Genomic DNA, 57671 nt, shown 5'->3' with positions numbered 1-57671 from the left:
TATCGCCATTATACATGACCGGACGCCGGAGAGGATATCAGGTGTAGTTCTGCGTTGCTTTATTCAGATACGTGCTGGGATGCAGCCAGGGATGCTTGAAGAACTCGTGTTTGCCTTTGATCTTACGGGAGACGCTGAGGTCATAATCAATCATGCGCTTCACCTTCTCCGCGAGATCTCTGCCCTTCACCAGCAGGCCCAGCTCGTAATCATGGCAGGCACTCCGTTCATTAATATTATACGAGCCGTGAAATACCGCCTGCGCTCTGTGGTCGTAGATGATTTTCCAGTGGGAGAAGCGTTCAGTCGCACTATAATCATAGAAGGATACGCCGTTACAAAAGGGAACATACATGTTGCTGCGCACCGCCGCCCGGTTCGTCGGATGGTCATTAACCTCCAGCGGATTGCAGATGACGAGATGGCAGGCACGCTCCGGCCCCACTTCACCCAGCCGGTCCCAGAAGGCCTGATCGATCAGATACGGATTCACAATAAGGGTCTCATCGGCTGCATAGGTGATCACATCAAGAATATATTGCTGAATCAGATTCACCGGGTTGCCGGGAAAGCTCGCGAAGAGCGTACACTCCTCCTCCCCGAACGCATAGTCCACCGCAGGACGATAAAAGGGTGACGCAAGGTCAAAGTGATCTCCCCCGAGCAGCAGCCACCTGGAGTGAAAAACAGCGTTCAGCGACTGGGCCACAGCCCCCTGAATGCGGAAGCAGCCGTCATGCCACTCCTCTTCCTTCGCGGGGATACCGAGCGGACGTCCATCCACCTGCTGGTCCGGGGCTTCCTGGATAGGTGTCGCAAAGGTATACTGGTCCCCGATATTCAGACTGCCGATAATAGAAGTTATTCCGTCTATAATCATGAATTTGCGGTGGTCAATCACATTCAGCCCGGTCACCTCCACATCCTCCTGAACCTTATCCTGCAGAAAAAGGATGCTCTCAGGCACGCCCTGTGACTTCAGCGCCTTGCGCTTCGCAACCCATTCCTCCGCACCGTAATAGGAGTGGAAGGTATCCAGCAGCCTGGCTCCCGCCTGCTCCAGACGCCCGGCAATGTCGGAGAATTGCCCCACCTCCAGATTCAGGCCGTATCCGAGCGCAGTGACTGTATAATTCACCATTATTCTGACCTCTACCCCGCGCTCAAGTGCATGAAGCAGCTCATCCGCGATAAGGTTCCCCGAATGATCATTGAAGAACAGCATGACAGACAGATGAATATAACGTTCAGCCTTGCGGATCTCGCCGAGCAGCATGTCCAGGCATTGCGGCCCGTTCACATAAGGATCTACCCGGTTATGCCGGGTGGTCTGCGGGGCCAGCGCCCTGAGCTTGCCGGAATCGAGTCCCGCTACTGTGTCCGCGAGCTGATTAAGCCATTCCTGGCTTATACCCGGCAGCTGCCCGAGCTGCTGCATATCGGTTATGACGCCCCCGCACTCCTGTCGGTAGGCGCGCGCGGTATCACTTTGCAAAAGAGGGGCAAAAGCCGGCTCAGCTTCCTCCGCGCCTTCGGTCAGCGAGGCCAGGGAGCCGCCCGAAATGTGATAATTCACGTAATCTATGAGATCCTGCTGGAGCTGTCCGTCCTGGTCCGCAGCAGCAGAAATTGAGGGTAACCGGTGATTGTTATGTACACTAGTCATGCTGTCTTCATCTCCTTCGTTCTTCCCGCGCCTGCTTCGCCAGCAAATGACAAGTCAAGTCAGGGTAAGGTAAGATACCCGGCTTGTACGTTTTATAAACGGCATGGGGTCATTCAAAATAACCCCACAAAGTGGGGCTTTAGCGTAGGTGATGACTCAGGTACTTTGCGGGGACCCCAAAACAAAAAAGGATGCCGCAGCAGTCATTAGACTGCCGGAGCATCCCAGGATTCCAAATTGTATAGGGTTAATCATTTAACACCTTAATTATTTGCTCAATTCCTCAGCACTATACACCTTAACCTCAAGCGGTGCGGTCAGGAACTCTCCCGCTTTGGAGGCGAAGCCGGTGAAGTGAGGGCTTGTGTTGTGAGCGGCAACGGCGGCCTGGTCACGCCAGGTCTCAATCATAATATAGAGACTTCCGTCAGCTGCATGCTTATACAGCTCGTAAGACAGATTCCCTTCTTCTTCGTGCGTGGCGGCAATCAGCGGTTTCGCCGTGGCCAGGAACTCTTCCTCCCGTGCAGGATTCACATAAAGCAGTGCATGGATAATAATCATTCAGATCTTCCTCCTAGAATTTCATGGGTATAACGTTATTTCCACTGAGCAATCGTGTCGATAGGCAGACGGACGGAGGCGTAGCCTTCATCTAGTGCTTTGCCGATCGAGATCAGCATAACCGGAATGTAGCGCTCTTTGTCCATACCGAACATTTCAGCGATTTGATCCTTTTCGAATCCGCCGATCGGATTGGTGTCATACCCGTGTGCGCGGGCGGACAGCATCAATTGCATGGAGACCAGACCGGCGTCAATCATCACAGTCTCTCTGTTCACATCTGCGGGCAGCTTGGCGAAGTGGGCGCCAAGGGCGGCAAGCTGTCTTTCTTTTACCTCGGCAGGCATAAGTCCGCGTTCAACAGCCGTTCCGTAGATTTGTTCAGCGTAATCGAAGTTATTCATATCACCGAATACGGCAATCACCGCTGCAGAGGTTTCGACTTGAGTCTGGTTGAACTTGGCAATAGGGGCCAGCTTAGCTTTGGCTTCCGGGCTTTCGATGATCACAAAACGCCAAGGCTGCATATTCACGGACGAAGGCGCCAGCGTAGCTTCAGTCAGAATCTCTGTCATTTCCTCTTTGCTGATTTTGACGGATGAATCATATTTGCGGATCGAGCGGCGTCCTGTAATAATGCTGGTGAAGTCATTGTTTTTGGTAGTGTTCATGTGAAATAGCTCCTTTATGGGTTTGATTATAGGTTACGGCTACAGTACATTGATATTATGCTGCAGCCGGGTAAGCATCTCTGCGAGCACCGTGCGCTCCTGTTCGTTGAATCCGTTCAGCAGATCGCTGATGAACTCGGTCTTGCTCTCCCAGTAGTCATGGATATGATCCCGGCCCTGAGTGGTCAGGGAGACCAGCGTCACCCGGTTATCGGATGGATTATTGCGGCGGGCAATCATCCCGTTCTCTTCAAGTCCCTTCAGGTGGCGGGTAACTGCTGCTGCATCGATTTCCAGAAGTTTTTGCAGTGCAATCTGACTGATCTCGGAAGTCCGGTACAGCTCTTGCAGCAGCCTGAAGCGGGTTGGCGTCATGCCGGCGCAGCGCTCGAATTTGGGGCCGATTTCTTTGTGCAGGGCCTGCAGCAGTTGAAAGATCTTATGTTCATCCGGCTGAACTTTGCTCAAGATTAACCCCCTAACGCAAGTAAATTGTGCAAAACCTTTTCGACAAAACATACTTTACACCCAATTCGTTGACCCGTCAACTAATAATTTTTGGAGGAGGCTGCTGTATGAAAATAGCCCTGATTCAGCTCGATATAGCATTTGGCAAACCGGAGGTGAATTATGCTGCCGCCGTGCGCAAAATTCGTGAAGCTGCCGCTGGCCGGCCGGACTGCATTATTCTTCCCGAGCTATGGACAACGGGATATGATCTGACCCGGCTGGGCGAGATCGCCGACCCCGGCGGACATACTACAGGTGCCTTGATGTCAGGTCTGGCCCGGGAATACGGCGTGAATATCATTGCCGGCTCCATTGCCGTCAGGCAGGAGAACGGCGGCATTACGAACAGTATGTATGTCTTTGACCGCAGCGGGGCGCGCACCGGGGAGTATAGCAAGCTGCATCTGTTCAAGCTGATGGAGGAGCATCTCTACCTCCAGCCCGGCGCCGCCAAAGGACTGTTCATGCTGGACGGCATTCTCTGCGCCGGGCTGATCTGCTACGACATCCGTTTCCCGGAATGGGTCCGGGTCCATATGGCCGGAGGGGCTGAAATCCTGTTCATCAGCGCTGAATGGCCGCTCCCCCGCCTCTCTCACTGGCGCGCGCTGCTGATCAGCCGGGCAATTGAGAACCAGTGCTACGTAGTGGCATGTAACCGGGCAGGGGCAGATCCGGCGAATACCTTCGCTGGACATTCCCTGATTATCGATCCTTGGGGCGAGATTGTCAGCGAGGCCTCCGGCGGCGAAGAAATCCTCAGCGGCGAGCTTGACCTCGCCCGGGTCCGGGAGGTACGGAGGCAGATCCCGGTCTTCGCGGACCGGCGTCCGGAGTTGTATATGTAGTTGAGGGCTGTGTGCTCACACCCCAACCTGCCCAATGTATGCTGTTTTCCGCATACAGCCCGCCAGTAGCCGCCCGCCTCAGCGGGCGTACCTCTCGCGCAGCATACGCGCTGCTTCAAGCACCTGCGGGTCGCTGTACCGCAGGCTGTAGCCCGTCTCCTGCTGCAGCAGCTCCGCCGGCAGCAGGCGGGTTCCCCGGCCGGCGACTGCCTGCCGGATGCCCGCGGTGAATTCGGCCGCCGAAGCCGGGCCGCCAAGCTCCGCGAGTGCGGCGATGGTCTCCGGCCGCACGCGCGGATAGTCCAGGGAGGCATCGCCGTCCGCTGCATCCTGATAGAAGCGGCGGATGAGCTCTCCGCGCGCGAGCCCCGGGCCGGACACAATCACAAACGCGTGGACGAAGTACGCGCTGCTCTGTCTGCGCTGGGCGATGCCGCAGAACTTGCGGCCGCCGATCGCCAGGTCGAAATCACCGGGGCAATACGACCCGGTGACTTCTTCCGCCCGGATCTGCGCCGCTGCCTGCGGATAGCCCGCAGCTACCGCTTCGGTAATGACCGAAGCCAGCAGCCGGAAATCATCGTGGAAGTCCAGCTTGCCCGCAGGCTTCGGCAGCAGGAGGGACACGTTGATGACTCCCGCATCCAGCGGTACCGCAGCGCCGCCCGAATGGCGGACTGCCGTACGGATGCCCTGCTGCTCCAGCGCCTGCATCGCCTCTGCTGCGCGGGGCAGCTTGCTGTCCCGCAGCCCCAGCGCGACTCCGCCGGGGTGGCTCCAGAGATGCAGCACCGGCGGGACCCTCCCGGCCCCGACATCACGGCACAGCACCTCTTCAAAAGCGAACGGAATCAGCATATCCTCCGCAGATGCCTCTTCTCTCTCTTCCCCTGCTTCACCGCCGGTATGTGTGAAGAGGATCATCTGCTCCGGCAGCCTTCCCGCCGCCCCGCTCTCCAGTACATCATAAGGTTCACTCCGCATGCTGATTCCCCTTTCTATCTATAAGACCTGCGCTAATCTTAGCTCCGTTAACTATTCACATTGTAACCGATCTCTACCCGCACCGTACAATCGGCAATGTATCCCCTTACAGATTTGAAATGGCGGAGCGAACCCGTTATCCTTAATGTAGTACAGAAGAATATACCAGCCATAAGATCCGCGCATAAGCTCATGCTATACACAACCTCTAGGAGTGATGCTGCATGACAACCGAACCACAGGCAAAGGACAGGCAACTTAGTAAATCCAGGCAATGGGAACAGGCCATGCACAAGCTGTATATTAATTTTCAGGACTACAGCAAGGATGCACGCAAAGGGTTCAACGATGAGGATATTCATCAGGCCAGAGTCAATAGCCGCAAGCTGCTGACGCTGTTGTCCATTCTTGATCCGGGCCATACTGCAACGGCAGAATTGTATACAAGCTTCAAGCAGGCCCAGAAGAAGCTCGGCAGAGTCCGTGATGCAGATGTGCTGATCGGGTCTTTTGAGGACCGGCGCAAGGCGGCGGAGGCGGCGGGCGATAAGAAGACTGCCAAGCTGCTGAAGGCGGTAATCGAACACCAGAAGGATACACGGAAGGCTGCCCGCAAGAAGCTGAAGAAGGCACTGCCCAAGCTGTCCGGCCACGCGCTCGAAGCGCTGTGGACACCTTTTATTAAGACAGGCCTAGAACCCCTCGCTGCCAAAAAAGACGCCAATGTAGCCATGCGAGAGCTTGAAGTCGCCTTTGAACAGAAGAAAAAATCCTGTAAGACCCTATTCAAGGGTCCGGCAGCCGAATCGCAGGAAGCCTTCGAAGCTCTGCATGAGCTGCGGATCGCCGCCAAGGAACTGCGTTATACGGCAAATGCGGCTGCTTTTGCGCTAAATCAGAAATTCCATGCCCATGAAGCCTTCTATAAGGACATTCAGGACCAGCTCGGACTCATTAATGACAAGCGGGTATGGCTTGAGACGCTGCAATCGATTGGGCGCGAAGAGCTGGATGTCGGCAAAAAGGTCTGGGCCGCCTTCACCGATACGCTGCGGGCAGAGGTACTGGAAGCTCTTCATCAGAACGAGGTCGTCCCTGTTGCTGATGCTTAAGCCCCCGAAATAGGGCATCATAGCTGATCATCCCATTTCTTACACAAAGGCAGGACACCGCATGTTATCCAAGCGGTATCCTGCCTTTTATCATAAGCGTCACGTATTACAGCATTGCGGCAGCCCACAATCCGCCTCTGCGGATCATCCGGCGCAGCGGCTCTGAGGAGAAGGAAGGCAGATGATGCCCAGGCATCAGATAGACCACCCGGCCTTCACCGAAGGCATGGCACCATGCCGCCGGTCTCATCGCTCCGTCATGCGGATATTCGGCCAGCACCGTTGTCCCGAAGTGGGGATGCTGCTCGAAATAATAAGGCTCATCCTCTATAACAAAATCAGATATCCCCTCCATAATCGGGTGCTCCGGCGCAGTCACCTTCATCTGCAGCGCTGTGAACGCCGGATGATGGGTGAACCGGGCACCAAGCATCGCCCCAAGCTCCTGATTACGCTGCAGGGATATGCCGTTGTGCACGACAAGCAGCCCGCCGCCGCCAGCCACATAAGCGAGCAGGGCCCCGCTCTGCGCAGTGGGTAATTGCTCCTCGGAGAACTCCGTATAGGAGATCACCAGTCTGCATTCTGCCAGCTCTGCCCGGTTCATCCGTCCGTAATCCTCCGTGGAGACCACATGGAACTCGGGCTCAAGGAGCTGCTCCAGTTCACGGTCTACTCCCTCGAAGGGATGGTACTTCACTTCAGTATAGCTGCCGAACGCCAGTGCTTTGTATGAAGACATGATGTACACACCTCTCTTTTGCCAAGATAGCCTGTCCTGAATGTTCGTGTCACCAGGGCCAGAGATTGCCGTCCAGATCGATAAAAGCCGGTTCTTCAGCCAAATACATCTTATGGTTATGAACGATTGTCATAATCTTGCCTGCCGATTCTTCAGGAGTTACAGGCGCCTTCGCATCCTTCTCCCCGTTCATATAGGTCTGCAGCCAGCCGGGATGGAAGACCATCACTTGTCCGCCCATCGCACGCAGATGATTGTGCAGCAGCGAAGACTGCATATTAAGTGCGGCCTTGGACATACAATAGCCATACATATTGATCCGCTTGTTCCGTCCGATGCTTCCGGCCTCCGACGAGATATTAATCACCAGACGCTGGCGGCCTTGCAGCAGTAAGCCCATCAATGCATTGCTCACTCTCAGCGCACCAAGCGTGTTCACGTTATAAATCTCCGCCATCGCTTCATCATCCATATCCACGAGCACCGTTGCATCATCCGACCGGTGGATAATCCCCGCGTTATTGATAATCATATCAAGGTGCCCTGTACTCCCGGCAATACTCCGTGCAGCCTCCTTTACGCTCCCTGCATTGCCGATATCAAGAGGGACCAGCCTCAGGCTATCCGGGTATTGCGCTTTCAAAGCTTCCAATGCCGCAGGGTCCGGCAAATACTGTCCGGCAAACACCATGTACTTACTCTCCAAAAGAGATCGAACGAGACACAATCCCAGTCCACGGTCAGCACCGGTAACACAAGCAACCCTTTTCATGAGCTCCCCCCTCATATCTGCATGATTATGCACCGAGCCTAGATTCATCCCTCTCACATTAGCATGGCCTCGGGCCGTTAACAACATCCTTCAAGGGAGGGGCCGGACTAAGCAGAACTTTACTTTTGCTTTAATTTTGAACTATGTTACAATCATGATTAATAGTTGTTAACAACACAATTGTTGACAACAGGTTTCATTAACTCTTACCCAGGAAGGTGATCCTCCGATGTCTATTCAACAAATTCACACTAAGGAAGAACTAGAGCAATATATCGGGCAGCCTGGCAAAAAACTGCTCTTCAAGCACAGCACCACCTGTCCGATCAGCGCCAAGGCCAACGAAGAATTCCAGGCCTATGCACAGCATTCAGATACTCCTGCAGCCGTTGTCCATGTGATCGAAGACCGTCCTGTCTCCAATCAGATTGCTGAGGATTTCGGAATCAAGCATGAATCCCCGCAAATCTTCCTGCTGGAGGACAGCGAAGTCCGCTGGAACACCTCACACTGGAAGATTACCCAAAAAGCGATAAAGGAAGCAGTGGAGCAATGAGCGCGAACGTAATTGTCTATTCGACCTCCGGCTGCAGCGAATGCAATCAGGTCAAGCAGTTGCTGGAGAGCAAAGGCATTCCCTTCGAGGTGCGGGATGTGATGACAAGCTCGGTCTATCAGGAGGAAGTGGAGAAGCTGGGCTTCATGGGCATTCCAGTCACTGTATCCGGGGACCGGGCAGTCAAGGGCTTCAATCTTCCTGAGCTTCAAGAGCTTATGGATGCTGCTGTTCTGTAATATACACAAAGGTGCTGTTCTCTCAACAGGAGCAGCACCTTTTTTTGCGATTCATTGATGTAAAATATGTATATTTATATATATCTGGAACAGGAGGACTGATCAATTGAACTGGCTACAAAATGAGCAGGCTGCCAAATGGCGTGAAGAAGGGCAGCGTTATGCGGGCGACGTTAACCAATTCGTACATAAAGGACTGACTGAAGGCTGGGACAAAGCGGGAAATGAACCCGCAGAGGATACACGCGGGACCCTCGCCGCCAAAATCTATAAGATGATTCGAGGAGCTAATGAGCACGGTGAGATGGCTGAGCTGCGGGCGCAATTGCCGGCGGCAACGTGGCCGCTCTCCGGCCACTTTCAGAAGGAGATGCAGGCGATTCGCGGTATCCATTTCATCAGTGATGATGCTGTGGTATTCAGCACCGGTACCCCCTGGGAGAAGAATGCAGTTGTGGTTGTACATAAGGATGTTATTTCCGTATTCGGCGAGTTTAGCCTGGTTGGGGCATCACCTGATAATCAGTTCTATGCGCTCGCCGGAACTCAGGGGATTACCATTATGCAATCCATGAACAGCACACTTCAGGGCACAGTTGTAGCAACCCTCTCATGGCGTGAGCTGAATGGAACGATTCAAGCGCTGGACCCGGACTTTCCCGTCTTGGACATAGACAGCCTGGACCAGGCGTTACCCTTGGAGCAGGTCATTCCTTTTAACGGGGGCGGGGCGTTATTGCTTGTTATGAGCCAGGGAATTTTCCTGGTCCAGCAATCGGAGGAGAAGCCCTGGGAGGTGAATCTGCTGCATCCTGATCTCGAAGAATATAAAGCAGATGAGATAGAGCACATTGAAATTGACATGCCGCATGGTGCCGTCTCTCCGGATGGAAGATGGATTTCCTATGGCAGCCAGGGCAGTGATCATCTTTTATATGACATAACTTCAGGGCAGGTTCACTTATTCAATCCGGAATCCAGTTACCCGCACTATACTATATTTACGAAGGACCAGCATAGCGTATGGTTCAATGCCTGCCACTTCTATAATGGCGTTACCCTTGCCGTTCCCCTTGAAGATGTGGTAGCAGGAAAACTCCCGGCAGACCAGGAATATCCGCTTGTTAACGAGGAAGCCCGGGTGTATGCAGCGGCAGCGCTGAAAGAGGGTGTTGTCATTGGCGACGCTTATGGCTACTTAAGGCTCATTGATGCAGAGGGGCGGGAGCTGTGGCGTTATTATGCCGGAAGCACTATTTCAGGGTTAGCTATCAATCCGGATGAGACGCTGCTGGCTGTTGGGACTTATGGAGGGATGCTGCACTTCCTGGACCTTCATGCAGCGCAGCGCAGCGACTATGAGATTACAACAGGAACCGTTCGTGAGGTGAAGCGGATCATTGCCTGGAAGAATCAGAAGGTTCCGCTGTGGTGGTGATCTCTGCCAAAAATAAAAAACAGCGCTTGAGCGAGATAAATGGCAGATAATCTGCTACATATAGGTGTTTTAGCTTCCCTATGCACAGCCATTCAGCCATTTGCTGAAAAAAAGGCGAATAGCACTCTTTTCCATTTTTACAAACCCCCTCCGAAAAGAGTATGATTCGTGTTGAAAGCAAATGAATGCATTCATGAAAACAAGCAATGCATGCACGCTGAATTTCCGTCATGTGGAAAACGGGGGAACCATCCGGCCGTCAGGCCGACTTGGGGTGAATCCGAAGGAGAATGCCACGCGCAGGTCTCCGGCAGGTAGGGCGACTCTCACCGTCCGAATCCGACAGCTAACCTCGTAAGCGTAAGGAGAGAGCCCTGATCCGCCACGCTTTTGTGCCAGGCGTCTTACGCCTGTTATCCACAACCGCAGGCAGAGGTCCTCCTCTGCCTGCGGTTTTTTGCGCGCTGGAATGAATTGCACAGTATAGATTCAGAAAGGAACGTGACCACATGCCTGACCCCTTATCGCCCACGGCAGCTGCTGCTGCCGGATTCAACCACTACACCCGGCAATATAGCAGTCCCGTCTATGCGCTAAGCTGCCTTCTGCTGGAAACAGGCGCCCGCGCCGAGCAAGCAACCACCGCCACCTTCGTGGCACTCCATCCACTATGGCTGAAGAGCAGCCTCTCAGGGGACAGCGCTGCTGCGGCTGCCTACAGAGAGTGCATCCGCCAATGTACTGTGCTCGCCCGGGATCATAGCCGCTGCGCTGCTGCCCTGCTTAATTGGGACGATCACGTTGCCTGTGCCTTATGGTACGGCATCCAGCTCCCCCTGCCCGACATCAGCCAGATCCTGGATTGCAGCATCCCCGAGCTGAAGGCCCGGCTTAGAGGAATACGCGAACAGATGGCAGCCGCCCATTCTGCCTTGCCTGCGGTCCATCGTCCTTCGGCGGGATGAGACTGGGTATAACGCGGGATACGCGGGCTATAGGAATGAGAGCCGCGGAACGAGTTGGATGTGGCGGGATTAGGGTACGGATGTCGAAGAAGGTGATGGATGGTGAGCCATGCGGACTACAGATCCCCTATTTCGGCAAATGGGACCATTCCGAAGGCCATGCGGACTGAGAGGCGCTTAATTAACCTATTCCGCCTCATTTCCCTCTCCACACAGCCCTTTAACGTCCTCTCTGTCCGCAAAGGGGAGAGAATCGGTCTTTTTCACAAAATAAGGGCCTCTGGGTCCCCCTACAAAACAAAATGACCCCTCAAAGTGGGGCTTTAGCTTCGATAAATGACTCAGGTACTTTGCGGGGATCCCAAAACATATAGATTCTATCAAAAAAAGCCGCAGCATCCGCCGCGACTTAGTCCTTGATTCTCAGCACCAGCATCCATGCAGTGCTTGGCTCACCTTACATAGCTCAACCATCCGATGCATCGATCCTGTCTTCGCCAACCGTTCAGTACATAGAACTCAGCTCTTGCCCTTACCACCCTTACCGCCCTTGGCAAACCGCCAAAAAGCTATACAGCAGCCGAGCAATCCGGCTCCCAGCATAAGAGTCTGTAACGCCCCCAGCCAAGCCGACTGAGCCGAGGGGATCAGGCTGCTGACAATAATGAGCAGGATAGAGACCGCGACCAGCACGGGGGTTTGTCTACTTTTCTTCACAACCATTCACCACTCCTGTTAGTAATTCTTAACTCTATAGTACTCAAAATCAGCGTAGGAGTCATGCTGGTGGGCATCCACGGAGCCGATGAAATTGAACAAGCCTGTAAATCCGCCAATCTCCCCCGGCTCCCCGTTCACGCCTTCATCCGACAGATAGAGAGCATCGATATTCTCTGCAAAAGCTTGCCAATCCCCGTTATCCCCGAAGCGGTAAAGGATACTCGCGATGCCTGAATGATAGATCAGCTTGAGCTCCGCTGTGTCTTCAGGGACTGGAATGTAATTGTGGACCAATTCAATACGTTCCCCCAGCTTGGCCTGCAGCACAGATAGAACGGTGCCCTCTGATTCGGAGTGGGTCAAGTGAACATACAGCCAATTATTCGAATCATAGTATAGCCCCATCCCCGCCGTTTCCGAATAATGATCGGGATGAAATTCCACCTTGGTTTGAACTTCATAATGAAGGGAGGTTGCACGCGTGGCCAACATCGCCGGATTAATCTGCGAGAAGAAAGAATTCTCTCCATGAATGCGTAAGTAACCCGGACGTTCAACCGTATTCACCCATGCTGCTTGCTGGTCCCGGTATGGAGTCAGAAAATGAATATCATAGTGCTCCTGGTTAAAATCATCGAATACATCATGAGAGAGCCTGTCCCCCTCTAATTCAACACCTGTTAACCCCTCAACTTCCATTTTGGCTACATTCGATCCATCCTTCATTTCCAGCCAGCCGTCTACTGTCCAATGCATTTTTTGGATCGAGGTTTCACGGCCTAATGGGTTTAAAAGCGTTCCTTCCACAGGCCGTGACATTAGATGGGCAATGTACCATTCGCCTGTTTGGGTTTGAACTAATGAGCCGTGACCTGCTTTTTGCATGATTGAGCCTGGATTATACATCTCAAAATGCCCGGCATCCGGATTACCCAGTGAGAATAGATGGCGCGGCGAGGAGGTGATAATGGGCTCTCCCGACGGATGCGGTTCATAGGGGCCAAAAATATTCTCCGCACGTCCCAGCTCAACACCATGAGCATATCCCGTTCCGCCAGCAGCTAATAGTAGATAGTACATATCTCTATATTTATAGATCTGCGGTGCTTCAGCACAGCCGCGGCTGGTGAATCCTTGCGTCACCCGGTGCCATTGTCCAGCGATCTTCCCCTCATTCAAATCAAATTCAGCGATCACAATATGTCCAGGCGCCTGATACCCTTCACGGGTCTCCCATTCAAGAATGGACACATAGTGTTTGCCGTCTTCATCATGAAACAGCGCCGGATCGAAACCGATGGATGTCAGATAGATAGGCTCCGACCAGGGTCCATGGATATCTTCTGCCCACATGACATAGGAATCCGAGTTAAATTCACGGCCTGCCATGTTCAACATATGCGAATAGGCTAACCAGTACCGGTTTGTAGAAGAATCATAGGATAGATGCGGTGCCCAGATCCCGGCTGGAGTATTAGTGCCTCTTAGATTCACTTCACCTTTATTCAGGGCAAAGGCCGTCAGCTCCCAGTTCGCTAAATCGGTTGACTTGAAAATTTGAATGCCGGGATTCCAATGAAACGTGGATGTCGCAATATAATACACATCATCCACTCTAATAATAGAGGGATCTGGTGCCATTCCAGGGATTATTGGATTATTAATCTTCGTCATTTATTTGCTTCCCTTCGCTGTTTAGCCATATTTTTTACCCTTTTTCTATTGCCTATGTATATTATAATAACTACTAACGTACTTAAGCGATGGGATGATTACGGCTAGATTTACCCAAATCAAAGGCAGGTGCTGCAAATTGGAACATATGAATAGGTATCACACAGGTGCACAGACGCTGCTGCTGCCGCGCATTGATTGGAATATACGCTTTTTTGGCGCACATACACAAACTGTTCCTGCCGATTGGAGCATGACTACAGAATCCCACCATGCCTTTGAGATTCTAATTGTGCTGGATGGGGCTCAGGAGACAAGGATGGATCATGAACAATTCATTGTGAACCGTGATGATATTCTGCTGATTCCGCCTGGGTTCGAGCATACGAATAAGTGTATTTCCGCTACATCGATGACCTATTTTTGTGCTCATTTCGATATAGACGAGCCCTCCTTGCGGATGCAAATCATGAAAAACTGTGATTGGGTCTATACGCCCTCCAATGTGTATCATGACCAGTTGAAACAATGCCTTCAAAAATGGATCGATATTCTGCATGAGCCTGAGTTGTCGTTCACCAAAGCGAAGCTAAAAGCACAAATGGTCTTGTTCGAGTTATTGGAGGTGCTGGTAGATATCCAGCCGGTCCTGACGGAGATACGTGCTAACCAGTCCATGACCACTGCGAAATACGCCAAAGAAATTGCCGAAGCCATCAAGAGTGCTTTTAAGAAAAATTGCACCCAGGGAAATTCAGACTACACCATTCGCATCCAGCCCATCATTGCTTCGCTAGGGATCAGCCCTAACTATGGATTAGAGGTATTTCAAAAAATATATAAAATGTCGCCCCGCACCTATCTATCTGACTTAAAGCTACAGGAAGCCAAAATATTACTCCAGCAGCCCAGGATATCTTTAAATGAGATTTCAAATCGTTTAGGCTACAAGAACCTCTCCCACTTCAGCAGACAATTCAAAAGATGGACAGGAGTTAACCCTTCTGACTTTCGTAAAAAAAATGGTGTATAAGCAAACACCCACCTGCCTTTATGGACGGATGGGTGTTTTGTTACTTTTAGGTTATTTGCTATTATTTTTTTCATAAGCTTATTTCGATATATTTCAATGCTATTCTTTGATTCAATAAAACCATTCTTAAAATATTCATATTCCGATTGTAAAATGACATCATTATTTTTCAATTCAGATACTAACAAAATATTTCTTTCTTCAAGAATAATAGGGGCCTTAAATGGTTTGGTAATATTCCAATAGGCTTCTGAAATTAATTCGCAATTGATCTGAGAAATTGTGAATTCTAATCTTTCTGCTGCTATGAGTATACTATTGAGACCGTAGTTTAATAACCAGTACTCCCCCTTAACTATCATCATCATAAGTTATTTGTTAAAAATCAATAACCTCGCGGCAATTTCCTGAAAACTCTAAACATGGTGAGATGATCATTTTGCTTCCTCCCTTGATATTAATTATAATAAGTTGCTTGTGCATGCCACATGCCAGCATAGACCTTCTTTTTATTTAGCAGCTCTTGGTGTGTGCCATACTCTACGATCTCGCCTTGATCAAAAACCGCCACCTTATCACAAAAGGTACAAGAAGACATTCTGTGGGAAATGTAGATCGTCGTTCTCCCCTTAGCCAACACATTAAAGTGTTGATATATTTCTGCTTCAGCATAAGGATCTAGTGAGGATGTGGGCTCATCAAGTATTAAAATCGGAGCATCCTTTAGAATATTCCGCGCAATTACCAGCTTCTGATATTGTCCACCGGAAAGTTCAATTCCACTGCTGTCCAGTGTCTTGTATATGGATGTGTTTAAGCGTTTAGGTATTTCCTGAATTTTTTCGAATAGACCGACTTGCTTCAGTACCTCTTCCATAGCATCATCCGACCTTTGACTTTCGTTATCTAGGTTTTCTCTAATCGAGAATGGAAGTAGCTTATAATCTTGAAAGACGACAGAGAGAAGCTTCATATACTCCTCATAATCGTATGTCTGAATATTTTTTCCGCCTAATAAAATTTCGCCTGCCTGTGGTTTATAAAGTCTGCATAGTAATTTAATGAAGGTTGTTTTTCCAGCACCATTAGGGCCTACAATTGCCAGCTTCTCGCCCATTTGAAGGATAATTGACACGTTCTTAAGTACTAATGATGAATCATCGTTATAGGAAAACGATACATTTTTAAATTCCAGCTTTAAATCATTGGGGAAGATACGATTACCGTCTTTATCAGGTTCTGGAATCCGGTTAAAAGTAATGAAGTTGTCGATGTGCTTACACATTTGCCTGAATTCAATGACAGACCTGGTCAGCTCTGTCAGATGATTAGAAAGTAAATTGGCAGATGAAATATACATCGTAAATTGACCAATCGTTATATTTTGTTTGAAAACACGGTAGGCCGCATAAGCAACAATGACTGCATTCTGTATTTGAATAGCAAGTGAAGATAGCCCGTAGCTCTTACCTTTGTAATGGGTTATTTTATCGTTGGCTGTAATCGCATCTTCATGATATTTCTTAGTTTTATTCATAATAAAAGGCGATATGTTATAAAGACGAATATCTTTTGCAGTAAAGAAGTTAATGGCCAGCCCTATATAATACGACCATTTCCGATTAAACAATACTTGATTTTGCTCATGTTCAAACTCTCTGTTCTTCATTTTTTTGTATATATATGAATTAAAAATCACTACTGCAACCACTAAGAGAAGGATATAAACATTCATTGTTACTACTATGATTAAAAACCCGATAAGCCCAACAACACTCTGTATAAAACGATTAAGTAGTCCTACAATAGTCATCTTATTGTTGATAAAAAACATCACTTGCTCCCGCAAGTTGAGTACCTTCGCATCCTCTAAATATTTAAAATGAACATCCATAATCTTTTTGCCCAGCTGAAGCTCGATATCCGCCATAAGCAGATGATTTTTCAATTCCAAACTTCTTGCCATTAGCCTATCAAGCAAGCCAATGACTAAATTCCCAATAACCATTATAGAAATGTACATGATCAACTGACTAGCAACTTTGTAGACGGTTAATTCATCGATTATAAAACGCAGCATGATTATATTAACAAAGGGCTGCGCAGTTTGAACAAGTGCTGATAGAATCACAAGTATAAAGTAGTTCTTGGATAAGCCTTTTATAAGCTGGATGTAAGAAATAAATGTTCGGATATCATGCTTCATCGGAGTATTCCTCTCCAGCAGATTGATAGTACTGGCTTTGGACCTTAAACATTTGTGCATACTTACCATCAAACTTCATTAATTGATTATGATCGCCATATTCAGCAACCATACCATTTTCGATGTAGGCAATTTTATCGCAAAAACGTGTACTAGATAATCGGTGTGAAATATACAACACTGTTTTATTTTCTACGATTTCATTGAAGTTTTTGTACAATTCATATTCTGCCAATGGATCTAAAGCGGAAGTGGGCTCATCGAGAATAATAATACCTCCGTTTTTATATAGAGCACGCGCTAGAGAAACCCGTTGGCTTTCACCACCGGATAACTCGATACCATTTTCGTCTAAAATCTTGTACAAACTCGTATGAATCCCCTGCTTAAATGAACTTATCTTCTCTGCCAGCCCAACCTTTCTTAGACTTTCATTGACTAATTCGATATTCATTTCCCCGCGTTCTTGGAGTGAAATATTCTCGGCAATGGAATAGGCAAAGAGCACAATTTCTTGAAAAACAGTGGAGATAAGAGCGAGATACTGCTGCTTAGGGAAGGATTGAATGTTTATTCCATTCAGCAGGATTTCACCCTCAGACGGCTTATATAAACGACATAGTAATTTAACTATTGTCGTCTTTCCAGCACCGTTCACGCCCACAATAGCGAGCCGCTGCTCTTGCTCAATTGTCAAGCAAAAATCCTTCATCACAAAGTTATCCGCACCCTCATACTTAAATGATACATTCCTGAATTCAATCGAATAGGGCGGCGATAGATGCTGATCTGCGGGAAGGGCAGAGTCCTCCTCTTGTTCATAATACAAAAACTCACGTAAATCGCTAATACGCAAGGTATTATCATTAATATTCACCAAGCTGCTCATACTATTTTTAATAGCGTGATAGAATACAGCAATAGATGCCGAATACATGATAAAATCACCAATGGAAATTTGGTTATGCCATATCAGGTAGGCCAAATATGTATACGAAACAACTTCGCCCAAAAAAGAGAATAATAACTCTACGCTTTGAACAAAAAAATATTTCTTAGATATCTCTTTGGCCAAAAGAAAACGCTTACGCTTTGCTATATTATATTTATTAATTAAAAACGGTCCGTAGTTGAACAAGCGTATATCTTTACCGTAGCTAAAATCCTTCATAATGCCGCTTATTACATCTTTCTGCCGCTCCTGCTCTGAAATGGCATCCTGCTTGTGGTAATGAAAGCTTTTGGCGTGATTAGTAAATTTCGCTAGTACAAACGCCATTACAACATTAAAGATAAAGAGTAAGGGGTGAAGCGTCATAATAATGGCCGCATAACCCAATACAATGAATATATTGCTCATCAGTGAAGATATTTGCGGCAAAAAACTATTTACCACACTATAAATTGTCATTCTTGCGGTATTGGATTTGTTCAAAAATTCAGCGTTTTCAATATTAGCATAATCTGTTGTTAGGTTAACGTTGGTATATTTGCGTAAAAATCCATACACAATTTTCAGACAGTTATTTCTCTGTTCGATAAAATTTATCGCGAAATTCACAACAATCAAAGCACCTGTGCTACAAACAATTAACATAATGAGCATATTAGAGCGGTTTTGCCCCGTTAATTCGTCAATGATTAACTTAGGCATGAATACCGCTAAAAATGGTTGAATGCTGACAAAAACCGTTAAACAAAGTGTCATTAAGATATATTTTTTATCAAAAAACCATGCTTTCCCGATGATATACAGAGTGTTTTTGTACTTCACATTTAACGTATCTATGTATGCAATATGACATCAGTCCTTTGATTAATATTAGTTATTATGTTAACCGGGCTGTCGTGGCTTCATTTAAGCCTACTAGGTTATTCAATTCCCCTTCAGTGCTGCGACAATTTCCATGCCTGGGTTGAGCTCGGGTTCAATGCCCTTGAACTCAGAGCTATAAATAAGGTTAATCAGGTCCACACTTAAATCGGGACTTTGCTGAATCACTTCAGCTATGATGACTATGTAAAATTTGGTGCTTCATTGGAATTTTCACCTCTAATTGATACCTTATCATATTTCCCGGCTCCCGGCACAAACACGTCCTCCAGCACCATGCAGCACTCCCCTATCTCTCGCCAATTCTGAGAATTCCCTCTCACCGACCGCTTGTATGGATTCGCATACATTCTAGAATCATCACGGAAGTCCCAACTCCAGTACAATCACAAGTGGAAACGGCTTTGCCGTCCTTTTAAGGGACAGTACCGTTTCAGCGAGAAATAGAAGGATAAGTTATCGTGTGAAACATATAATTTCTTGTATTTCAAAAAAAGCCCACCCGTAATCACGGATGAGCTTGGTATTAGCTGCAACTTCGTCTTATTCGCTACGTTTCTTAGATTTACCCAGGGTCACAATCGTCATCATCATCCCTACAAGGCCCATGCCTAACAGCAATCCTTGCGAGAAATCCATCACGTTGCTTGCGTTAGGCTGAATCACTTGGCTGGCAGCAATGGCTGCAAGTGAGGCCAGGAACAGCGTCGATACCTGTTGGTTTTTGAATTGTTTTTTAATCATGTTAGACACTCCTTAGCAGGTTTTTATTTTGTATACAATCTTAGATTTTATAAGCCTTCATCGCTTTTCTGATCTCCTTGATGCTAGGGCGCTTGCCGTACATCAGGACGCCGGTGCGGTAGATCTTGGCGGCGAGCCAGCCGAAGAGGAAGGTTGTAGCCAGCAGGATCGCCAGCGAGACCATGATCTCCCAGAAGGCCACATGTCCGACCCCGATGCGCAGCAGCAGGCTGAGCGAAGAGGTGAATGGCACGAAGCTCGCGACCTTAACCAGCAGAGTGTCCGGGTTCGAGATACTGAACAGCGGCAGATAGAAGCTGACGAAGCCCAGCATCATGACCGGCATCACGGCCTGTCCCAGATCCTCTGTCCGGCTGACAATTGAACCGACAGCGGCATACATCAGGGCGTACAGGAAGTAGCCCAGGATATACAGGATGAATCCATAGACGAGAATTCCGGCATTCAGCTGGCCCAGATCCATATTGAAATCACTCAGGATACTCGAATTGTGCGGCAGCATCAGGTTGACGGCGATGGCAGCCGAGATAATCGCGATCTGCATCAGTCCGACAAGGAAGATTCCGATCACCTTGCCGAACATTTGGGTTAAAGGCGAGGCGCTGGTGATGAGAATCTCCATAATGCGCGAGCTTTTCTCCGAGGTAATCTCGGCTGAGATCATATTCCCGGTCATCATGACTGACATGAAGAACAGCATCAGCAGAACATAGACTACTACATAATTGATAACAGGCTTCGCTTGATCCTGATCTGAGCCATCCACTGCTCCGCTGGAACTGAGCTGCTCTGTACCGATGGAGACTGGAGCGAAGATTGCCGCCACCTGGCTCTCGGTCAGCTTGTCGCCGACAATCAGCCCGGTATTCACCTGCTGTAGAGCCGCTTGCAGATTCGTTCTCAGCTGGCTGCTGATGTCTCCGTCTTTGCTGTGATACGTAACCGGTGGCACCCCTACACTGCCCTTATCGGCAAAGGTAAGATACCCCTCAATCTTCTCATCCTCCAGCCCCTGCTTCAGCGCAGCATCCTCAGCGGAAGGATAAGCGGTAAATACGACTTTATCGTCTGCTTCAGCCGGCGGAGTATAAGCGAGCAGCAGCTCGGCGGGCCGGAAGCCCTGCGTGGCAACTATTCCGATCTGTGTCGCGTCCTTGGCACCGTCTTCTCCCTTGAACACTTTGATTAGATAAGGAATATTCATCCCAATGCTAAGCAGAAGCACCAGAATCAGGGTCGTAATCATGAAGGATTTCGTTCTTACCTTGTTCTTGAATGTGAAGCCGATAATGGTTGCCATTTTATTCATTGGATTCACCCACCGCTCTGATAAAGATTTGGTTTAGCGTCGGTTCCTTAATCTCGAAATGCTCGACCTCGCCTTGAGCCACAGCCAGCTGCAATATGCGCTGCGCCGCTCCCAGGTCATTGATGGATAACACATACCCGCGCTCTTGCCGCTGCACTCCGGTAACTCCGGCAATCTCGGTAAGTCCGTTCACTTCCCCGGCGGTACGCAGTACAACCTCTTCCCGCGGATACCCCTTCTTGATCTCGCGGATATCTCCCTGAACTACGGTGTTCGAGCGGTCAAGAATCGTGATATTGCGGCATAATTCCTCAACATGCTCCATGCGGTGCGTGGAGAACAGAATACTCGTTCCCAGATCCCGCATCTCTCTGACGGTATCCTTGAGCAGCTCCACATTGACCGGATCGAGGCCGCTGAAGGCTTCATCCAGGATCAGAATCTTCGGCTTATGGACCACAGCGGCGACGAAGCCCATCTTCTGCTGATTACCCTTGGACAGCTCTTCAATCTTCTTATTGTAATATTCCGGAACATCGAAGCGCTCCAGCCAGTACTTCAGGCTCTTATCCGCTTCACTGGCGGACATCCCGCGCAGCTGCGCCAGATAGATAATCTGATCGCTTACTTTGACCTTCGGATACAGTCCCCGTTCTTCCGGCAGATAGCCCATCAGATGCTGAAGCTCCTTACTATACGGCTTGCCGTTATACAGGATGCTCCCTTCGTCGGGATAGATCAGGCCGAGCACCATGCGCATAGTCGTTGTTTTGCCGGCGCCGTTGGCACCCAGCAGACCGTAAATCTCGCCTTGCTCCACCTTTAGACTGATTCCGTTGACGGCTGTCTTCTCACCGTACTGCTTCACTACCTGCTTCAACTGCAATGCTTCCATTCTTATTCCCCTCTCTTCTGGTCGATCAGAACCGGACGATGTCCCCGGGTCCATAAGCTTAGGATTTCATCCAGCTCCAGGCTGCGGCTCTTGAGTACCTTTACGCCCAAATCGTGGATGCGTTTCTCATACAGATAAATTTGTTGGGTTAAAAAGGAAGCCACACCCGGCGTCTCGAGCTTCAGCTCCAGCGCTTGTGGCAGCTCGGCTGCGAGTGCCTGCAGGTCCTGCTCGTCTTCAATTTGAACCCACAGCTCAGCCCAAGAGCCGAATAGACTGTCCTTCTCGGCCATTCCCAGCAGCTGCCCCTGATGCATCAGCACGATGTAATCGGCCAGCCGCCGCACCTCATCCACAATATGGGTCGAGATGACAATCGTCGCCTCGTGCTCCTCCATGTAGTTCTGCAGCGTATCAATCATAGTCTTCCAGGCAAAAGGGTCCAGGCCCGAAGAAGGCTCATCCAGCAGCAGCAGCAGGGGCTTCGCCGCAAGGGCCGCCGCAAGCTCGAACTTGCGGCGCTCACCCTTAGACATTTTACCCAGTCTGGCATTCTCTGGCACTTCAAACCTCTGGATCAGCTCCTCGAAATAGCTCTGGTCCCAGGAAGGATACCAGTGGCTGCGAAAAGCCGCCGCCTCACCGGGTGTCCAGAAGTTCTCCTCTGGCTGGGGCATCTCCGGCACGTAAGAGATGGTCTGGCGGAGCTCCATCGGCAGTACACCGCGGTAAGCCTCTTCATACCAGCGGATCTCCCCTTCATCCGGCAAAATCAGCTGCAGGAGCATATTCAGCAGCGTGCTTTTGCCCGCGCCGTTCTGGCCCACCAGCGCTGTAATATATCCTTGCGGCAGCCGGAGATTCATCGGCCCGATGGTTTTGTTCCGCCGCTTCTTGCAAACATCCCGCAGTTCTATAGCTTGCTGCCCCATCAGCTTCCCCCTCTTTCTGCCTGCTTCCCGTATTTGCTCTTCACAATCTCTGTGAACAGCCTGGTCAGTTCCTCTTCGCTGCATTGGACGGACAGTCCCGCCTCCACGGCGCTCTCCAGCGCCTTGCGGATGGTCTCCTGCTTATAGTCCTCCATGGCTCCGGTCCCGATATGGGATACGAAGGTGCCCGTCCCCTGCCGGGTCCGCAGCAAGCCTTCGTTCTCGAGATCCTGATAGACGCGGCGGACCGTAATGACACTGCACTTCAGGTCACCCGCGAATTCGCGGATGGAAGGGAGCAGCGTCCCTTCTGTAATCGCACCTGAGATAATCAGCGATCTGAGCTGCGTCTCAATCTGATGATACAGCGGCTCTGCGCTGTTCTCATTAATTTGTATAGGTATCCACATCATTTACACCTGCCTTCCAGGCCCGGCCCCCGGATGAACGCCTTGCCCCGTCTCATACGAGATCACGGCTCTTCAGCCGGTAAATCGTCCACTTGCAGAATAGCTGCATGGATAGAACACCCGCTGCAAGTGCACCCCACATCAGCGGAGAGCCCAGCCCCCATGACCTGGAGGCAGCGACCGTAGCGAGCAGAATATTGCCTCCCGTCAGGTAGACTAATCCTGACACGCCCACCGCCAGCAGCATAACGGATGAGATGATCCAGAAGTACATGACGCCGCTGACCGAGAACTCGATGATAATGTAAATGCCTGCGACAATTAGACTGTAAGCGATCCAGGTAAAGGCAAAAGCCAGATACGAAGCAGGCGGCAATTCCGCGCGTATTCCAGGGCTGAACAGATAGATCAGGCTGAAGTACAGCGTGCCGTTCATGACAACGGCGAACAGGGTATCCAGCTTTCTTTTACAGAGAACAGCAGCTACTGGCACCGGCAACGCCCGCATATACCCCAGCATCCGGGTATAGGTATCCTCCGAGATATACTTCATGTTCCGCCGGGAAAAGGTGATCGTGAGCATAAGCATCATCGTAACCATCAGAACATCGCTGAGCAGCTGCTTGTCATGTCCTGTTAACGTATCGTCGATGACCATTCCTGACAGTGCAGCAAAATATCCCATGATCAGGAGCGAGAACAGCAGTGCCCACAGCAGCTTCCAGCGGTCACCGTGAAATTCGCTGCGTACGATGACCCATGCTTGCTTTAACGTCGTCATAACCTTTAACCTCGCTTTATTCTTCTTTGAGCGGCAGAAGCCGCCAGATCTGCTTAACTTCAGTGTGTATCTATGTGTGCTTACTGTATATATCTATATACACAGTATATGACCTGTGCTTTTCACTGTCAATAGAAAACCTCGGCTATTTTTATTCACAAAAAAACCCCGCACATGGGCGGGGTTGGTTGGACTTTATTTATAGGAGCATACGCAGGATTTACGGCACAAGTCCCGGATTTGAATGCAAATACCACATGAAGCTAAGTCATTATGTATACTTTGACGTTTTTTGTCGTACAATATCTCTTATGCGACTTTTTTGGAGCGAAGCAAGAGAAACTATGCATACTTACGCATAATCAAACAGCAATGCGTTTATTATAGGTCATTTCCTAACTTCTGTATAGAAACTTCGCCGGACCAACCCCTCTATTTCCACAACGATGTTCAATTCGTGTCTCTGCAATTTTTGTCGAATCTAATCTATTGAATGAACGTGCGCAGGCTGTCCTCTACAAAATCCGGGGCAGCCTTTTGAATCTGTTGAACGGTATGGAGATACCGCTGGGTGGTATTGATGTGGGAATGCCCCAGCGATTCCTGAACCTGCTGAAGTGACGCTCCCTGGAGCAGGGCCAGTGTGGCATTCGTATGGCGCAGCCAGTGCGGCGTCAGTTTTTTCTCAATCGTACTGGCAGCTCCGGCGTTCTTAATAATCCGTTCCACCTGCCGTGAAGATAACGGAAACATCCTCTGCTCCGGGGTGACCTCTTCCTTCCTTGGCAGGGTCTCAGACAACTTGGAGTACAGCTGCCAGAGGGTCGGCGGAACCTTGATTTCTCTGAGCTTGCTCCCCTTGCCGTTCTCCACGGTCAGCCAGACCGAGGTCTCCAGCAGATCATTATGGAAGTCCCCCCACTTCATCGCCGTCAGCTCCGATACCCGCAGACCCAGTACTACCAGCGTCAGCCCGATCAGATAGTTGCGCAGTCCTTGCTTCTCCAATACATCCAGTAATTCTCCCACCTCCCGTTTGGTCAGGAAGTTCTTGCGGCTGGTCACGGTTATTTTGGGGATGCGCACCGAGGAGGTCGGATTCACTGCAAAGATCCCGATATGCTGATCACTTCCCCATTTATAAAAAGACTTCAACGGCGCAAGGAATGCCGCTATGCTTGCCGGTGCCAGCTGCCTCTGATAGCTGTAGCCCCCCTGCGTCAGGAAAATCTTATACGCCTCAATCTCCCTCCAGCTAACTGCCCGTAAGGAGGTGCCTGCAATAAATCTGCGGAAATCAGCAATCGCGCGCTTATAATTCCGACCTGTATTAACATTCGTACAGCAGGTAGCCATAAACATCTGAACAATCTGATCATCGCTTAGATAGCCCTCTTCCGGGTACACCAAGCTGAGCGCCGTACGGCTAAATTCGGTCTGACTCATTCTTTTTTCATCACTCCTCAGGATTAGACATGTCGCATAAGAGATATTGTACGACATTTTTGTGGTATTTTGTCCCATTATCACACAGGGATGGCTAAAGACCGGAACATGCAAGATCAGCAGAAGGTAATGCGAAGAACTCAGGAGGGAGACGGAGACAGAGTAGCAGCTGCGGGCCAGCCAAGTAATATGAGAAGCCGGAGGGTAACTATGGAGACCGTTTTGCAGAAACAATATGTTGAATTCGGGGTAGATCACGAGCATTATGCGATCCCGATCTCAGATGTCCATGAAATTATAAGAATGCAGGAAATAACGGAGATCCCCAGCAGCCGTCATTATGTTAAGGGCATTATCAACCTCAGGGGTAAAATTGTGCCAGTGCTCAGCCTTAGAGTGCTGCTCCAGATGGAGGAAGTGGCCCATACCAAGCATACACGCATTCTGGTGGTTCATCACCAGGAGGAGTCTCTCGGCGTCATTGTCGACAACGTGAATAAAGTGACGACCTTCAGCGATATTCAGCCCGCAAATGGCAGCATCGCCGGAATCAGCGGTTCCTTCTTCAATGGAGTAGGCTTCTCTTCTTCCGGGCTGGTCGGCATTCTGAGGCTGGATGAGATCCTGCTGCGCGACTAAACAAAGGCTACACGGAGAGAAGGCGAACTATGGTTGATTTATCGGAATACCGAGGGATTTTTCTGGAGGAGCTGGAGGACCAGCTGCAGTTGATCGAGGATGAGGTGCTCAGGCTGGAGCAGGCCGGGGAGACGGAAGTCGGAATCCAGCAGTTCTTCCGGGCGGCCCATACCCTTAAAGGCTCCTCAGCCTCTATGGGCTACAACGGGCTGAAGGAAGTCACGCATCATCTGGAGCATCTGCTGCATCAGATGCGGGGCGGGGAACGGAGGGTCACGCCGGAGCTGATCCGCCTGTTCTTCGAAGCGCTGGATGGAATGCGCGCGCTACAGAGCGAAATCGCGGCTACGGATCAGGAGACCACAGATGTATCCGGTCTGGTTCAGCGGCTGAGTACATTCGCAGCGGAAGGGCAGCGGGAGCCAGAGGATAAGGCCCCCGCTGTGCAGACAAGCCAGGCCGAGATGCCCCTCCAGTTGTTCTGGGTGCATGTGTGGCTCTCTCCCGGCTGTGAGATGAAGCTGCCCCGTCTTCACCTGATCGATGCCAAGCTGCGGAGTATCGCTGCGGTCCTGCGCATGAAGCCGGAGCTGGAGGAGATAGAGGACCACGACAGCCGGATCGACGAGGCCTCCTGGTTGCTGTCGCCCAAGATTGATATCGGGGAGCTCCATCAGGAGGTCTTATCCATTATGGATGTTGATCGTATCTACATAGAAGAAGTGCTTAACGATTCTCCGCGTCCCGGTGAATACATGAGACCGCCCCATCTAGAGACTGGAAGCCGGGAGCTCCCGGAAGCACCCGAATCCCCGCCGTCTGCCACTGACAAAACCAAGCCGCAAACCATCCGCGTCCAGGTGGAGCGTCTGGAGAAGCTGATGAACCTGGCGGGTGAGCTGGTCATCGACCAGACCCGGTTCCATCTGCTGAACCGCAGATTCCACCAGCAATACGGAACCAATGATCTGACAGAGGAGCTCGGCCAGCTTGCTGACCATCTGGCTATGATTACAGGCGAGCTGCAGGAGAGCATGATTAAGGTGCGGATGCTGCCGATAGAGCAGCTGCTGAGCCGCCTCCCCCGCATGGTCCGGGACTTGTCCGGCTCCCTGGACAAGCAGGTTGAGCTGGTCCTTGAAGGCAAGGAGACGGAGCTGGACCGGACGCTCATTGAGGAGCTTGGCGACCCGCTGATCCATCTGCTGCGCAATGCTGTCGATCACGGCATAGAGACCCCTGAAATCCGCCGCAAGTCCGGCAAAAGCGAGACCGGAACCGTCCGCGTCGCCGCCTCCCACGAGGACAACCAGGTCATCCTGGTCATCGAGGACGACGGAGCCGGGATCGATTCCGCCCTGATTGCAGAGTCTGCTCTGCGGAAGGGTATCATTACGGCAGAAGAGGCCGGCGGGATGACTGAGGATGAAGCGCTGCGGCTTATTTTCCGGCCCGGCTTCTCCACAGCTCAGCAAATCAGTGATATTTCCGGCCGCGGAGTCGGGATGGATATCGTCCGTAATGACATTGAACGGATTAACGGCATGATCGATATTGAGACCACCCGGGGAAGAGGCACCCGCTTCCGGATTCGCCTGCCCTTAACACTCGCCATCATCCGGGGTCTGCTCGTTCATGCCGGAGGAGCGACCTTCGTGATTCCCATGAGCAGCGTGGCCGAGATTGTCCGCGTCACTCCAGAGGAGATCAGCTCTGTCCGGGGGCAGAATGTCATTACCGCACGGGGCCAGCTCGTACCGGTGGTCTGGCTGCAGGATGTCCTGCGGCTCCCCGCAGGCGCGGGCGGCAGCGCAGCATCCATTCCGCTGATCATCGTGGGGCGGGGCGAGAAACGGCTGGCATTGGCCGTAGATACACTTATCGGCAATCAGGATATCGTAATCAAATCGCTCGGCTCCTACATGGGCAAGACTGAGAATATATCAGGAGCTACCATCCTGGGAAATGGAAATATCGCACTGATCATAGACATAGCCAGCTTATTTTTCACTACGGGAGTTTTCGTTTAACAAAATCATCTTTATTGGGGGAAACAGGTATGAAATGGTTCTATAATCTAAAAACAAGCGTGAAATTAATCTCGTCCTTCCTGATCGTCGCTGTCATTCTTTCCTTCGTGGGTCTCTACGGACTGAGCAATCTCGGCTCTATCAATAAGAGTCTGGATGATATGTATGTGAACAATCTGGTTCCCGTCTCCTCCCTGCAGAGCTCGCAGAACAGCTTCTCCGTCATGCGCGGCATCGTCAGGGATCTGTACATTAAGCAGACCCCTCAGGAACGCCAGCAGAGGGTAGAAGATTATAAAAGAGAGAAGCAGAACGTGCTCGATAGCATCGCCGCCTTCCGCAAAACCAAGCTGAGCCCGGAATCGGTTCAGACCATTGCCCCTTTTGAAGCTGCCTGGAATGAATATTTGCTTACCTACGATTCCCTGGTCAGCCTCGCGCTGAGCGGACAGGACGAGAAGCTGCTGGAGATGCTGCGCAGCAGCACGCTTAATAGTCAGGGCGATACCTTGAAGCAGATCCTGAACGATCTGATTCTCACCAATACCAGGGAAGCGGATCAGGCCCGGCAGGCTGGAGCCGTACTCTATAGCTCTTCACGCAACATTACCCTCGGCATTATTATCGGCGCGGTTATTCTGTGCATCCTGTTAGGGTATATCATCTCCCGCATTATTTCTAATCCGCTTGCGAAGGTTGTCAAGGTTCTCTCGAAGGTGGCTGACGGCGACCTGCGCAGCCAATCCGATATCGATACCAGAGATGAAATCGGCATTCTGGCTGCCAAGGTGAACGAGATGGTCGCTAGCCTCCGCAAGACAGTGGGCTCCATCCTGCTGCATTCCCAAAGCCTGTCCGCCGCCGCCGAGGAGATCTCCGCCAGTACGCAAGAGGTGGCAAGCGGCAGCACGACTACAGCGGATGATGCCGGGACCATTAGCGAGTTATTCAAAGAGCTGTCCAGTGCAATCCACTCTGTAGCCCAGAATACCGAGCAGGCCTCGATGATTTCCGATGAGACGGTAACCATTGCCGAGAACGGGAACAGCATCATTCAGGAGTCGATGGAGAGCATGCAGGCTGTCAGCGGGCAGATGGCTAAGCTTGAGGAGGACTCGCAGAAGGTCGGTGAGATTATCGATGTCATCGAGGATATTGCAGATCAGACCAACCTGCTCGCTCTGAATGCCGCCATTGAAGCAGCCAGAGCAGGCGAGCAGGGCCGCGGCTTCGCGGTTGTGGCCGACGAGGTGCGCAAGCTGGCTGAGCGCAGCGGCGAGGCCACCAAGCAGATTACCAGCATCATCAAGGGAATGCAGGTGAATACACGCTACAGCGTGAGCGCTGTACAGGAGAGTGCGGAGCTGTCGCAGAAGACCGGCGTTTCTTTTCATCAGATCGTGACGATGGTCAACAGCGCCGGCCAGAAAATATCAGAAATCGCCGCCGCCAGCGAAGAACAAGCCGCCCAGTCCACCAACGTCCTCGCTGCCGTGGAGAGCATCTCCGCCACCACCCAGCAGTCCGCCGCCAGCAGCGAAGAAACCGCCTCTTCCGCCCAGTCCCTGGCCAGCCTGGCCGAGGAGCTGCAGAGTACGGTGTCTTCGTTCCGGTTGTAGCTCTTGGTTCATTCAGGTGCCTGCAAGCTCTCTTTCGGAGCTTGCAGGTTTTTTTGTTTATCTTGCAGGATCAGACGGGTATACAGTATCTTTAATTATTGGAGGAATGTGTAATGGATGATTCTTGGTTCACGGTTACAGCAATCGATAATTCAACCTTCGCCATCAGCGAATACGGTCATTGGGAACAGGTACATTCCTTCCTGTTACTCGGAGCAGACCGGGCTGCACTGATCGACACAGGGCTTGGCATAGGGAATATCCGCAGCATCACCAGCCAGCTGACCAGGCTGCCCATAGATGTCCTTACTAGTCATGTTCATAGTGATCATATAGGCAGCCATGGAGAATTCGGGCGGATTCTGGTGCATGAAGGTGATCAGCACTGGCTGATCCATGGTATCCAAGGCTTGTCTCTGGAGCAGATTAGGCGGAATATCGGCCGGGATATCACACGCCAGACACCTGCGGGATTCACTCCCTCTACCTACACACCTTTTCAAGGGGAACCGGCAGGATTGCTCCATGACGGAGATACGGTTGACCTGGGCGGCGGACGGATCATCACGGTATATCATACGCCCGGGCATTCACCAGGCCATCTATGCTTCTTTGATAATCAGCGGGGGTTTCTCTTCAGTGGCGATCTGCTCTATGACACCATGCCAGTCTACGCCTTCTACCCTTCCACGAATCCCGCTGAACTGACGCGCTCCCTGATACGCATTTCAGAGATTAGCGGCGTCCGCAAAGTATACGGCTCACATTATACTCTTGGACTTGAACCTGAGATTCTTCAAGAAGCAAAGTGTGCGGCTCTATATCTGCAAGAGCAAGGGCTTGATCATTTTGGAACAGGAATCCACCGATTCAATGGTTTTAGTGTACAGTTCTGAACGCAGCCGGTGGCGTTAAGTGGATTTTGTCCATCTATTTTGACGGCACCGCCCCATTCACGGACAACAGTTGGAAAAAACGACATTTAATTTCTTCGATTCCGTCCAATTCGATGATTTCCGGGGAATTAGGTGGACTTTTTCCAATTGCTTACCTGCAAATATCCGCATCGCTGGAATTAAGTGTGCTTTTTCCAACTATGATCCTTGCCCCTCTTCGCCGAACCCATCGATTAACGAAATCCCCTTGGTAATACGCACTGTACTCTCCTGCAAGAACCCACGGGTCCAATCGTCAGCCTGTGTTATATCCCAACTCCGGTGCATGCCGACGACTACGATAATTTCACGCAGTTTAAGAAACAAATCCAGTTGACTCTTCCAGCCATCGGGGAGCTGCCGGCCATCCTCCGTGTAGCCTAGCTCGAAATGCCGGATAAAAAGCTCGTATTGCGCCTTACGTTCAGACCTCGAATCTTCCCCAAATACATATAGTAAATAATAGAGCTGGATAGCAATATCCTCGGCATACCAGCTGTACTGACACTCATCGAAATCAAAAAGCGTGATCCGCCCTGACTCATCCACTGAGAAATTGCCTACGTTGATATCCCCATGAATTAAACCAAAATCATCTGAGGTGACAGGAAGACTGGCCAACTCTGCTTTTAGTCCATCAAGGGCATGTATAATGGGCCCAAGCTGTGCCGGTAAATAATCTTTCGCCCGCATAAGGTATTCATTAGTCTCCCAGGTATGCCTTCTGGATACCGGTTTGTACCGCTTAGTCAGTTCATGAAGCCGGCCTGTAATACGGCCACATTGTTCATATAGCATCGGGTTCCCCAGGCATTCCGGATATCCAATCTTCTTGCCGGGTGCATAATTGAACGCTGCTGCGTAAAAATCCATCGTATTCCCATGAATACGCTCAACGTCCTTTCCATTCACCGATCGAACCGGAGCTGAAACTGACACCCCTTTCTCCGCTAGGTAACGAATCCATTCGATTTCGGCTGCAACTCCCTCGGAGGTACGAAGTGTCCCCGGAGTAAAGCGAAGAATATATTGGGACTCACCGAGATATAAGAATATATGAAGTTTTGAAAGCCTCCAATGAAGGTCAGATCCTTGGGGCTAATCCCAAAGCGCCTAGCACCTTCAGCAGCATGTTCGTCCAGAAACATTCGTTTGATGTGTGGGTCCATGTTTTCTCCTTAATGATTGAAATTAAACTGCATTGTTATTCTTAACATTTGGCGAGTGCAATCCCACGCGCATTGTAATCGGTTTTTCGAGTACATTTCGCCCACTCCAAGCCCCTAACCCAAAAAAAGCCCGCCCCTCCCCCGCAGCAGCGGCAGATGGACAGGCTTCTCCCCTATTTCAAGGCATCTCTTCCCTTCGGATTACGCGCCCAGGATGATTTCCCAGACTGGCTTGGTATGGCCGCCCGGATAGAAGATATACAGCAGTACATAGACGGCAACTCCGGTGATGGCAGTGATGAACCAGATGACAGCGGTCACTCTGCCCCACTTGCGGTGCTTGGCATACTTGGCCTTGAAGCCGAGCGTCAGCGTGGTGATGCCGAATACAGCAGCGACGGTAGCCAGCACGATGTGGAAGATCAGGAAGACATGGTAGATCGTCGTCAGCTCATCCGGGCCGCCCCAGGAGGTATTGCCTACGAACACCGTTCTTGACGAGTACACCAGGAAGAACAGAATCGCTGCCACTGCAGCCGCAATCATCGTCTTCTTGTGCGCTTCGCGTTTGCCTTGAATGATCTGTCTCCAGCCGATTGCCACCAGCACCGCGCTTATGACGATGAACGATGTGCTGATCGTAGGAAACAATGTGAAAATATCCATGAATATCCCCCTCGGTACTTACCAGCTCATTATAGTTCAGACCTCCTCCGCCAGTGCAGAGGGTGACGCGGACACATCTGTGTCCTCTTGTCCGTTCTCTTTTTTATACCAATGATAGAACACATAAGCAAGCATCGAGGCGAAAATAAATTCCTGAATAAATTTCATCACGATGCCGCCAACCTGCTGATCTACCTTGGGGGAGAGAGATCCAAAGAAGCCGGGACCGCCAAAAGCCTGCAGTAATGCAGCCGGACTCTGCGGAACACAGTAGCCCATCGCCTTCGCCCAGGTGCCCGGGTCGCTATATGTAGCATAGAGGGGGGAGCCCGCAAAGATTATCAGCCCGCAGGCCGGTGTCAGCAGCACCATGTTCAGAAAGATGAAGCCCACCTGCCCCAGACCGCTAAGCGCCCGGTATTCCGGCAAGGGGTTGATCAGATTCCACCACATCAGCGCCGAGGTCAGGAACAGGACGCCATAATACAGACGGTGAACGGTGAAATGCAGCATGACATAATCATGGATGGCGGGGATATGGTAGAGCGAGAACAGGCCATTGAAGAGCAGGGCCGCCACCACCGGCTTAGCAAGAAAAGCCAGTCCCTTCAGCGGATTCACCCGCAGCAGAGCGCGCCAGCACCAGTCGGGAATACCGAGCATAATCAGCGGAACCGCCACCAGATAGGATAAGGCCATACTGACCATATGGAAGGAAAATAAGATATGTCCCAGCAGACTGACCGGTCCCCCCTGCGCCAGATAGAGGGCTAGTATTCCGCATAAGAACAGCCCCCTCCGCCAGAAGGGGACTGCAGTGCTGCCCTCAAAACGGGAGGCCAGCGGACCGATCAGCACAAAATATCCGGCAGTCAGGAGGAGCATCAGGGCCAGAAACAGCGGACTCCATAGTTCCGTAAAGCTGAAATATTGCAATCCCGATATCATCCTCAAGACCTCCCCGGAGATAGAATCAATCCCACCATACCCAATAGAGTGCCATTACAATACAGGTGCCTGCGATAAAAAAACCGCCCAGCATGAAGATAATCGGGATCATATGCCCTTTGTCCTTCAGATGCATCCAGAAGCCCATCTGCAGGAACACCTGCAGCACAGCCATTACCAGCAGCAGGATGATCGCAAAGGTAGCATTCACCCCTCCGGCTGCCACCGCGGCAAAAGCGATCAGCGTCAGCACCACGGAGAACACAAACACCACAATATGCCGCTGCGGTCCTTCCGGACGGTGCCGGTGCTTCACCGCAGAATCTGAAGAAGGCTGCTTCGTCGTCATGGCTTCACCCCACCTTTCCGAGCAGGTATACGACTGTGAAGATAAAGACCCATACCACATCAATGAAATGCCAATACATCGCCGACACGTAGATCTTCGGTGCAGTAACGACCGTCAAGCCTTTATGCAGCAATTGTCCGATCAGCACGGCAATCCACAGAATCCCGAAGGCAACATGGGCACCGTGGAACCCGACCAGCGTATAAAAGGCCGAGCTGAACGCACTCGTCGTCATCCCGAATTCCTCATGCCGGATATATACACTGAACTCGTAGATCTCCAGGATCAGGAATGCAAGGCCAAGCAGGACGGTCACCAGCAGCCAGTTCCGGAGCTGGGCCACATTTCCCCGGTGCATGGCCTGAATGGCGAACACACTGGTCAGACTGCTGACCAGGAGGAGAAGGGTCGCTGCTGCAACCAGCGGCAGGTGGAACAGCTCAGCCGCCGTGGGTCCCTCATTCGTCTGATTGCGCAGGGCCAGGAAGGTAGCGAACAGGGTGCCGAAGAGCACCGCTTCCCCCCCGAGGAACAGCCAGAAGGCCAGCACTTTGTTGCGTCCTTCCAGGGTCGCTTTCTCAGGTTCATGCGGGAGTATACCGTCCGCCGCTTCAGCATGTGCCGTTGTCATCTCTGCTCACCTTCTTCCAGCTCTTCGGGTTCAATATGCCAGCCGTGATCGTCGAACAGCGACCGCATCAGCATCGATCCGAAGGTAATAAGAAGCCCCAGCGCCGTAACAATATAGTTATTGAACAGGAAACTCATGATGCTGCTGCTGAATTCATCGCGGCTGAACATGAAGCCAAGGCCCGCAATGAAGATACCGACGGACATCAGGAACGGCAGAATCGTGGCTGACGGCATATGAATCGGGCCAATCGGCTCCGCAGGAGTCATGGCTTTATGCCCGGCCATTTTCTCTTTCCAGAAGGCATCCAGGCCCCGCACCAGCGGCGTCTGCTTGAAGTTATATTCCGGCGGCGGCGAAGGTATCGTCCATTCAAGCGTCCGCCCGTCTTCCCACGGGTCTTCCGGCGCATCCGCCGGCCGTCTGGAGGTCAAGAATACATTTATAAGGAAGATAATCATGCCCACTCCCATCAGGAACGCTCCCACTGTACTGACCAGGTTGAGCGTATCGAACTGCTGGTTCGGCAAATAGGTGAATACGCGCCGCTGCATCCCCATCAGCCCCAGGAAATGCTGCACGAAGAACGTTAAGTGGAACCCGATAATGAAGGTCCAAAAGGTCCACTTGCCCAAGGATTCGCTGAGCATGCGCCCGAACATCTTCGGCCACCAGTAGTGCAGCCCGGCGAACAGCCCGAGCACTAGACCGCCGACAATGACGTAGTGGAAATGCGCCACCACGAAGTACGTATCATGGAACTGGAAGTCCGCCGGCGCGGAAGCCAGCATCACCCCGGTTACCCCGCCCATCGTGAAGGTAGGAATGAACCCGGCCGCGAACAGATTCGGAGTCGTGAACCGTACCTGTCCGCCCCACATGGTGAACAGCCAGTTGAAGATCTTGATCCCGGTCGGAACGGCAATCAGCATGGTAGAGACGGAGAATAAGGCGTTAGCTACCGGACCAAGGCCGGTGGTGAACATATGATGCGCCCAGACCATGAAGCCCAGGAAGGCGATCAGAATCGTCGCAAAAACCATGGAGCTGTACCCGAACAGCCGCTTGCGCGAGAAGGTCGGAATGACCTCGGAGATGATGCCGAAGGCCGGAAGAATCAGAATATACACTTCGGGATGGCCGAAGATCCAGAAGATATGCTGCCACAGCACGGGATTGCCCCCACCGTCAACATCGAAGAAGTTGGCATCCAGTATCCGGTCGAAGGTAAGCAGGACAAGTCCTACGGTAACCGCAGGGAAGGCAAATAGAATAATGGCTGAGGTAATAAAGGTAGCCCAGGCGAACATCGGCATCCGCATGAAGGACATCCCTGGCGCGCGCATCGTAATGATGGTAGCCAGGAAGTTAATCCCGCCAATCAGGGTGCCGAGACCGGCAATCTGTAGTCCTATCGTATAAAAGTCCACTCCATGCGAGGCGCTGTAGCCCTTACCTGATAGCGGGGTATAAGCCGTCCAGCCCGCATCAGGCGCGCCGCCCATGACCCAGCTCAGGTTCAGCAGAAGACCGCCGAACAGAAAGGTCCAGAAGCCCAGCGAGTTGAGAAAAGGAAAGGCGACATCCCGCGCGCCGATCTGCAGCGGAATCACCGCATTCATCAGCGCGAAAATAACCGGCATGACTCCAAGAAAGATCATGGTCGTGCCGTGCATGGTTATCAGCTCGTTGAAGGTCTGGGCATCCAGGAAGGTATTCATCGGCTTGATCAGCTGAATACGGATCAGGATTGCCTCCAGGCCACCGATGCCGAAGAATAGACCTCCGGCCCATAGATACAGGATGGCTATTTTTTTGTGGTCGACGGTGGTAATCCAGTCCATCAGCCCGGTATGCCGCTTGGCGCTGTGGCCGGGCTGCAAGGGCTGGGAGGGCTGCAAGGATTGCGCTGCGTGAGCCAAGGTATGTACCCCCTTATCAAATATGCTGCTTCCGCTTCAGTCATAAGCCCCTATTCCAGCGTATAACCGGCCAGATATTCGGCAATGCCGTCGATCTCTTCATCACTTAAGCCCATATCCTTCGGGTTCGGCATCTTGTTGCCGGGCTTCACACTCTGCGGATCATGCAGCCAAGTCTTCAGATTCTCCAGGATTGGCGCCCCGTCTTCACGGGTGTCATCATTAAGCAGAATTCCCGCAACCGATTCACGGGAGCCAATTCCGGTCAGGCTGGGAGCCACCGGTGATGCGGGCATGCTGCCAATCGCGTGGCAAGTCAGGCACTGGGACTTGAACTTCTCGGCCAGTACCGGGTCTTCCGGCATCACCGACTCCGGCGCCTTCATCGAAGCCACCCACTTGTCAAAGGCCTCACCGCTGACCGACTTCACCTTAAACTCCATGAACCCGTGTGAGGGTCCGCACAGCTCCGCGCATTTCCCCCGGTAAACGCCTTCATTCGGCGCACTGAAGCTGAAGCGGTTCACCGTGCCGTCGGGATTGGTGTCCATTTTCCCGGCAAGCGAGGGTACCCAGAAGGAATGCAGCACATCCTTGGTACTCAGCTCGAAGGCAATATGCTTGCCAGTAGGAATAATCAGATCCTGCGCGGTCGTTATTCCGTAATCCGTATATTCGAACTCCCACCAGTACTGGTGGCCGGTCACCTTGACCTTGATGGCGTCCTTGTCATCCGAATGATCATTGCCGGCAGCGAACACCACCTTCACCGTGGGAATCGCCAGCACAATGACGAGAATAAGCGGGATGACCGTCCACAGCACCTCCAGCTTGAAGCTGCCCTCCACCTGCTTCGGAATCTCATCCTGATCCTTCTTCCGGCGGAAGCGAATCCATACATAAGCCGCAATGGAGAAGACGATCAGCAGCACCACGATCATGATCGTGATCGACAGCTTCATCAGTCCGTAAGAGCTTTCCGCTACGGGTCCCTGCGGTCTGAGTACCGACAAGTCCTCCCGCCCGCATCCGGCCAGAAGGAGTCCAAGCGCTGCGGTCATGGGAAGAAGCCGCTTACCAGCCTGCCACGTTTTCATCATTGATCTACCCCGCTTTTCCCGAATTCGTAGATTAGAGTATTTTCCTGTCAATTATAACAATCACTATTAATATAAGTTCGGCCTACGGTTTTGTCAATCGTTCACAACAAATTCACAAAATCATTTTTAAATCGCAGAAAGCTTGTCAACACTGATTTTATAAGCGCTTTCATTTTTGCTGGAAAACTGTTAAACTACTTCTGAAGCGTATTCATATGTATTTGTGTCTAAACATTCATTTGACATACGAAGACAATCTGCAAAGGGCATACAAAAAAAACCGATTCCAGAAACAGCAGGCTGCCCGGGCACGGTTTATGAGAATCCTCATGGATGTTATCGCTTGAATGTAGCTTACATATATAGTTGTCGGTATCACACAGCACGAAACAGAATCTGGCTGCTTTTTCAGGAGACGGAAGAATTCATTCTAACCAGCTCATGCTCCACAACCATGGTCAGCTCTTCCTCATAACCTCCCGTGATCCGATACTTCCGGACGTACTCTTTCACAAATTTCTTGGGATCTTTGGGCCGGAAAATACGTGTCATTTCCCGTAGACTTTCCTTGACTTCGTTATGACCTTTACTTGCCATGATCAGTTCCCTCCCAAAACATTGAAAATGAATGCTCCGTTGTAGAGAATGCATGATGAAAAGTTCGCCGTAACCTTGAAATGCAAGTTAACAACCATTACACATACGCGGCTTGCATTACCCGTCCAGACTACCATTCCAGTAACTTGGAATTCCGCCTTGCCGGTGAAGCAGGTTCGTCGTGATTTGGGCTGAGAGTAAGGATGTCCCACTGCAAAGACACCTTGACACTTTAATTACCCGAAGAGCCACTTACTGAATCACTCCTTTCGGGCCTTATCGTTATATTGTATCATATTCCAGATGAACTTCCACCTTTCCATGTAAAAATGCAAATGGAAATTTTATATAGTATATGCTTGCCCTCCCGTTTGTGAACCTGAACATATTGTGCTCCCTTTCCCCAGAAATTATTGGATAGCATCTCCGCACGGCTCATACTTTGCCTGGACACCTCATAGGCTTGTAGGGAAGGAGAGTGAGCCCTTTGTCGCCTTTCAGATCTTCGACCGGACTGCCCGATAACATTGCTGCCGCTTTGTGTTATTTCTTCCCGTTTATCGGGGCGATTATTTTCCTCGCACTGGAGAAGCGCAGCCGCTTCGTTCTGTTCCACTCGCTTCAATCCCTGATTGCCTTCGGAGTGCTTATGATCGCTCATGTGCTCAGCGGCTTCATTCCGCTTCTCGGTGATGTGGTAGGCGCCCTGATCTCCCTTTGCAGCTTCGCGGTCTGGCTCCTGATGATCTACCATGCCCTGGGCAGCAGATGGTCCAAGCTCCCTTGGGTCGGGGAGATCGCCGAAAGCCAGCTGCGGCAGCTGTAGCTGCAGCGCCGCAGAAAATAGTTTCCCTTTTGCCTGCCCGCTCCTTACAATGGGATAAGACAAGCAGGAATCTACAGGCTGGGGGAAGCATCCATGTATTTGTTCATCATAAATTCCCGCTCCGGCGGCGGAGCGGGGCGCCGGACCTGGCACACCGTACAGGCCTTGCTTGCGGCGCGGGCTGTTCCCTATGAAGCGCTGTTCACCCAGAGCGCTGACAGCGCAGAGAGTCAGGTGCTTCAGGCGCTGGCCCGCAGCGAAGACTGGCGCGCTGCCATCGTTGTCGGCGGCGACGGCACGATCCACAGTGTGCTAGGCGCACTGCGGCGCAGGAATGTCCCGCTGGGTGTCATCCCGGCGGGTTCGGGCAATGACACCGCGCGCGGGTTCAGCATCCCGCTCGCGCCCGAGGCAGCGCTGGATCATGCGCTGCAGGAGCGCTGGATCGAAGCCGATCTGCTCAACGCGGCAGGTAGCCTCACCCTGACCGCGGTAGCCAGCGGCTTCGACGCGCAAGTGGCCGTCAATGTGAACGGCAGCCGCTACAAGCGGCTGTGTAACGCCATTGGCGCCGGGCGCCTAGCCTATATCATCGGCGTTCTGCATACGCTGATGACCTTCAAGCCCTGCCGCGTCAGCGTGACCTGCGACGGCAAGGAGCAGGCCTTCGATCAGGCGTGGCTGGTCTCGGTCTGCAACCTGCCCAGCTACGGCGGCGGGCTGCTGATCTGCCCGCAGGCGGAATCAGGCGATGGCCTGCTTGACGTCTGCGTCGTGCACGGGGTCAGCCGCGGGCAATTGCTGCGGCTGTTCCCGACGGTGGTGAAGGGCAGGCACACGAAGCTGCCCTATGTCACCATGCTTCGCGGTCGCAGCGTAGCCGTCCACTTCGCGCAGCCGCGCCACGCCATCGGCGATGGCGAAGCGCTCGGCACGGCGCCGCTGGCCGTGGCTTGCGAGCCGGGCGCGCTGCGCGTGCTCTCGCTGCTGGCGGCAGCCGGGCCCGGTTCCAGTCACGCCAGCATCTAGGGCGGGCATCGAGCCTCAAACACTCGAAGTCCGGCCTTAGCTCCAGAGTCAGGGGTCCTGCGAAGGCTTCCTGTAACACAAATAAAACAGGCCCTGCGGAGAGTGATCCGGGGGGCCTGCTTTTTTTGTGCTGCTTTTATGCTATTATTCATCCAGATGATTAATCAAATTGTAGCATCAAGCTCCATTACTTCCAGGCGGAGCCTGCTTTGTCATCTACAGCCCTGTTGGTTTCTGGGGCAGTAAGTTGCCGACAATCGACTTCAGCTCACCCTCCGGCTTGCTGTTTTTCATCCCGTTGTCAAAGCTGGTAATGCGGATCTCGGAATAACTTTCTCCCGGAGCCACTGGCTTGAAAATCCATTTCTCCCGGTTATCCAGCCGGACGTTGAACTTCATGTCCTTGAACATCTCCACCAGCTCCCGTTCTTCCGGGGTCTTGCCCTCTTCAAGGAACAGCAGTCCGCGCAGCGGCTTGACGCCATCTGCATGCTGCACTTCAAAATGTACAATACACTCCATGCTTGTCACCTCCCTTGCTTAGTGAACTTGGGCACTTACTACCCCAGCCCTATTCCTCCGGCTTTTCTCCGGATTCCTCCTGATCATGCAGCACATATTTGCTGTAGATCCGGCTGTAGCGCTCCCCGTAGCGCCGCTGCAGTTCGGGGCCCATATCTTCCTCAAGCTCGAACAATACCAATTCCTGTGTAAAAGATTTGAGCAGCAGCTCCACCAGCACCGGATGCTCAGTAATCACAGCCTGGGCGCTCCCGTCCTCATAACGCATGCCGAGCATGCACCAGCTCCGGTCCACGACGAAGGAGAACTTCCGGCCTCCGCTGCGTTCCGGCTTGCCCGGCAGGGGCGGCCATACCGGATAAGGTGCCGGTACAGCGTCACCGCCGTCAAAAGCCCAGAGCAGCTTCACTCCGCGCTTCTCCGCCTGCTCAAGCTCACTGCGCAGCAGCGAGGCTTCCTCCCGCCACACATCCACTACAATCTCCTGAGCGGCAAGATTCAGCTGGCGGACCAGCTCTCCAATTACATTCCGGTCACCCTCCACGTTGTAGAAGGAGGGGCTGACCGGGCCCCCGCGCGGCATTTCACTCTCCATATAAGCAAGTGAGGCCTGCACCCGGCCGGATATCATCGTGGCCAGCTCTTCCGGGTCCAGCACACTGTAGCGTGCCGGCTCCCCTTCTCCGCAGCGCACGTAGCCTTGCTGAGTCAGGCGCTGAAGCGCCGCGTATACGTTCGATCTTGATACTCCTAGCTGCTTTGCCACTTCGTAGCCCGAAGCCTGGCCCTTGGTGGCCAGCTCAACCATAATTTTGGATTCCATCTCTGTGAAACCCAAATTGCGCAGATGCAGCAGCAACTGTTCCATCTATGTTGTCCCCCTAAGCTGTCAGTACTACACTGTCTATATTTGTTCCGAGCCGCAGCGCGGGCACCACATGGAGCCCTTCGGCAAGTCGGCGCGGCAGATCTGGCAATTCACGACCTCCCGTGTATCCACATCTCCGGCTACCCGTTCTTCGGCTGGCTCACTTGCTTTCCAGTCCCTGATCCGGCGGTCCAGCTCCAGTTGCCGCTCCCGTTCCCGTTCCAGCTCATCCGCCTCCCGGCGGCTCCGGTCAGAACCTGAAGCCATCCGGTCGACTTCCTCCAGCTCTGCCTCTTCTTCCAGTTCAGGCAACACCTCCGCGTACTGCACACGCGCTTCGGGTCTTCTCGCCAGCTCCCGTTCCGCTTCGGTCAGCTCTTCCTCGCCGTAGTACTGGTCTTCCTCATCTTCATGCTCCAGCACCGTATGTACGGTAACCGCAGATGGCGCTGCGGTAGCGGCAGCCGCGGAAGACGGTTCTTTACGCAGTGAAATCTCCTTATCTTCCGGCTTGCGTGGTTCCAGCTTACGTCCGCAATGCGGACAGAAATTGGCATCCAGCCCTACGATCTGACCGCAGGCGCACAAGCGTTCATTCCTCAGTTCGGCAATTCTTGAGCGTACGTCCTCGATCTGCTCCTGCAGCTTGTTACAGCCCCGCGCAAGCTCGATCATCTGGCCTTCAGCCACCGACATATCCCTTGAACGATACCCCTCGTAGAACAGCTTCCCCATTTTCAGAAATTCAACCTGCATCTCATGCTCAATATCTGAAATCTGCCCATTCAGCTTGCTCACTTCCACCGAGCTTTGCGCTTTTTCACTCACCCGGCTGGCACCGTCTTTAATGCGTTGCAGAAAATTCATTGTAGTTCCTCCTTCTCCAGAGTGAGAATAGGCTGATTCGCAGCCGCGTATATCCTTCCATTCCGATTGCCGCTCCATGCAGCAGTGGAAACGTGATTCTATCATACCAAAAGTCCACGGCAGATTCATTATTTGTCGTCATGTGGTAAATACCAAGTAGAGCGGCTAGCGTTCTTACTTGAAATGAGTATGCTGCGGAAGGAGCAATCATACATATTGCCTTCTGCTGTCTTTCGTTCCTGCGTACCCGTACATTATCGAATGATGGAGGGATGAATTGTGACTAACGATAACCTTAACCGATATTTCGTCTCTGTGAATCACAGTCTGATTCAGGAAGAGAGGGGCGACTCCAGTGAGTACGAGGTTCTGCTGTCCAGTGACGGGCTGACCGTGCTTCAGGATCTTCTGGCTGATCTGGCCAGCGGGGATGAATACGCCTTCCGGCGTGCTCTGGTACCCTACAAGTCAGCCGATCATGATGATGCCGCAGAGCAGTTCGATGACGCCACCATCCGCCTCTTCCAGTACCTGCATGACCACGGCACTGACGAGACCCGCCTTCAGATCGAAGGATTGAACGTCCTGGAGAAGCTGGAGAATACGGGCTATCAGGATGAAGGTTATGGCACAGGCTCTCCCACCAACAAATAAGAATGAACAGAGCTGCGCCATAAGAATGGCTTAATGCCTATACTGTGCTAATACGCGCCGGAGGGAAGAATGTTTCTCTTCGGCCAGGGTTACGGTTTTATTTTGCTTCCGGAGCTGTACATCGGTTAAAATAGAATCAGAACCGCAGCTAGCGCTGTATAGGATTGCCGTAGTCATCCATTCATGGTCTACAGTCACAAATAACGAAAACCGGGAGAGTTTCAGTGGAAGAATATGATAGTACACAAGTAACATTGAACAAGTTGCAGGTCCATGTGAAGGATATGCAGAAGTGGCAGATTAACGAGGATTTTGCCAAGCAGGTTGAGAATTTCAAGGCTTTGCCGGCGCTGTACCGCCATGCTCTGAATGAGCTTGAGAATAAAATCGATATCATCAGGACCGAGTGGCAGGTGCGTGACGGCTTCAGTCCGATCGAGCATGTGAAGTGCCGGATCAAAGAACCGAAGAGCATTGTACAAAAGATGCAGCGTAAGGGCTACGAACTTAACCTGGATAATATGGAACAGCACATCCATGATATTGCGGGGATGCGGATTGTCTGCGCCTTCGTGAAGGATATCTACAGGCTGGTGGATCACCTGTGCGCCCGCGAGGATATCCGTGTGCTTGAGATTAAGGACTACATCGCCCATCCGAAGCCGAACGGTTACCAGAGCCTGCACCTTATCGTGGCTATACCACTAGTGTTGCTGGATGGCACACGCTGGGTGAAGGCAGAGATGCAGCTGCGTACGCTAGCCATGGATTTCTGGGCGAGCATGGAGCATATTCTCTACTATAAATTCGACAAACAGCTGCCCTCCCATGTGGCCGAGGAGCTGAAGGAAGCCGCCCGTGCCGCCGATGAGCTCGATCAGAAGATGCTCCGCTTGCGCCGGGAGATCCTGGAGCTGTCAGAAGGCAGCGGCAGTAACGAGTCTTAATTGTGCGGCACAGAACACACATAAACTTAGGGTGAAATGCCCGCAGCTAGGCCGTTATCCGGCTACAAGAGGAGCGCTTTTGTGCTCCTCTTTTGTTTTGCTGGCTGCTTTCTGGCGATCAGGGCTGAAATGAGGTGTACCTCTGCTCCTCATTCCCGGCTCCCGCCCAGTTTGGGCCAATTCAGGTGCACTTCTGCTCCTCATTCCCGCCTCCCGCCCGGTTTGGGCCAATTCAAGTGCACTTCTGCTCCTCATTCCCGCCGCAAGCCTGGTTTGGGCCAATTCAGGTGCACTTCTGCTCCTCATTCCCGCCGCACGCCCAGTTTGGGTCAATTCAGGGGCACTTCTGCTCCTCATTCCCGGCTGCTGAATATCAGCTAAATGTCCACACGCCGACTTCCGGCTGATTCAGAGGGATTTATCCCCTTCATTTCTTCATTCCGCCAACTTCTGGCTGATTCAGAGGGATTTATCTACTTTATTCTCGTGCAGCCATCCCCAATCCTCTCCGGCGCACTGCTCTCAAAACTAATGTTACTTGGTAGATCATCTCTTCCGTTCGTGTCCCGGCATCCGATTCATTTCCACCAGTTGGCCTAGTTTACACTCTATATTACTTAAAGAGCAGCTTTAGTCGCCGTACAAACAATACAGCATAGCTCATTTAATCCCGCCACACCTATCCGTTCAACCCGGAGCTTACTATAGAGCCATGCTTACGAACCCGCGTAGCTACAGCTTACTTAGGTCCACCTCACGAACCCATGCAACTACAGCTTACTCAAGCCCGCCTCACGAACCCGCAGCTACAGCTTACTTAGGTCCACCTCACGAACCCGCAGCTACAGCTTACTCAAGCCCGCCTCACGAACCCGCAGCTACAGCTTACTCAAGCCCGCCGCTCGCTTCGCGGCGGCTTCCGAGACGCGGCGCATCAGGAGCGCAAGCCCCTCACGCGCCTTGGGTGTCTGCGGCAGGAGTGCGCTCCAATCCTCCTCCGGTTCCATTACCTCAGGCATTGCCGGAAACGGACGGGAGGAGATCTCATGAAACAGCGGCCCCGGCTGGTGCAGAGAGCCTTCAGCCGCAGCCTCGGCCAGCCATTCTCCAGAGGATACAGCCGGACCCTTGCGCTCCAGCCTTGCCAGCTCGGACGCGAGCGACACAGACGCAGGCGCGTCTTCTTCCGCACTTCGCTCGTTCTCCTGCTCCGCCCACAGGGCGAACACACCGGAGAGCAGCTCTTCCTTGGACAGTCCGCGCAGGGCGAACGCAAGCAGCGGCTCCTGGGTCAGCTGCTGCTGGACCTGCCCCACCAGTTCCTCAGCCGGCAGCAGACCCGTGCCCTGTTCATCTGCAGCCAGCCTCAGCTCGTCATCCGCAGGCAGCAACTCCAGCGCAGCAAGCCCGCCATTCAGGCTGCCCTGCAGCAGATCATACAATTCACCCGGATGCGCCGAGAGCTGATGCAGTGCTTCATTCTTCCGGGCGGGCGTCCACTGCGGAATGCGCAGAGTAACAGCTTCCCGCTGCACCTGCGGCACAGGTTCTACCTGCTGACCTTGCTGCACACTTTGTCCTTGCTTCACTTGTTCCGCCCGCTCTCCTCGCTGTCTCTGTTCCGCCCGTTCTCCTTGCGACGCCCGCTCTCCTTGCCGCACGGTTTCCGCCTGCTTTCCCTGCCCTTGCTCCGCCCGCCGTTCTTTCTCCGCGCGCACTCCTTGCTTCTCTATCCCTGCTCTGGCTTTGCCGCTGCGTCTGTCTGTTCCTTCAGCAACAGGCCCCACACTCCCGGTGGCCTTAATGACCCCGGGCAGCACCTCCAGCCGCAGCTCCAGCAGCTCATTCATCGATGCTTCCTCCTTCTGCCTTACAATCTATTGCACAATCTACATCCAGTCCTGTCCCTGTAGTTCAATCAGCTCTTTGAGCTCATGGTTAGACATCTCGGTCAACCAGTTCTCCCCGGAGCCAACGACCTGCTCGGACAGGCTTTTTTTACGTTCAATCAGCTCGTCAATTCTCTCCTCCAGCGTCCCCTGGCAGATCAGCTTATGCACCTGCACATTCTTGTGCTGTCCGATCCGGAAGGCGCGGTCCGTCGCCTGATTCTCTACGGCCGGGTTCCACCAGCGGTCATAATGCAGCACATGATTGGCCCGTGTCAGGTTGAGGCCAACGCCTCCTGCCTTAAGCGAGAGAACGAAGAAGGCCGGACCTTCCCCCTCCTGAAAAGCATGCACCATCTCGTCGCGCTCGCGCTTCGAGATGCCGCCATGCAGGAACAACGGCGTCTGACCGTATCTTCGGGCCAGCCGGCTGACCAGCAGCTCGCCCATCGCCACATACTGGGTGAAGATCAGCGCCGATTCGCCAAGCTCAGAGATGCTGTCGAGCACCTCGAACATGACGTCCATTTTACCCGAAGGCTCACTGCGCAGGCTCCGCCCCTCGTCCTTGCGGAACAGCTGGGGATGATCGCAGATTTGCTTCAGCTTGGTCAGTGAAGACAGCACCAGCCCCCGCCGGGCCATTCCTGAGCGCTCGCCGATGACGCCCAGCATCTCATCCACAACGCCCTGATACAGCGCTGCCTGGGTCTCCGTAAGCGGACAGTAGGACTTCAGCTCAAGCTTCTCCGGCAGATCCTTCGAGATATCCGGGTCACTCTTGAGACGCCGCAGCAGGAAGGGCGAGACCAGCCGGTGCAGCTCACGCAGCCGTTCGCCGCCCTCTCCCGACACATAACGCTGGCGGAAGGAATGGTACGTGCCCAGATAGCCTGGGTTGAGAAAATGGAAAATCGACCACAGCTCGCCCAGCCGGTTCTCCACCGGAGTACCGGTCATTGCGATCCGGTGCGGCGCGCTCAGCTTCATGACGCTCTGCGCCTGCTTGGTGCGGTGATTCTTGATATACTGCGCTTCATCCAGCACAACAGTAGACCAGCGTACCCCGGCCAGATCCTCGCTGTCCCGGCCCGCCAAATGGTAGGTGGTCAGCACAATCTCATGGCTGGCCGCCAATTCCCTGAATCCTTCGCCGCGCACCCGCCGTCCTCCATGGTGAATATGCAAGCTAAGCGAAGGGGCGAAGCGCTGCAACTCCCGCTGCCAGTTCCCCAGCAAAGAGGTCGGGCAGAGAATCAGTACAGGCTCCTGCTTCTCGCCTGGAGGGGCATTCAGCGCCCGGTCCAGCAGGCAGGTAATGACCTGTATGGTTTTGCCGAGGCCCATATCATCAGCCAGGCAGACTCCGAATCCGAGGCTGCTTAGTGCCGTAAGCCACTGATACCCCCGCTCCTGATAAGGACGCAGTGTCCCGTTCAGGTCCTCCGGCACCGGACGCAGCGGCATCCCGCGCAGCGCATCGCCATGCATGAGGGAAGCCAGCAGGCCGGAGGTCTCCATGCCGGTAACCGACATGCCCTTCCACAGCCGCTCATCGCCATCCTCCGCCTCCAGGCGCATCCAGTCGGCTGCTGTCATCTCTCCGCTCTCACCGCGCTTAATATATCTCAGGACCTGACGCACTTCCTTGGGGTCCACTTCAATCCATTCTCCCCGGAAGCGCACAAAAGGCACGCCCGCCTCCACCAGGGCATTTAATTCATCCTCAGTGATATCCGAATCCCCTAGAGAGGCTTCGATGCGGAAAGAGATCAGCTCTTCCATGCCCAGCGCCGGCTGAACCGGACCGTCCATTCCGCCAACCGGCGGCTGCATCTTCATTTTCATGCCGATCCGCCGACGTCCCTCACGGCTCCAGCGCGATGGCATCTGCACCGTAATTCCCCGTTCCCGAAGCTGCTGCACGCTCTCCTTCAAGAAGAAATACAGCCGCTCCGGCGGCAGCTCAATACCGCGCGGAGCCGGTTCAGCCAGCGAACGCCGGATATCCGGCGAGCTCTTCGCCGCCCGTCCCAGAGCTGCAAGCAGCTGCTGCTGGATATTGCGGTATCTCTTGCCCCATAGGGTGAATTCCCGCTCCCGGCTGCTCCACACCGCTTCCGCCGGAATCCAGAATTCCCCCTCCTCCCGGCTCTCCGCCCAGAAGGTCAGTTGCCACAGCTCGCTCTCCTCTGCCGGCGGCTCCAGCCGCAGGCCCAGACTAAGCTGTCCGCTGCGGGCCTCCTCGGTCTCGAAATGCGGCACCTCATGGCCCGCCGTCTCGTTCACCACGCTCAGCAGCTCCGTCACCTCAGCCGGGGTCCCCTGCACGGGGATATCCCGGCTGCCGGTAAGCAGACTGTTCCACCACAGCTCGGTCAGCGGAGAATAGCCGCGGCGGTAATTGGCCTTATACGGCGCCAGCGCGCCCTCATGGGCGGCAACCACATTCTTGATCTCGGCGGTCATGACCGCCTGCAGGAAGGAATACAGCACATATCCGCCTGCTTCCTCGCGCGAGGACAGGTCGCCTTCCTCGGCTACATGCGTGCCGAGCGCAAGCACCGGCATAGAGGCCGCCATCTGCAGGAAGAACTCCTTATCCGCCTCTTCCCGGAACGCCGGTGACCAGCATACAGCAGCAGCCTGTTCGCCGCCGCGCCGCCGCGAGCCCACCTTGCGCGGCGGCTGAGCGCCGGGCACAATCCCGCCCTTGCCCATCAGCTCCAGCGCGAAGCGGGCCGCTGCCGACCAGTAGCGCAGCTCTCCCCCAGGCTCAATGCCTTGGGCGCTGCTGGCCTGTTCATCCCAGGCCAGCAGCAGCTCGAAGGCATCCTTCGGAGACAGCGCCAGCCCTTCCAGGGTGCGTCCGGGCAGTCCGCGCCGCGCCGGCTTGCCCTCCGCAGCAGCGGCCGCAGGATACTTCACTTCCGCCAGCCGCAGGGCAGCACCCGCAAAAGGACGCCAGCCGCTACGGAGCTCCAGCCGTTTGATCACGCGTGTCCATGCGTCCACCTTCGGCTCGGAGGTTTCGCCCGAGAAGCAGAATAATACGTCCCCTAACCATATTGCATACAGATGCTTAATCATTGTTGGTTGATCTCCATTCTTTTGAGCAAACAGCAAGAACAGCCCTTCCACTCCGGAAGACTGCCTCCTGCTGCGCGAGAAATATATTATGAAGCTGCACCGGCGGCAATAGCTCTAGCCGTACAGCCTTCCTGTTACGTTGTTTGCTGCAACTTTTTCTTCATCCCTTCATCTTATACGAAAAAGCATATATTTAAAAACTTTTCTGTACATTTTCTGTGATTTTCAGCAGATTGTTGTTCAGATCAGGCCAATACTGTCCAGATTGCGTTACAGCAGGAAGAACCGGCACGCCTCTCCAGGCAAGCCGGTCCTCAAATCCTTTTACAGTTACAACTATCTGCCCCCTAGTCCTTACCCGCCAGAATACGTAGTTCTCCGCCCCCGGCAGCATCTGCCACCTGAACGATGACCGCGCCGTTCCTGCCGTTCCGGGCCCAGCCCAGCGCCCCTTCATTCAGCTCTTCCAGACTAATCTCGGCCAGCCCCTCCACCGCATCAACAGTGAAGAACGGATAGCAGAGCGCGAACCGCAGCGTCTCCCGGCGCGGCTTGTAGTCATGCACCGCATACGCCCACTTCAGCGCAAGCGTACCCTCCCCGCCTTCGGCCTGCACGATAAGCTCCGTATACTCCCCTTTGCGGTAGCTGAAGCTGTGGCCGTCATCCTCGTACAGCTTGAAGGACGAAGAGAAGCTCGCAGCTGCTTCCGCCCCGTAGAGATGGAAGATGATCGTCTCCTTCGTGTCCTCCAGCGCATACTGTCTCAGCGGGCCTTCGGCCACGAAGCTGCCAGCCTTCACATACATCGGCATGATGTGCAGCGGCGCAGCCGCAAGAATATGGCGTCCGCCTTCGTGAATCTCCCCGTCCCAATAGTCCAGCCAGCAGCCTTCCGGCAGATAGACGGAGCGGTGATCTGTATCCGGGCGGTAGACCGGGGCTATCAGCACATTTTCACCCAGCAGGAACTGGTCGCACAGGTTGGTTACATGCGGATCCCGCGGATACTCGAGCACCAGCGGACGGATGACAGGCAGACCGCTCATTTCCGCTTCATGAAAAAGATTATACAAATGCGGCATCCAGCGGTACCTCAGCCCGATGAATTCACGCAGAATCCCTTCCACCTCTTCCCCGAAGGACCACGGCTCCTGGCGCAGCGTTCCGATGGAGGAGTGATTTCGGCAATAGGGAAAAAACACGCCCATTTGCGTCCACCGCACCAGCAGCTGCGCCGACGTATGATGGGCGAACCCGCCGATATCCGGCCCCGAGAAGGCCAGCCCTGACAGCCCCATGTTCAGCACCATCGGCATTGCCATTGCCATATGCTCCCAGAAGCTGCGGTTATCGCCGGTCCATACGGCCGCATAACGCTGGATGCCCGCATACCCGGCACGGGTCAGCACGAAGGGACGCTCTCCCCCCATATGCTCGGCCAGCCCCTCGTAGGTCGCTTTGGACATCATCATCCCGTACAGGTTATGGTATTCTTCATGCGTCACCGGCCGCCCGTTGTTGAAATGCATCACATCAAGATCCATTGTCTTAGTCTCATTGAAGACCGCCGGCTCGTTCATATCGTTCCAGATGCCCTGAATGCCAAGCTCCGTGTAGTATTTGTGCAGATCTCCCCACCACTCAGCTGTCCGGCTGTCGCTGAAATCAGGAAAGGCACTGCTCCCCGGCCACACCTCACCGAAGAAAATATCCCCCTCCAGGCGGCGGCAGAAGTGCTTCTCCAGCACCCCTTGCTTATACACCTCGTATTTGGGGTCTTTTTTGACGCCGGGATCGACAATCGGGACAATGCGCACACCCAGCTCCGCTAGCTCCGAGATCATTTTCTGCGGATCAGGGAAGTTGACAGGGTCGAAGGTGAATACGCGGTACTCGTCCATATAGTGGATATCCAGATAGATCACATCGCAGGGAATGTTCTTCTCACGGAAGGTCTTAGCCAGCTGCAACACCTCCTGCTGGTTCATGTAACTGTAGCGGGACTGGTGATAGCCGAGCGCCCACTTAGGCGGAAGGGCGATCCGGCCGGTGAGCGTGGTGTATCTTTTGACGACATCCTTCATCTCAGGCCCATTAATGAAATAGATATCGTAAGCTCCCGTTGAACAGCCAATGGTAAAAGCAATCCCGTGCGAGCGCATGTCGAAATCACTCCGGCCCGTATTATCCAGAAACAGCCCGTAGGAGAGGTCACCGTGCATGTGGATAATGAGCGGAATCGACTCATAGAGCGCCTCAATCTCCGGCAGATGCGGGGCGAACACATCGGTGTTCCAATTCGTATAACGTTCCCCGCGTTTGTCCAGGAAGCTCGACTTCTCACCCAGTCCGTAGAAATGCGAGTCCGGCTGCATATCATATTCCGCATGGCTTGCGCCGCGCGGGTTCCAGCTCGACAGATTCTGCTGCATGATCACCTTGCCGGACGTATTCTCCACGCGGAGCAGAAATGAGGCCTTCTCAATAATCAGCCGGATGGCGCCGGTAGAGAAAATGAGCTGTTCCTCCGTCTCCTCTACCGGAAACAGATGCGGAATACAGCACTCCTTCAGCACCGCCTCCGAGGTAGTCAGGTCCGGCACCTTATCATGGAAGACCTTCATCCGGAACATATCATCACTCAAGAAGATAAAAGCCATCCCGGCGCATTCCCCGCGGACGATATAGATATTCTCAGAGCGTTCCCAGGACACCACGCTGCCCGGCGTGTTCCAGGTCTCCTTCATCACCAGCGGCCCCATCTTCTCGGGGCGTATCGCCTCACTGCTCTCCATGTATCTTCTCCCCCTTCGCTGCTTGCTGATCTACTTCTTGACTACATATTACCCCGGGCCTAAGGAATACTATCCGCAATTGTTATGACCAATTGGTCATTTTTTCGCCGAATTAGTCTTAATTGCCACCAAAGCGGGTATATTCTATATAGGCCAAGGCCAAAACGTAGTTATCAATCAAGTTAGGGAGTGGTCATATGACTAGAACTAATCCTTATAAGTGGGGGAATTTGCTGCTCTTCCTCGGCGTCATTGCCGTCAATACCCTTTCGGTCGTCCTGCCGCTTGGCGGGAACAGCACCGCCGAAATCTCGGACAGGTATCATACGTACCTCACACCGGCCGGATATGCTTTTTCCATCTGGTCCCTGATCTATCTGCTGCTGGCCGGATTCATTATTTATCAGTTCCGCAAGGGTACCGGGGGCAGGGATTCCATCCAGCGGATCGGGATCTGGTTCATGCTTAGCTGCATCTTCAACATGGGCTGGCTGCTCCTCTGGCATTATCTGTACATTGAGCTATCGCTGGTGGCGATGGTGCTTCTGCTGCTCTCCCTGATCGTCATTTACCGCAAGACCCGCTTCATCGCAGATCCCACGACTGGCGAGAAATGGCTCGTGAAGCTGCCGTTCAGCCTGTACCTCGGCTGGATCTCGGTAGCCACCATTGTCAATGTCAGTGTTGTGCTGGTGAAGAATGACTGGGACGGCTTCGGACTCAGCGCCCCGTTCTGGGCAGTCATCATGCTCTGCGTCGGTGTTGTGCTGGCTGTGCTGGTAAGCTACCCTTATCGGGACAGCATTTATCCGCTCGTCTTCGTCTGGGCCTACATCGCCATTGCTCTTGAGCATAAGGACACGAATGAGGTGTATTTCACAGGCCTGATTGCAGCAGGACTTCTTTTGCTCTACAGTATTTGGCTGCTGCTGACTCCGCGCCGTTCCCGCAGCAGATACTAAATAAGCTTATATGTCTACGCAAAATCCCCCGCACGCCTGCTTCACGTGCGGGGGATTTCCCTTTACCCTGCCTGACCGGATGTAACCGGCCGGGGTCTTATTTCTTGCGCGCTACCGCTTCGATCTCGACTAGCGCATCCTTCGGCAGACGGGCTACCTCAACGGCACTGCGGGCCGGGTAAGGCTCAGTGAAGAAGGTGCTGTACACCTCGTTAACCGCCGCGAAATCATTCATATCCTTCAGATACACGGTTGTCTTCACCACTTGACCCATTGATGCTCCGGCCTCTTCCAGGATGGCCTTTACATTGCTAAGTGACTGGCGTGCCTGCTCCTGTACACTGCCCGGCAGTTCCGCTGTCTGCGGGTCCATTCCGAGCTGGCCTGAAGTGTAGACCCAGTTGCCGGCAACAATCGCCTGACTGTAAGGACCGATCGCTCCTGGGGCTTTGCTTGTAGCTACTTGTTTCTTGGACATAGTGAACGCCTCCTGCATGCTGTACGCGGCCTGTAGACCGCTATGTACATTCTAATCGTATGCCTATTGTAAGTCCTGGAGTCCGTGGTTTGCAAACCCTGCTGCCCGGCTAATGCTTGCCAATCACATGAATGACCTCATTCGTGTAGATGTGCACGCCGCCTGTATCGGCCAGAGCAATATTCATCATCGCCCGCGCAACCGTGGCTGCTGGAATGGCCCGGAACTTCGCAGCCTTGCCTACCATGGCCAAATCCAGCGCCTTCATCAGCACAGCCGCGGCGCGTTCGCCTAACCTGAATTCTGCCCGGTCACCCAGCAGCAGGGACGGCCGGAACAGATGCAGGCCGTGGAATCCGGCAGCAATCAGGCCCTCCTCCGTCCGCCCCTTGATCCGGCTATAGAAGGTGCGCGATTTGGCGCTGGCTCCCATAGAGGACACGGCCAGGAACTGCTTCACGTTATGCTCTTTGGCCAGGGCGGCAGCGGCAAGCGGGTACTCCAGATCCACCCGTTCGAACTGCTCCTGGGAGCCCGCCTGCTTAATCGTTGTTCCCAAGCAGCAGAATACTGCATATACACCGGCGAATTCCCCGCTGTATTGCTCAAGCCGGTCCCAATCCACTTGAATCTGTCTCAGCTTGGAATGCTCAAGCGCAAGCGGACGGCGGACCAGTACGCGGACCTCGTCCCAATTCCCGTTCAGCAAATCCCGGGTCAGCGCACTGCCGACCAGACCTGTAGCACCCAGTACCAGTGCAATTCTTGTCACCGAAATAGCCTCCTTGTATTCCTCCTTATTCATCCCGCAGGATACGGCGGCCCAGCAGCAGCGCCAGCAGAATCATCAGCACGCCTACCACTAACTGCATGCCGTAGATCTGCATCCACTGCGGCCATTCCTTAATCCATTCATAGATACGGCCGCCCAGCAGCGGGCCGAAGAAGGCCGCCAGACCCGTAAGCGCCGCATACATCGCCATATACATCGGCCGTTCGCGCTTCGGCGTATCACCAATAATGAAGTTGAAGGCAAGCTGGTTGAAGCCGCCCACACCCACGCCGAACACAATATGGGCTGCAAATAATACCGGAAGCATCGGCAGCACGGACAAGAGTCCCCAGATCAGGGAAGAGACCGCGATAATCGGCAAGGTCCAGAGCAGCAGCTTCTTGTTACTGTGCCTTGCGTTCAGGTTGCCCCATACATAGAAGCTGGCCATCATGAAGACCGTCTGCGCCACATTCAGCAGGGACAGCTTCTCATAATTGATATTCAGCAGTTGCAGCATGACATAGGAATACAGCGGTACTGTCAGGTTCTGCAGCAGCAGCCAAGCAGACAGGAACAGCGTGGATTTCATGAACAGCTTGTCCTGAAGCGGCTTCTTGAGCATCGGCAGGAAGGCCTTCTCTTCGGATTTCTCAAACGGCACATCCGGGTAGAAGAAGAACACCACGATGTTCGAGATGGAGAAAATCCACACTACAATATACAGGATAAGGAATCCGTGTCCGCCTGGATAACGGTCAAGAACAATACCGCCCCCGTACATCACCAGGCTTCCCAACGCATTAAGAAACGTATTACGAATGCCGAAATAACGGCCCCGGACCCTTGCAGGCACCAAGTCACTGATGACCGAGTTCCAAAGCACACCGCCGGCAGTGTTGGCAATGAAGGCAATGGTATACAGAACGATGAAGGCGGTAACCCAGTGCTCTTGCGGAAAAATAAACGGAACCAGGCCCGTAGATCCCCACAACAACCGGTGTAAGCCAATAAAAGTCACGAGTGCCCACTTTCGGCTCGGCAGCTTCTGGATCAGGAAGGCCACACCGATCTGTGCGACGTTCACCAGCGTAGTTAGTGCCAGGACAAATCCGATCTGACTGGAGCTGGCACCCAGGTATAACAGAAATCCTGTAAGAAATTGGCCTTGCAGCAGCACCTGGAATATGGTGGACGGAATCCCCTCGAAGGTAGCGATCTGCAGATTCTTGCGGTGTACGGAGGCCTTGCGCAAATCCTTGGAACGGTTCCGCAGCGGCCGGCTTCTCATGATGTTCATGGGGTGTTGACTCTCCTTTGATGCGGCTTTTGCTTCATTCTACTCAGCACCAGGTTCCTGTCAATACACCGAAATCACAAATAAAGTTGGAGCTGCGGGGATTATACGGACGCGCCTGAATGCAGTGGTAAATGTAAGGAGAATATACTGCCCTGGCCTTCCCGGCTACGCAGGGTAATGAATCCGCCCAGGAGCCTGGCCAGATCATTGCTGATAGACAGGCCCAGCCCCGTACCGCCATACTTACGGCTGATATTGATATCCGCCTGTTCAAAGGCCTCGAAGATCAAATCATGCTTCTCAGGGGGAATGCCGATTCCGGTATCTTCCACCTCAAAGGCAATCCACTTCTGCGAAGCAGCCCCCTCCTGACGTTCCACTACACGGATATTCATAGTGACCCCGCCAGTCATCGTGAATTTGAAAGCATTCGAGAGCAGATTGCGCAGAATCTGCTGCACCCGCTGGGGGTCCGTGTAGATTACGGCCGGCACCCCTTCGTCCAAGGAGACACTGAAGGTGAGCTGCTTCTGTCTGGCTAAGACACCGAACTGCTGGACGAGCAGATCAGGGACCTCGCTGGTATTTAAATCCTCTATAATAATATCCAGCTTCCCGGCCTCTACCTTGGACAGATCGAGAATATCATTGATGAGCGACAGGAGATCCTCTCCCGAGCGGTGAATGATCCCGCCATATTCAGCAAGCTCCTCCTCACTCAGGGACTCATCGCCTTCTTCAATCATCTGGGACAGGTTAATAATGCTGTTCAGCGGGGTTCTTAGTTCATGGGACATGTTCGCCAGGAACTCCGATTTGAACTGTGAGGCGAGCATGAGCTGCTTGGCTCTTTCCTCTAGTACAATTTTATTCTTATGCAGCTCCTCCGTCTGCTCGGACAACAGCTTATTCGCTCTAATGATCTGTCCGGTACGCATCAGGTCCAGATGGAAATCGCGGATAATCAGCGCGAACAGAGCACTGAGGACAAGGCCTGCGGGAAAGGTAACCGGCAGAATCTTCGTTATGTAATCATGTGTGGGAATGACCCCAAATAAGGCAATATTCAGCACATTTACTACATTGACTACCAAGATGGTGACAATCCCCTTATACATCAGCGAGGAAGGTGAACGCTTCATCCATAGGCTCAGAGCGGCACAGACGAAGCCCAAGATAGTCAGATTCAGCACGCCTACCAGCGCTGCCTCGTTCACTCCGAAGGTCAGGCGCGTAAGCCCGGTTGCGATTCCGATGATAATCAGGACCAAGGGTTGGGGGTAAGCCAGTGTTGAGATGATAAGCGGTACATACCGCAGGTCGAAGATGACATGCTCATGCAGTCTGTAGCCGAAAAAAGTGCTGATCCACCCTGCGAAGACCGCGAGCAGCACCCAGCTTACTCTTTTTACAGGCTCAGATGCGTGGGTTACGGTGTACTTGTATATTAGATTCGCCAGATACGACAGAGTGATCAGTAAAGCTGTATTCACAAAAAAGATTTTGACATATTCCATAGCTCCACTCCTGCAGCGAAAATAAGTTCACAATAATATTTATAGTATCATACTGGAGGAATGAAAACATGAAGCATGAGGGCTATAGCATATGTATTTATATGAGAGTGAAAACTGCCTCATGTCCTGAAGACAGCAAAAGAGCGCAAATCAGATACGATCCGCGCTCTTTCCTTTTATCGTTAACTGCTGATTAGCTGCGGTGGGAGGACTCCCATTTATGGTACTCCGCTTCGGCTTCATCCTTGGAATGGCCGTAACGCTCCTGCAGCTTGCCCACCAGCTTGTCTTTTTCACCGTCGATGATATCCAGATCGTCATCCGTCAGCTTGCCCCATTGCTTCTTGGCTTCACCTTTAATCTGTAGCCATTTACCTTTGATCACATTGTTATCCACTACAAGCTCATCTCCTTAGTTGTCTATTTAATGTCTGGCGAAAGCTTATAATTGCTTGTGATCTATTACCCCTATGACTTTTTGCTGAATCGCCAGGGTGTGCAGGGGCTGCACCTGCAACCGGGTGAAACCATGCAGAATAACTCAACTTTCGTCACATAAAAGTCTTTATAAAAAGCTATTCAACTATCTTAAAATTTGATATACTTCAGAAGTAAATTTATTTATGATTTAAGTGATTATTTTCACATGATAGTTCCATAGCTTGTGCTAAAATGCCATCGAACAAGAAACGATATGATTAAATTTTTTCTTATTGCCTGCCGATATATGTCGTATGCCTGCTACAAAAAGGGACTTAAGACCGAGTTGAAAGTGACATTTATCATTTATAAAGTGATTTTTATCACTTCCATGGCTATTAAAATGTTTTACATTTTAATATATATATTTTAAACTATTTTCTTGGAGGTCATATCAAAATGAAAAAAGCTTCTGTAATCTTGTCGAGCGCTCTGGTATTGGGTACTTTACTCGCAGGTTGTGGCAACAGCAACAAAGCAGAGAACGCTGCTGCAACAACAGCACCTGAAGCAACTGCTACTGCCGCAGCTGAAGCAACTACTGCACCTGCAGCCGAAACAGGCAAGTACCAGGACGGAACCTACTACGGTACAGTGGATGCCGATCCAGAGACTGGCTGGCAGACCTTTACACAACTGACTGTAGAAGGCGGCAAAATCACCAAAGCTGACTGGAATGCTTTCAATGTTAAAAAAGCAGGCGATTTGAAGAAAAAAGTATCCGAAGACGGCAATTATGGTCTGGTTAAAATCGGCGGTGCGAAGTCCGAATGGCATGAACAGGCTGCTCTTGCTGAAGCCTACCTGATTGAAAAACAAGATCCTGCTGCTCTCACTGTAAATGCTGAAGGCAAAACAGATGCAATCTCCGGTGTATCCGTACACGTTAGTGATTTCGTTGGCGCAGCTCAGGCTGCACTTGCTGCCGGTCCTGCACAAGCAGGCCCATACAAAGATGGCGGATACACTGCTGAAGGCGAAATGGATGCTACATC

The 57671-nt window shown here is 52.5% G+C and carries 54 protein-coding genes and 1 riboswitch (1 of these 55 running past the window's edge); of the genes, 17 read left to right on the top strand and 37 right to left on the bottom strand.

What is annotated here, in order from left to right; all coding sequences use genetic code 11:
* Window positions 1–37 precede the first annotated feature (37 nt).
* The 4 genes from NYE24_RS23195 to NYE24_RS23180 all read right to left on the bottom strand — a co-directional run bounded on the left by NYE24_RS23195 (window position 38) and on the right by NYE24_RS23180 (window position 3369).
* Complete coding sequence (locus tag NYE24_RS23195) at window positions 38–1666, bottom strand: phosphatidylserine/phosphatidylglycerophosphate/cardiolipin synthase family protein (protein ID WP_342476768.1); 1629 nt, start codon at window positions 1664–1666, stop codon at window positions 38–40.
* Window positions 1667–1933: 267 nt separating this feature from the next.
* Window positions 1934–2230, bottom strand: a complete 297-nt coding sequence (locus NYE24_RS23190; protein WP_342476767.1) for a putative quinol monooxygenase — start codon at window positions 2228–2230, stop codon at window positions 1934–1936.
* A 35-nt stretch (window positions 2231–2265) separates the two neighbouring features.
* Entirely contained in the window at window positions 2266–2901 is a 636-nt protein-coding gene (locus tag NYE24_RS23185) for a nitroreductase family protein (protein ID WP_036700201.1), read from the bottom strand.
* 39 nt (window positions 2902–2940) lie between these two features.
* Window positions 2941–3369, bottom strand: coding sequence for a MarR family winged helix-turn-helix transcriptional regulator (locus tag NYE24_RS23180; RefSeq protein ID WP_342476766.1), 429 nt, complete (start codon window positions 3367–3369; stop codon window positions 2941–2943).
* Window positions 3370–3476: 107 nt separating this feature from the next.
* Here NYE24_RS23180 and NYE24_RS23175 point away from each other — a divergent pair, with 107 nt between their 5' ends.
* Window positions 3477–4259: a carbon-nitrogen family hydrolase gene (locus NYE24_RS23175; protein ID WP_342476765.1), complete on the top strand. Its 783-nt coding sequence runs from the start codon at window positions 3477–3479 to the stop codon at window positions 4257–4259.
* A 78-nt stretch (window positions 4260–4337) separates the two neighbouring features.
* On the opposite strand, the gene NYE24_RS23170 is transcribed toward NYE24_RS23175, so the two are convergent.
* Window positions 4338–5243 carry a lipoate--protein ligase family protein gene (locus NYE24_RS23170; RefSeq protein WP_342476764.1) on the bottom strand — a complete coding sequence of 302 codons (906 nt, stop codon included), beginning with the start codon at window positions 5241–5243 and terminating at the stop codon, window positions 4338–4340.
* Between the two features lie 224 nt (window positions 5244–5467).
* Here NYE24_RS23170 and NYE24_RS23165 point away from each other — a divergent pair, with 224 nt between their 5' ends.
* The gene (locus tag NYE24_RS23165; protein ID WP_036700208.1) at window positions 5468–6355 is read left to right on the top strand and encodes a CHAD domain-containing protein; all 888 of its coding nucleotides are present in this window, start codon (window positions 5468–5470) and stop codon (window positions 6353–6355) included.
* A gap of 106 nt (window positions 6356–6461) precedes the next feature.
* Here the strand turns inward: NYE24_RS23165 and NYE24_RS23160 are convergent, their stop codons facing one another.
* Together NYE24_RS23160 and NYE24_RS23155 are read right to left on the bottom strand one after the other, a co-directional pair.
* Window positions 6462–7097 (bottom strand): ThuA domain-containing protein, encoded by a 636-nt coding sequence (locus NYE24_RS23160; RefSeq protein ID WP_342476763.1) that lies wholly within the window; start codon window positions 7095–7097, stop codon window positions 6462–6464.
* 49 nt (window positions 7098–7146) lie between these two features.
* On the bottom strand, window positions 7147–7869 hold the full coding sequence (locus tag NYE24_RS23155; RefSeq protein ID WP_341028543.1) for an SDR family oxidoreductase: 723 nt from the start codon (window positions 7867–7869) through the stop codon (window positions 7147–7149).
* A gap of 229 nt (window positions 7870–8098) precedes the next feature.
* Between NYE24_RS23155 and ytxJ the strand changes: the two genes are divergently transcribed.
* From ytxJ to NYE24_RS23135, 4 genes are all read left to right on the top strand, one after another.
* Window positions 8099–8425, top strand: a complete 327-nt coding sequence (gene ytxJ / locus NYE24_RS23150) for a bacillithiol system redox-active protein YtxJ (protein WP_036700214.1) — start codon at window positions 8099–8101, stop codon at window positions 8423–8425.
* Window positions 8422–8664 carry a glutaredoxin family protein gene (locus NYE24_RS23145; protein WP_076160073.1) on the top strand — a complete coding sequence of 81 codons (243 nt, stop codon included), beginning with the start codon at window positions 8422–8424 and terminating at the stop codon, window positions 8662–8664. Before ytxJ ends, NYE24_RS23145 begins: the two co-directional genes overlap by 4 nt.
* Before the next feature lie 106 nt (window positions 8665–8770).
* On the top strand, window positions 8771–10102 hold the full coding sequence (locus tag NYE24_RS23140; RefSeq protein WP_036700219.1) for a hypothetical protein: 1332 nt from the start codon (window positions 8771–8773) through the stop codon (window positions 10100–10102).
* Between the two features lie 205 nt (window positions 10103–10307).
* Window positions 10308–10477, top strand: a riboswitch (cyclic di-AMP (ydaO/yuaA leader).
* A gap of 134 nt (window positions 10478–10611) precedes the next feature.
* Entirely contained in the window at window positions 10612–11067 is a 456-nt protein-coding gene (locus tag NYE24_RS23135; protein ID WP_342476762.1) for a hypothetical protein, read from the top strand.
* A gap of 519 nt (window positions 11068–11586) precedes the next feature.
* On the opposite strand, the gene NYE24_RS23130 is transcribed toward NYE24_RS23135, so the two are convergent.
* Together NYE24_RS23130 and NYE24_RS23125 are read right to left on the bottom strand one after the other, a co-directional pair.
* Window positions 11587–11784, bottom strand: a complete 198-nt coding sequence (locus NYE24_RS23130) for a hypothetical protein (RefSeq protein ID WP_342476761.1) — start codon at window positions 11782–11784, stop codon at window positions 11587–11589.
* 18 nt (window positions 11785–11802) lie between these two features.
* Window positions 11803–13461, bottom strand: a complete 1659-nt coding sequence (locus tag NYE24_RS23125) for a family 43 glycosylhydrolase (RefSeq protein WP_342476760.1) — start codon at window positions 13459–13461, stop codon at window positions 11803–11805.
* 148 nt (window positions 13462–13609) lie between these two features.
* Here NYE24_RS23125 and NYE24_RS23120 point away from each other — a divergent pair, with 148 nt between their 5' ends.
* Window positions 13610–14494, top strand: coding sequence for an AraC family transcriptional regulator (locus NYE24_RS23120; protein WP_036700247.1), 885 nt, complete (start codon window positions 13610–13612; stop codon window positions 14492–14494).
* A 457-nt stretch (window positions 14495–14951) separates the two neighbouring features.
* On the opposite strand, the gene NYE24_RS23115 is transcribed toward NYE24_RS23120, so the two are convergent.
* The 9 genes from NYE24_RS23115 to NYE24_RS23075 all read right to left on the bottom strand — a co-directional run bounded on the left by NYE24_RS23115 (window position 14952) and on the right by NYE24_RS23075 (window position 25072).
* Window positions 14952–16700, bottom strand: coding sequence for an ABC transporter ATP-binding protein (locus NYE24_RS23115; protein ID WP_342476759.1), 1749 nt, complete (start codon window positions 16698–16700; stop codon window positions 14952–14954).
* On the bottom strand, window positions 16690–18474 hold the full coding sequence (locus tag NYE24_RS23110) for an ABC transporter ATP-binding protein (RefSeq protein ID WP_342476758.1): 1785 nt from the start codon (window positions 18472–18474) through the stop codon (window positions 16690–16692). Before NYE24_RS23110 ends, NYE24_RS23115 begins: the two co-directional genes overlap by 11 nt.
* 603 nt (window positions 18475–19077) lie before the next feature.
* Window positions 19078–19278: a hypothetical protein gene (locus NYE24_RS23105; RefSeq protein WP_342476757.1), complete on the bottom strand. Its 201-nt coding sequence runs from the start codon at window positions 19276–19278 to the stop codon at window positions 19078–19080.
* A 40-nt stretch (window positions 19279–19318) separates the two neighbouring features.
* Window positions 19319–20608 (bottom strand): ABC transporter permease, encoded by a 1290-nt coding sequence (locus tag NYE24_RS23100; RefSeq protein ID WP_036695285.1) that lies wholly within the window; start codon window positions 20606–20608, stop codon window positions 19319–19321.
* Window positions 20601–21503 (bottom strand): ATP-binding cassette domain-containing protein, encoded by a 903-nt coding sequence (locus NYE24_RS23095; protein WP_076160055.1) that lies wholly within the window; start codon window positions 21501–21503, stop codon window positions 20601–20603. The genes NYE24_RS23100 and NYE24_RS23095 overlap by 8 nt, the downstream gene beginning before the upstream one ends.
* 2 nt (window positions 21504–21505) lie before the next feature.
* Window positions 21506–22435: an ATP-binding cassette domain-containing protein gene (locus NYE24_RS23090; protein WP_036695283.1), complete on the bottom strand. Its 930-nt coding sequence runs from the start codon at window positions 22433–22435 to the stop codon at window positions 21506–21508.
* Window positions 22435–22845: a GntR family transcriptional regulator gene (locus NYE24_RS23085; protein ID WP_036695296.1), complete on the bottom strand. Its 411-nt coding sequence runs from the start codon at window positions 22843–22845 to the stop codon at window positions 22435–22437. Before NYE24_RS23085 ends, NYE24_RS23090 begins: the two co-directional genes overlap by 1 nt.
* Before the next feature lie 52 nt (window positions 22846–22897).
* Window positions 22898–23626: a hypothetical protein gene (locus tag NYE24_RS23080; protein ID WP_076160053.1), complete on the bottom strand. Its 729-nt coding sequence runs from the start codon at window positions 23624–23626 to the stop codon at window positions 22898–22900.
* Window positions 23627–24112: 486 nt separating this feature from the next.
* On the bottom strand, window positions 24113–25072 hold the full coding sequence (locus NYE24_RS23075) for a tyrosine-type recombinase/integrase (protein WP_036695281.1): 960 nt from the start codon (window positions 25070–25072) through the stop codon (window positions 24113–24115).
* Window positions 25073–25282: 210 nt separating this feature from the next.
* Here NYE24_RS23075 and NYE24_RS23070 point away from each other — a divergent pair, with 210 nt between their 5' ends.
* The 4 genes from NYE24_RS23070 to NYE24_RS23055 all read left to right on the top strand — a co-directional run bounded on the left by NYE24_RS23070 (window position 25283) and on the right by NYE24_RS23055 (window position 30256).
* The gene (locus NYE24_RS23070) at window positions 25283–25711 is read left to right on the top strand and encodes a chemotaxis protein CheW (protein ID WP_036695280.1); all 429 of its coding nucleotides are present in this window, start codon (window positions 25283–25285) and stop codon (window positions 25709–25711) included.
* Window positions 25712–25740: 29 nt separating this feature from the next.
* Window positions 25741–27741, top strand: coding sequence for a chemotaxis protein CheA (locus NYE24_RS23065; RefSeq protein WP_342476756.1), 2001 nt, complete (start codon window positions 25741–25743; stop codon window positions 27739–27741).
* A 29-nt stretch (window positions 27742–27770) separates the two neighbouring features.
* Window positions 27771–29360, top strand: a complete 1590-nt coding sequence (locus NYE24_RS23060) for a methyl-accepting chemotaxis protein (protein ID WP_036695278.1) — start codon at window positions 27771–27773, stop codon at window positions 29358–29360.
* Window positions 29361–29473: 113 nt separating this feature from the next.
* A complete protein-coding gene (locus NYE24_RS23055) occupies window positions 29474–30256 on the top strand; it encodes an MBL fold metallo-hydrolase (RefSeq protein ID WP_341028533.1) in 783 nt (260 codons plus the stop codon).
* Between the two features lie 198 nt (window positions 30257–30454).
* Here NYE24_RS23055 and NYE24_RS23050 read toward each other — a convergent pair whose 3' ends face one another.
* From NYE24_RS23050 to NYE24_RS23015, 8 genes are all read right to left on the bottom strand, one after another.
* Window positions 30455–31351, bottom strand: a complete 897-nt coding sequence (locus NYE24_RS23050) for a phosphotransferase (protein ID WP_342479284.1) — start codon at window positions 31349–31351, stop codon at window positions 30455–30457.
* Between the two features lie 314 nt (window positions 31352–31665).
* A complete protein-coding gene (locus NYE24_RS23045; RefSeq protein WP_036695274.1) occupies window positions 31666–32130 on the bottom strand; it encodes a DUF420 domain-containing protein in 465 nt (154 codons plus the stop codon).
* A gap of 36 nt (window positions 32131–32166) precedes the next feature.
* Window positions 32167–33075: a cytochrome c oxidase assembly factor CtaG gene (gene ctaG / locus NYE24_RS23040; protein WP_342479283.1), complete on the bottom strand. Its 909-nt coding sequence runs from the start codon at window positions 33073–33075 to the stop codon at window positions 32167–32169.
* A 28-nt stretch (window positions 33076–33103) separates the two neighbouring features.
* Complete coding sequence (locus NYE24_RS23035) at window positions 33104–33427, bottom strand: cytochrome C oxidase subunit IV family protein (protein WP_036695273.1); 324 nt, start codon at window positions 33425–33427, stop codon at window positions 33104–33106.
* Between the two features lie 4 nt (window positions 33428–33431).
* Window positions 33432–34058 (bottom strand): cytochrome c oxidase subunit 3, encoded by a 627-nt coding sequence (locus NYE24_RS23030; RefSeq protein WP_036695272.1) that lies wholly within the window; start codon window positions 34056–34058, stop codon window positions 33432–33434.
* On the bottom strand, window positions 34055–35902 hold the full coding sequence (gene ctaD, locus NYE24_RS23025) for a cytochrome c oxidase subunit I (RefSeq protein WP_051493522.1): 1848 nt from the start codon (window positions 35900–35902) through the stop codon (window positions 34055–34057). The genes NYE24_RS23030 and ctaD overlap by 4 nt, the downstream gene beginning before the upstream one ends.
* A 128-nt stretch (window positions 35903–36030) precedes the next feature.
* A complete protein-coding gene (coxB, locus tag NYE24_RS23020) occupies window positions 36031–37080 on the bottom strand; it encodes a cytochrome c oxidase subunit II (protein WP_036695271.1) in 1050 nt (349 codons plus the stop codon).
* A 408-nt stretch (window positions 37081–37488) separates the two neighbouring features.
* Window positions 37489–37677 carry a hypothetical protein gene (locus tag NYE24_RS23015; RefSeq protein ID WP_019913840.1) on the bottom strand — a complete coding sequence of 63 codons (189 nt, stop codon included), beginning with the start codon at window positions 37675–37677 and terminating at the stop codon, window positions 37489–37491.
* A 487-nt stretch (window positions 37678–38164) separates the two neighbouring features.
* Here NYE24_RS23015 and NYE24_RS23010 point away from each other — a divergent pair, with 487 nt between their 5' ends.
* Together NYE24_RS23010 and NYE24_RS23005 are read left to right on the top strand one after the other, a co-directional pair.
* Entirely contained in the window at window positions 38165–38503 is a 339-nt protein-coding gene (locus NYE24_RS23010) for a hypothetical protein (protein WP_342476755.1), read from the top strand.
* 93 nt (window positions 38504–38596) lie between these two features.
* Window positions 38597–39532 (top strand): diacylglycerol kinase family protein, encoded by a 936-nt coding sequence (locus NYE24_RS23005; RefSeq protein WP_036695269.1) that lies wholly within the window; start codon window positions 38597–38599, stop codon window positions 39530–39532.
* A 216-nt stretch (window positions 39533–39748) separates the two neighbouring features.
* Here the strand turns inward: NYE24_RS23005 and NYE24_RS23000 are convergent, their stop codons facing one another.
* The 3 genes from NYE24_RS23000 to NYE24_RS22990 are packed head-to-tail and all read right to left on the bottom strand — an operon-like array spanning window position 39749 to window position 41789.
* On the bottom strand, window positions 39749–40054 hold the full coding sequence (locus NYE24_RS23000) for a hypothetical protein (protein WP_342476754.1): 306 nt from the start codon (window positions 40052–40054) through the stop codon (window positions 39749–39751).
* Between the two features lie 49 nt (window positions 40055–40103).
* On the bottom strand, window positions 40104–40922 hold the full coding sequence (locus NYE24_RS22995) for a TrmB family transcriptional regulator (RefSeq protein WP_036695266.1): 819 nt from the start codon (window positions 40920–40922) through the stop codon (window positions 40104–40106).
* Between the two features lie 36 nt (window positions 40923–40958).
* Window positions 40959–41789 carry a zinc ribbon domain-containing protein gene (locus tag NYE24_RS22990; RefSeq protein WP_036695265.1) on the bottom strand — a complete coding sequence of 277 codons (831 nt, stop codon included), beginning with the start codon at window positions 41787–41789 and terminating at the stop codon, window positions 40959–40961.
* Between the two features lie 279 nt (window positions 41790–42068).
* On the opposite strand from NYE24_RS22990, the gene NYE24_RS22985 reads away from it, so the two are divergent.
* Entirely contained in the window at window positions 42069–42443 is a 375-nt protein-coding gene (locus NYE24_RS22985) for a hypothetical protein (RefSeq protein WP_342476753.1), read from the top strand.
* A gap of 284 nt (window positions 42444–42727) precedes the next feature.
* On the top strand, window positions 42728–43390 hold the full coding sequence (locus NYE24_RS22980; protein WP_051493521.1) for a GTP pyrophosphokinase family protein: 663 nt from the start codon (window positions 42728–42730) through the stop codon (window positions 43388–43390).
* An 878-nt stretch (window positions 43391–44268) separates the two neighbouring features.
* Here NYE24_RS22980 and NYE24_RS22975 read toward each other — a convergent pair.
* The 3 genes from NYE24_RS22975 to NYE24_RS22965 form a co-directional block, all read right to left on the bottom strand.
* Window positions 44269–45240, bottom strand: coding sequence for a hypothetical protein (locus NYE24_RS22975; RefSeq protein ID WP_342476752.1), 972 nt, complete (start codon window positions 45238–45240; stop codon window positions 44269–44271).
* A gap of 39 nt (window positions 45241–45279) precedes the next feature.
* Window positions 45280–48369: a DEAD/DEAH box helicase gene (locus NYE24_RS22970; RefSeq protein WP_341028519.1), complete on the bottom strand. Its 3090-nt coding sequence runs from the start codon at window positions 48367–48369 to the stop codon at window positions 45280–45282.
* Between the two features lie 347 nt (window positions 48370–48716).
* Window positions 48717–51167 (bottom strand): TIM-barrel domain-containing protein, encoded by a 2451-nt coding sequence (locus NYE24_RS22965; protein WP_342476751.1) that lies wholly within the window; start codon window positions 51165–51167, stop codon window positions 48717–48719.
* A gap of 197 nt (window positions 51168–51364) precedes the next feature.
* Here NYE24_RS22965 and NYE24_RS22960 point away from each other — a divergent pair, with 197 nt between their 5' ends.
* Window positions 51365–52129, top strand: coding sequence for a tryptophan-rich sensory protein (locus NYE24_RS22960; protein WP_342476750.1), 765 nt, complete (start codon window positions 51365–51367; stop codon window positions 52127–52129).
* Between the two features lie 97 nt (window positions 52130–52226).
* Here NYE24_RS22960 and NYE24_RS22955 read toward each other — a convergent pair whose 3' ends face one another.
* The 5 genes from NYE24_RS22955 to NYE24_RS22935 all read right to left on the bottom strand — a co-directional run bounded on the left by NYE24_RS22955 (window position 52227) and on the right by NYE24_RS22935 (window position 56593).
* Entirely contained in the window at window positions 52227–52607 is a 381-nt protein-coding gene (locus NYE24_RS22955; RefSeq protein WP_342476749.1) for a RidA family protein, read from the bottom strand.
* Between the two features lie 109 nt (window positions 52608–52716).
* The gene (locus tag NYE24_RS22950; RefSeq protein WP_342476748.1) at window positions 52717–53379 is read right to left on the bottom strand and encodes an oxidoreductase; all 663 of its coding nucleotides are present in this window, start codon (window positions 53377–53379) and stop codon (window positions 52717–52719) included.
* A gap of 25 nt (window positions 53380–53404) precedes the next feature.
* On the bottom strand, window positions 53405–54679 hold the full coding sequence (locus NYE24_RS22945; protein ID WP_036695257.1) for an MFS transporter: 1275 nt from the start codon (window positions 54677–54679) through the stop codon (window positions 53405–53407).
* A gap of 101 nt (window positions 54680–54780) precedes the next feature.
* Complete coding sequence (locus NYE24_RS22940) at window positions 54781–56196, bottom strand: ATP-binding protein (RefSeq protein WP_036695256.1); 1416 nt, start codon at window positions 56194–56196, stop codon at window positions 54781–54783.
* A gap of 193 nt (window positions 56197–56389) precedes the next feature.
* Window positions 56390–56593 (bottom strand): CsbD family protein, encoded by a 204-nt coding sequence (locus NYE24_RS22935; RefSeq protein WP_036695255.1) that lies wholly within the window; start codon window positions 56591–56593, stop codon window positions 56390–56392.
* Between the two features lie 482 nt (window positions 56594–57075).
* On the opposite strand from NYE24_RS22935, the gene NYE24_RS22930 reads away from it, so the two are divergent.
* Window positions 57076–57671, top strand: the 5' portion of a protein-coding gene (locus NYE24_RS22930) for an FMN-binding protein (protein WP_342476747.1). 310 nt of this gene lie beyond the right edge of the window; only the first 596 of its 906 coding nucleotides appear in the window; the start codon lies at window positions 57076–57078; its stop codon lies beyond the right edge, outside the window.

This window comes from Paenibacillus sp. FSL H7-0350, assembly GCF_038593195.1.
Classification (GTDB): Bacteria; Bacillota; Bacilli; order Paenibacillales; family Paenibacillaceae; genus Paenibacillus_AQ.
This window is presented reverse-complemented; position numbering and strand designations above follow the sequence as displayed.

What these genes read in the sequence shown, in the direction of transcription:
- NYE24_RS23135 (WP_342476762.1), top strand. Translation starts at nt 10,612, where the DNA reads ATGCCTGACCCCTTATCGCCCACGGCAGCTGCTGCTGCCGGATTCAAC.
- NYE24_RS22965 (WP_342476751.1), bottom strand. Translation starts at nt 51,167, where the DNA reads ATGGAGAGCAGTGAGGCGATACGCCCCGAGAAGATGGGGCCGCTGGTG.
- NYE24_RS23000 (WP_342476754.1), bottom strand. Translation starts at nt 40,054, where the DNA reads ATGGAGTGTATTGTACATTTTGAAGTGCAGCATGCAGATGGCGTCAAG.
- NYE24_RS23085 (WP_036695296.1), bottom strand. Translation starts at nt 22,845, where the DNA reads ATGTGGATACCTATACAAATTAATGAGAACAGCGCAGAGCCGCTGTAT.
- NYE24_RS23055 (WP_341028533.1), top strand. Translation starts at nt 29,474, where the DNA reads ATGGATGATTCTTGGTTCACGGTTACAGCAATCGATAATTCAACCTTC.
- NYE24_RS23080 (WP_076160053.1), bottom strand. Translation starts at nt 23,626, where the DNA reads ATGACGACGTTAAAGCAAGCATGGGTCATCGTACGCAGCGAATTTCAC.
- NYE24_RS23060 (WP_036695278.1), top strand. Translation starts at nt 27,771, where the DNA reads ATGAAATGGTTCTATAATCTAAAAACAAGCGTGAAATTAATCTCGTCC.
- NYE24_RS23160 (WP_342476763.1), bottom strand. Translation starts at nt 7,097, where the DNA reads ATGTCTTCATACAAAGCACTGGCGTTCGGCAGCTATACTGAAGTGAAG.
- NYE24_RS22995 (WP_036695266.1), bottom strand. Translation starts at nt 40,922, where the DNA reads ATGGAACAGTTGCTGCTGCATCTGCGCAATTTGGGTTTCACAGAGATG.
- NYE24_RS22955 (WP_342476749.1), bottom strand. Translation starts at nt 52,607, where the DNA reads ATGTCCAAGAAACAAGTAGCTACAAGCAAAGCCCCAGGAGCGATCGGT.
- NYE24_RS23045 (WP_036695274.1), bottom strand. Translation starts at nt 32,130, where the DNA reads ATGGATATTTTCACATTGTTTCCTACGATCAGCACATCGTTCATCGTC.
- NYE24_RS23195 (WP_342476768.1), bottom strand. Translation starts at nt 1,666, where the DNA reads ATGACTAGTGTACATAACAATCACCGGTTACCCTCAATTTCTGCTGCT.
- NYE24_RS22990 (WP_036695265.1), bottom strand. Translation starts at nt 41,789, where the DNA reads ATGAATTTTCTGCAACGCATTAAAGACGGTGCCAGCCGGGTGAGTGAA.
- NYE24_RS23145 (WP_076160073.1), top strand. Translation starts at nt 8,422, where the DNA reads ATGAGCGCGAACGTAATTGTCTATTCGACCTCCGGCTGCAGCGAATGC.
- NYE24_RS23165 (WP_036700208.1), top strand. Translation starts at nt 5,468, where the DNA reads ATGACAACCGAACCACAGGCAAAGGACAGGCAACTTAGTAAATCCAGG.
- NYE24_RS23070 (WP_036695280.1), top strand. Translation starts at nt 25,283, where the DNA reads ATGGAGACCGTTTTGCAGAAACAATATGTTGAATTCGGGGTAGATCAC.
- NYE24_RS22980 (WP_051493521.1), top strand. Translation starts at nt 42,728, where the DNA reads ATGCAGAAGTGGCAGATTAACGAGGATTTTGCCAAGCAGGTTGAGAAT.
- NYE24_RS22945 (WP_036695257.1), bottom strand. Translation starts at nt 54,679, where the DNA reads ATGAACATCATGAGAAGCCGGCCGCTGCGGAACCGTTCCAAGGATTTG.
- NYE24_RS23155 (WP_341028543.1), bottom strand. Translation starts at nt 7,869, where the DNA reads ATGAAAAGGGTTGCTTGTGTTACCGGTGCTGACCGTGGACTGGGATTG.
- NYE24_RS23185 (WP_036700201.1), bottom strand. Translation starts at nt 2,901, where the DNA reads ATGAACACTACCAAAAACAATGACTTCACCAGCATTATTACAGGACGC.
- NYE24_RS23005 (WP_036695269.1), top strand. Translation starts at nt 38,597, where the DNA reads ATGTATTTGTTCATCATAAATTCCCGCTCCGGCGGCGGAGCGGGGCGC.
- NYE24_RS23100 (WP_036695285.1), bottom strand. Translation starts at nt 20,608, where the DNA reads ATGAATAAAATGGCAACCATTATCGGCTTCACATTCAAGAACAAGGTA.
- NYE24_RS23170 (WP_342476764.1), bottom strand. Translation starts at nt 5,243, where the DNA reads ATGCGGAGTGAACCTTATGATGTACTGGAGAGCGGGGCGGCGGGAAGG.
- NYE24_RS23125 (WP_342476760.1), bottom strand. Translation starts at nt 13,461, where the DNA reads ATGACGAAGATTAATAATCCAATAATCCCTGGAATGGCACCAGATCCC.
- NYE24_RS22960 (WP_342476750.1), top strand. Translation starts at nt 51,365, where the DNA reads ATGACTAGAACTAATCCTTATAAGTGGGGGAATTTGCTGCTCTTCCTC.
- ytxJ (WP_036700214.1), top strand. Translation starts at nt 8,099, where the DNA reads ATGTCTATTCAACAAATTCACACTAAGGAAGAACTAGAGCAATATATC.
- NYE24_RS23105 (WP_342476757.1), bottom strand. Translation starts at nt 19,278, where the DNA reads ATGATTAAAAAACAATTCAAAAACCAACAGGTATCGACGCTGTTCCTG.
- ctaD (WP_051493522.1), bottom strand. Translation starts at nt 35,902, where the DNA reads ATGGACTGGATTACCACCGTCGACCACAAAAAAATAGCCATCCTGTAT.
- NYE24_RS23015 (WP_019913840.1), bottom strand. Translation starts at nt 37,677, where the DNA reads ATGGCAAGTAAAGGTCATAACGAAGTCAAGGAAAGTCTACGGGAAATG.
- NYE24_RS23090 (WP_036695283.1), bottom strand. Translation starts at nt 22,435, where the DNA reads ATGGGGCAGCAAGCTATAGAACTGCGGGATGTTTGCAAGAAGCGGCGG.
- NYE24_RS23065 (WP_342476756.1), top strand. Translation starts at nt 25,741, where the DNA reads ATGGTTGATTTATCGGAATACCGAGGGATTTTTCTGGAGGAGCTGGAG.
- coxB (WP_036695271.1), bottom strand. Translation starts at nt 37,080, where the DNA reads ATGATGAAAACGTGGCAGGCTGGTAAGCGGCTTCTTCCCATGACCGCA.
- NYE24_RS22940 (WP_036695256.1), bottom strand. Translation starts at nt 56,196, where the DNA reads ATGGAATATGTCAAAATCTTTTTTGTGAATACAGCTTTACTGATCACT.
- NYE24_RS23190 (WP_342476767.1), bottom strand. Translation starts at nt 2,230, where the DNA reads ATGATTATTATCCATGCACTGCTTTATGTGAATCCTGCACGGGAGGAA.
- NYE24_RS23175 (WP_342476765.1), top strand. Translation starts at nt 3,477, where the DNA reads ATGAAAATAGCCCTGATTCAGCTCGATATAGCATTTGGCAAACCGGAG.
- NYE24_RS23030 (WP_036695272.1), bottom strand. Translation starts at nt 34,058, where the DNA reads ATGACAACGGCACATGCTGAAGCGGCGGACGGTATACTCCCGCATGAA.
- NYE24_RS23095 (WP_076160055.1), bottom strand. Translation starts at nt 21,503, where the DNA reads ATGGAAGCATTGCAGTTGAAGCAGGTAGTGAAGCAGTACGGTGAGAAG.
- NYE24_RS23120 (WP_036700247.1), top strand. Translation starts at nt 13,610, where the DNA reads ATGAATAGGTATCACACAGGTGCACAGACGCTGCTGCTGCCGCGCATT.
- NYE24_RS23115 (WP_342476759.1), bottom strand. Translation starts at nt 16,700, where the DNA reads ATGAAGCATGATATCCGAACATTTATTTCTTACATCCAGCTTATAAAA.
- NYE24_RS23075 (WP_036695281.1), bottom strand. Translation starts at nt 25,072, where the DNA reads ATGAGTCAGACCGAATTTAGCCGTACGGCGCTCAGCTTGGTGTACCCG.
- NYE24_RS22970 (WP_341028519.1), bottom strand. Translation starts at nt 48,369, where the DNA reads ATGATTAAGCATCTGTATGCAATATGGTTAGGGGACGTATTATTCTGC.
- NYE24_RS23035 (WP_036695273.1), bottom strand. Translation starts at nt 33,427, where the DNA reads ATGACGACGAAGCAGCCTTCTTCAGATTCTGCGGTGAAGCACCGGCAC.
- NYE24_RS22975 (WP_342476752.1), bottom strand. Translation starts at nt 45,240, where the DNA reads ATGAATGAGCTGCTGGAGCTGCGGCTGGAGGTGCTGCCCGGGGTCATT.